This is a genomic window from Paraburkholderia sp. J12 (genome assembly GCF_905220215.1).
Taxonomy (GTDB): domain Bacteria; phylum Pseudomonadota; class Gammaproteobacteria; order Burkholderiales; family Burkholderiaceae; genus Paraburkholderia.
Genome location: NZ_CAJMZC010000004.1, coordinates 230,687 through 285,663 on the forward strand (window position 1 = coordinate 230,687; position 54,977 = coordinate 285,663).

At 63.0% G+C, this 54,977-nt stretch carries 58 protein-coding genes and 1 pseudogene (1 of these 59 cut by a window edge); 36 read left to right on the top strand and 23 right to left on the bottom strand.

The genetic code is table 11. The annotated features are described in order from the left end of the window. The 4 genes from U5760_RS12065 to U5760_RS12080 all read left to right on the top strand — a co-directional run. A protein-coding gene (locus tag U5760_RS12065; protein ID WP_322012004.1) for a hypothetical protein crosses the window boundary here: on the top strand, positions 1 to 15 show its final stretch. It extends 204 nt beyond the left edge of the window; 15 of the gene's 219 nt are visible here — the last part of the coding sequence; the start codon falls outside the window, past its left edge; its stop codon occupies positions 13 to 15. Positions 16 to 91: 76 nt separating this feature from the next. Beyond that, a complete protein-coding gene (locus tag U5760_RS12070; RefSeq protein WP_322012005.1) occupies positions 92 to 673 on the top strand; it encodes a GNAT family N-acetyltransferase in 582 nt (193 codons plus the stop codon). Between the two features lie 7 nt (positions 674 to 680). Then, positions 681 to 1,034, top strand: a complete 354-nt coding sequence (locus U5760_RS12075; protein WP_322012007.1) for a hypothetical protein — start codon at positions 681 to 683, stop codon at positions 1,032 to 1,034. A 167-nt stretch (positions 1,035 to 1,201) separates the two neighbouring features. After that, positions 1,202 to 1,573 (top strand): hypothetical protein, encoded by a 372-nt coding sequence (locus tag U5760_RS12080; RefSeq protein ID WP_322012009.1) that lies wholly within the window; start codon positions 1,202 to 1,204, stop codon positions 1,571 to 1,573. Here U5760_RS12080 and U5760_RS12085 read toward each other — a convergent pair. From U5760_RS12085 to U5760_RS12095, 3 genes are all read right to left on the bottom strand, one after another. After that, positions 1,570 to 2,826 (bottom strand): MFS transporter, encoded by a 1,257-nt coding sequence (locus U5760_RS12085; RefSeq protein WP_322012011.1) that lies wholly within the window; start codon positions 2,824 to 2,826, stop codon positions 1,570 to 1,572. The genes U5760_RS12080 and U5760_RS12085 overlap by 4 nt on opposite strands. A gap of 91 nt (positions 2,827 to 2,917) precedes the next feature. Beyond that, complete coding sequence (locus tag U5760_RS12090; RefSeq protein WP_322012012.1) at positions 2,918 to 3,727, bottom strand: siderophore-interacting protein; 810 nt, start codon at positions 3,725 to 3,727, stop codon at positions 2,918 to 2,920. A gap of 49 nt (positions 3,728 to 3,776) precedes the next feature. Beyond that, positions 3,777 to 4,520: a PadR family transcriptional regulator gene (locus U5760_RS12095; RefSeq protein ID WP_322012013.1), complete on the bottom strand. Its 744-nt coding sequence runs from the start codon at positions 4,518 to 4,520 to the stop codon at positions 3,777 to 3,779. A gap of 348 nt (positions 4,521 to 4,868) precedes the next feature. Here U5760_RS12095 and U5760_RS12100 point away from each other — a divergent pair, with 348 nt between their 5' ends. The 3 genes from U5760_RS12100 (at position 4,869) to U5760_RS12110 (ending at position 9,531) form a co-directional block, all read left to right on the top strand. Beyond that, positions 4,869 to 5,495, top strand: coding sequence for a methylamine utilization protein (locus U5760_RS12100; RefSeq protein ID WP_322012014.1), 627 nt, complete (start codon positions 4,869 to 4,871; stop codon positions 5,493 to 5,495). Between the two features lie 73 nt (positions 5,496 to 5,568). After that, positions 5,569 to 7,875: an EAL domain-containing protein gene (locus tag U5760_RS12105; RefSeq protein WP_322012256.1), complete on the top strand. Its 2,307-nt coding sequence runs from the start codon at positions 5,569 to 5,571 to the stop codon at positions 7,873 to 7,875. Between the two features lie 90 nt (positions 7,876 to 7,965). Continuing rightward, on the top strand, positions 7,966 to 9,531 hold the full coding sequence (locus U5760_RS12110; RefSeq protein WP_322012015.1) for a methyl-accepting chemotaxis protein: 1,566 nt from the start codon (positions 7,966 to 7,968) through the stop codon (positions 9,529 to 9,531). A gap of 30 nt (positions 9,532 to 9,561) precedes the next feature. Here the strand turns inward: U5760_RS12110 and U5760_RS12115 are convergent, their stop codons facing one another. The 3 genes from U5760_RS12115 to U5760_RS12125 form a co-directional block, all read right to left on the bottom strand. Continuing rightward, the gene (locus U5760_RS12115) at positions 9,562 to 10,023 is read right to left on the bottom strand and encodes a RidA family protein (protein WP_322012016.1); all 462 of its coding nucleotides are present in this window, start codon (positions 10,021 to 10,023) and stop codon (positions 9,562 to 9,564) included. Between the two features lie 290 nt (positions 10,024 to 10,313). Beyond that, positions 10,314 to 10,544, bottom strand: coding sequence for a hypothetical protein (locus U5760_RS12120; protein ID WP_322012017.1), 231 nt, complete (start codon positions 10,542 to 10,544; stop codon positions 10,314 to 10,316). A 205-nt stretch (positions 10,545 to 10,749) separates the two neighbouring features. Continuing rightward, the gene (locus U5760_RS12125) at positions 10,750 to 11,055 is read right to left on the bottom strand and encodes a hypothetical protein (RefSeq protein WP_322012019.1); all 306 of its coding nucleotides are present in this window, start codon (positions 11,053 to 11,055) and stop codon (positions 10,750 to 10,752) included. Positions 11,056 to 11,292: 237 nt separating this feature from the next. Between U5760_RS12125 and U5760_RS12130 the strand changes: the two genes are divergently transcribed. The 7 genes from U5760_RS12130 (at position 11,293) to U5760_RS12160 (ending at position 17,300) form a co-directional block, all read left to right on the top strand. Continuing rightward, a complete protein-coding gene (locus U5760_RS12130; protein WP_322012021.1) occupies positions 11,293 to 12,153 on the top strand; it encodes a heme utilization protein in 861 nt (286 codons plus the stop codon). Positions 12,154 to 12,245: 92 nt separating this feature from the next. Further along, on the top strand, positions 12,246 to 13,061 hold the full coding sequence (locus tag U5760_RS12135) for a MipA/OmpV family protein (RefSeq protein WP_322012022.1): 816 nt from the start codon (positions 12,246 to 12,248) through the stop codon (positions 13,059 to 13,061). A gap of 52 nt (positions 13,062 to 13,113) precedes the next feature. After that, complete coding sequence (locus tag U5760_RS12140) at positions 13,114 to 13,632, top strand: glycine zipper domain-containing protein (protein ID WP_322012023.1); 519 nt, start codon at positions 13,114 to 13,116, stop codon at positions 13,630 to 13,632. Positions 13,633 to 13,804: 172 nt separating this feature from the next. Then, a complete protein-coding gene (locus tag U5760_RS12145; protein WP_322012024.1) occupies positions 13,805 to 14,719 on the top strand; it encodes a sterol desaturase family protein in 915 nt (304 codons plus the stop codon). A 228-nt stretch (positions 14,720 to 14,947) separates the two neighbouring features. Then, on the top strand, positions 14,948 to 15,199 hold the full coding sequence (locus U5760_RS12150) for an EF-hand domain-containing protein (protein ID WP_322012025.1): 252 nt from the start codon (positions 14,948 to 14,950) through the stop codon (positions 15,197 to 15,199). Between the two features lie 47 nt (positions 15,200 to 15,246). Then, positions 15,247 to 16,014 (top strand): response regulator, encoded by a 768-nt coding sequence (locus U5760_RS12155; RefSeq protein ID WP_322012026.1) that lies wholly within the window; start codon positions 15,247 to 15,249, stop codon positions 16,012 to 16,014. Continuing rightward, entirely contained in the window at positions 16,011 to 17,300 is a 1,290-nt protein-coding gene (locus tag U5760_RS12160; protein ID WP_322012027.1) for an ATP-binding protein, read from the top strand. The genes U5760_RS12155 and U5760_RS12160 overlap by 4 nt, the downstream gene beginning before the upstream one ends. 88 nt (positions 17,301 to 17,388) lie before the next feature. On the opposite strand, the gene U5760_RS12165 is transcribed toward U5760_RS12160, so the two are convergent. Then, positions 17,389 to 18,291: an MBL fold metallo-hydrolase gene (locus tag U5760_RS12165; protein ID WP_322012029.1), complete on the bottom strand. Its 903-nt coding sequence runs from the start codon at positions 18,289 to 18,291 to the stop codon at positions 17,389 to 17,391. A 99-nt stretch (positions 18,292 to 18,390) separates the two neighbouring features. On the opposite strand from U5760_RS12165, the gene U5760_RS12170 reads away from it, so the two are divergent. Then, a complete protein-coding gene (locus U5760_RS12170; RefSeq protein ID WP_322012030.1) occupies positions 18,391 to 18,987 on the top strand; it encodes a TetR/AcrR family transcriptional regulator in 597 nt (198 codons plus the stop codon). A 119-nt stretch (positions 18,988 to 19,106) separates the two neighbouring features. Here the strand turns inward: U5760_RS12170 and U5760_RS12175 are convergent, their stop codons facing one another. Continuing rightward, entirely contained in the window at positions 19,107 to 19,949 is an 843-nt protein-coding gene (locus U5760_RS12175) for an MBL fold metallo-hydrolase (RefSeq protein WP_322012031.1), read from the bottom strand. 116 nt (positions 19,950 to 20,065) lie between these two features. Between U5760_RS12175 and U5760_RS12180 the strand changes: the two genes are divergently transcribed. After that, complete coding sequence (locus U5760_RS12180) at positions 20,066 to 20,962, top strand: LysR family transcriptional regulator (protein WP_322012033.1); 897 nt, start codon at positions 20,066 to 20,068, stop codon at positions 20,960 to 20,962. Here U5760_RS12180 and U5760_RS12185 read toward each other — a convergent pair. After that, complete coding sequence (locus U5760_RS12185) at positions 20,883 to 21,104, bottom strand: hypothetical protein (RefSeq protein ID WP_322012257.1); 222 nt, start codon at positions 21,102 to 21,104, stop codon at positions 20,883 to 20,885. The genes U5760_RS12180 and U5760_RS12185 overlap by 80 nt on opposite strands. Between U5760_RS12185 and U5760_RS12190 the strand changes: the two genes are divergently transcribed. Further along, a complete protein-coding gene (locus tag U5760_RS12190) occupies positions 21,000 to 21,224 on the top strand; it encodes a hypothetical protein (RefSeq protein WP_322012274.1) in 225 nt (74 codons plus the stop codon). The genes U5760_RS12185 and U5760_RS12190 overlap by 105 nt on opposite strands. Positions 21,225 to 21,363: 139 nt before the next feature. Further along, a complete protein-coding gene (locus tag U5760_RS12195; RefSeq protein ID WP_322012034.1) occupies positions 21,364 to 21,867 on the top strand; it encodes a DinB family protein in 504 nt (167 codons plus the stop codon). Between the two features lie 109 nt (positions 21,868 to 21,976). On the opposite strand, the gene U5760_RS12200 is transcribed toward U5760_RS12195, so the two are convergent. Both U5760_RS12200 and U5760_RS12205 read right to left on the bottom strand, forming a co-directional pair. Continuing rightward, a complete protein-coding gene (locus U5760_RS12200) occupies positions 21,977 to 22,546 on the bottom strand; it encodes a YdeI/OmpD-associated family protein (RefSeq protein WP_322012035.1) in 570 nt (189 codons plus the stop codon). A gap of 277 nt (positions 22,547 to 22,823) precedes the next feature. Beyond that, on the bottom strand, positions 22,824 to 23,720 hold the full coding sequence (locus U5760_RS12205; RefSeq protein WP_322012036.1) for a LysR family transcriptional regulator: 897 nt from the start codon (positions 23,718 to 23,720) through the stop codon (positions 22,824 to 22,826). Positions 23,721 to 23,822: 102 nt separating this feature from the next. Here U5760_RS12205 and U5760_RS12210 point away from each other — a divergent pair, with 102 nt between their 5' ends. After that, positions 23,823 to 25,073: an MFS transporter gene (locus tag U5760_RS12210; RefSeq protein ID WP_322012037.1), complete on the top strand. Its 1,251-nt coding sequence runs from the start codon at positions 23,823 to 23,825 to the stop codon at positions 25,071 to 25,073. Between the two features lie 39 nt (positions 25,074 to 25,112). Then, on the top strand, positions 25,113 to 25,988 hold the full coding sequence (locus U5760_RS12215; RefSeq protein ID WP_322012039.1) for an alpha/beta hydrolase: 876 nt from the start codon (positions 25,113 to 25,115) through the stop codon (positions 25,986 to 25,988). A gap of 6 nt (positions 25,989 to 25,994) precedes the next feature. Here U5760_RS12215 and U5760_RS12220 read toward each other — a convergent pair. Next, a pseudogene (locus U5760_RS12220) lies at positions 25,995 to 26,300 on the bottom strand (helix-turn-helix domain-containing protein); the annotation flags it as partial. Positions 26,301 to 26,502: 202 nt separating this feature from the next. Beyond that, on the bottom strand, positions 26,503 to 27,333 hold the full coding sequence (locus tag U5760_RS12225; protein WP_322012040.1) for an SDR family NAD(P)-dependent oxidoreductase: 831 nt from the start codon (positions 27,331 to 27,333) through the stop codon (positions 26,503 to 26,505). A 171-nt stretch (positions 27,334 to 27,504) separates the two neighbouring features. Here U5760_RS12225 and U5760_RS12230 point away from each other — a divergent pair, with 171 nt between their 5' ends. Beyond that, positions 27,505 to 28,470 carry an AraC family transcriptional regulator gene (locus tag U5760_RS12230; protein ID WP_322012041.1) on the top strand — a complete coding sequence of 322 codons (966 nt, stop codon included), beginning with the start codon at positions 27,505 to 27,507 and terminating at the stop codon, positions 28,468 to 28,470. Between the two features lie 611 nt (positions 28,471 to 29,081). Here U5760_RS12230 and U5760_RS12235 read toward each other — a convergent pair. Then, positions 29,082 to 29,996: a glutaminase gene (locus U5760_RS12235; RefSeq protein ID WP_322012042.1), complete on the bottom strand. Its 915-nt coding sequence runs from the start codon at positions 29,994 to 29,996 to the stop codon at positions 29,082 to 29,084. Between the two features lie 128 nt (positions 29,997 to 30,124). After that, on the bottom strand, positions 30,125 to 31,747 hold the full coding sequence (locus U5760_RS12240; RefSeq protein WP_415914086.1) for a DHA2 family efflux MFS transporter permease subunit: 1,623 nt from the start codon (positions 31,745 to 31,747) through the stop codon (positions 30,125 to 30,127). A gap of 597 nt (positions 31,748 to 32,344) precedes the next feature. Between U5760_RS12240 and U5760_RS12245 the strand changes: the two genes are divergently transcribed. Then, positions 32,345 to 32,515, top strand: coding sequence for a hypothetical protein (locus tag U5760_RS12245; RefSeq protein ID WP_322012043.1), 171 nt, complete (start codon positions 32,345 to 32,347; stop codon positions 32,513 to 32,515). A gap of 101 nt (positions 32,516 to 32,616) precedes the next feature. On the opposite strand, the gene U5760_RS12250 is transcribed toward U5760_RS12245, so the two are convergent. Beyond that, the gene (locus tag U5760_RS12250) at positions 32,617 to 33,096 is read right to left on the bottom strand and encodes a hypothetical protein (protein ID WP_322012044.1); all 480 of its coding nucleotides are present in this window, start codon (positions 33,094 to 33,096) and stop codon (positions 32,617 to 32,619) included. A gap of 641 nt (positions 33,097 to 33,737) precedes the next feature. On the opposite strand from U5760_RS12250, the gene U5760_RS12255 reads away from it, so the two are divergent. Both U5760_RS12255 and U5760_RS12260 read left to right on the top strand, forming a co-directional pair. Further along, the gene (locus tag U5760_RS12255) at positions 33,738 to 35,165 is read left to right on the top strand and encodes a glycosyltransferase family 9 protein (protein WP_322012045.1); all 1,428 of its coding nucleotides are present in this window, start codon (positions 33,738 to 33,740) and stop codon (positions 35,163 to 35,165) included. Next, entirely contained in the window at positions 35,162 to 35,461 is a 300-nt protein-coding gene (locus tag U5760_RS12260; RefSeq protein WP_322012046.1) for a hypothetical protein, read from the top strand. Before U5760_RS12255 ends, U5760_RS12260 begins: the two co-directional genes overlap by 4 nt. Here U5760_RS12260 and U5760_RS12265 read toward each other — a convergent pair. Further along, a complete protein-coding gene (locus tag U5760_RS12265; protein ID WP_322012047.1) occupies positions 35,458 to 35,847 on the bottom strand; it encodes a hypothetical protein in 390 nt (129 codons plus the stop codon). The two genes, U5760_RS12260 and U5760_RS12265, sit on opposite strands and share 4 nt — an antisense overlap. Positions 35,848 to 35,853: 6 nt before the next feature. Then, a complete protein-coding gene (locus U5760_RS12270) occupies positions 35,854 to 36,042 on the bottom strand; it encodes a hypothetical protein (protein WP_322012048.1) in 189 nt (62 codons plus the stop codon). Between the two features lie 488 nt (positions 36,043 to 36,530). Between U5760_RS12270 and U5760_RS12275 the strand changes: the two genes are divergently transcribed. From U5760_RS12275 to U5760_RS12285, 3 genes are all read left to right on the top strand, one after another. Beyond that, positions 36,531 to 37,184, top strand: coding sequence for an alpha/beta hydrolase (locus tag U5760_RS12275; protein ID WP_322012049.1), 654 nt, complete (start codon positions 36,531 to 36,533; stop codon positions 37,182 to 37,184). 234 nt (positions 37,185 to 37,418) lie between these two features. Next, positions 37,419 to 38,465 carry a rod shape-determining protein gene (locus U5760_RS12280; RefSeq protein WP_322012050.1) on the top strand — a complete coding sequence of 349 codons (1,047 nt, stop codon included), beginning with the start codon at positions 37,419 to 37,421 and terminating at the stop codon, positions 38,463 to 38,465. A gap of 191 nt (positions 38,466 to 38,656) precedes the next feature. Further along, positions 38,657 to 39,442, top strand: coding sequence for an alpha/beta hydrolase (locus tag U5760_RS12285; protein WP_322012261.1), 786 nt, complete (start codon positions 38,657 to 38,659; stop codon positions 39,440 to 39,442). A gap of 201 nt (positions 39,443 to 39,643) precedes the next feature. Here the strand turns inward: U5760_RS12285 and U5760_RS12290 are convergent, their stop codons facing one another. After that, positions 39,644 to 40,045 (bottom strand): hypothetical protein, encoded by a 402-nt coding sequence (locus U5760_RS12290; protein WP_028225167.1) that lies wholly within the window; start codon positions 40,043 to 40,045, stop codon positions 39,644 to 39,646. Positions 40,046 to 40,461: 416 nt separating this feature from the next. On the opposite strand from U5760_RS12290, the gene gltA reads away from it, so the two are divergent. Both gltA and U5760_RS12300 read left to right on the top strand, forming a co-directional pair. Next, the gene (gene gltA, locus U5760_RS12295; protein WP_322012051.1) at positions 40,462 to 41,763 is read left to right on the top strand and encodes a citrate synthase; all 1,302 of its coding nucleotides are present in this window, start codon (positions 40,462 to 40,464) and stop codon (positions 41,761 to 41,763) included. 190 nt (positions 41,764 to 41,953) lie between these two features. Beyond that, on the top strand, positions 41,954 to 44,224 hold the full coding sequence (locus U5760_RS12300) for an amylo-alpha-1,6-glucosidase (RefSeq protein WP_322012053.1): 2,271 nt from the start codon (positions 41,954 to 41,956) through the stop codon (positions 44,222 to 44,224). 84 nt (positions 44,225 to 44,308) lie between these two features. Here U5760_RS12300 and U5760_RS12305 read toward each other — a convergent pair whose 3' ends face one another. Further along, positions 44,309 to 45,394: an asparaginase gene (locus U5760_RS12305; RefSeq protein WP_322012055.1), complete on the bottom strand. Its 1,086-nt coding sequence runs from the start codon at positions 45,392 to 45,394 to the stop codon at positions 44,309 to 44,311. Between the two features lie 169 nt (positions 45,395 to 45,563). On the opposite strand from U5760_RS12305, the gene U5760_RS12310 reads away from it, so the two are divergent. From U5760_RS12310 to U5760_RS12335, 6 genes are all read left to right on the top strand, one after another. Continuing rightward, the gene (locus tag U5760_RS12310) at positions 45,564 to 46,454 is read left to right on the top strand and encodes an SDR family oxidoreductase (protein WP_322012056.1); all 891 of its coding nucleotides are present in this window, start codon (positions 45,564 to 45,566) and stop codon (positions 46,452 to 46,454) included. A 79-nt stretch (positions 46,455 to 46,533) separates the two neighbouring features. Beyond that, the gene (locus U5760_RS12315; RefSeq protein WP_322012059.1) at positions 46,534 to 47,394 is read left to right on the top strand and encodes a MurR/RpiR family transcriptional regulator; all 861 of its coding nucleotides are present in this window, start codon (positions 46,534 to 46,536) and stop codon (positions 47,392 to 47,394) included. A gap of 222 nt (positions 47,395 to 47,616) precedes the next feature. Next, on the top strand, positions 47,617 to 48,666 hold the full coding sequence (locus tag U5760_RS12320; protein WP_322012061.1) for a C45 family peptidase: 1,050 nt from the start codon (positions 47,617 to 47,619) through the stop codon (positions 48,664 to 48,666). A 51-nt stretch (positions 48,667 to 48,717) separates the two neighbouring features. Next, the gene (locus U5760_RS12325; RefSeq protein ID WP_322012062.1) at positions 48,718 to 50,064 is read left to right on the top strand and encodes an aspartate aminotransferase family protein; all 1,347 of its coding nucleotides are present in this window, start codon (positions 48,718 to 48,720) and stop codon (positions 50,062 to 50,064) included. 29 nt (positions 50,065 to 50,093) lie between these two features. Next, positions 50,094 to 50,678: a carboxymuconolactone decarboxylase family protein gene (locus tag U5760_RS12330; protein WP_322012063.1), complete on the top strand. Its 585-nt coding sequence runs from the start codon at positions 50,094 to 50,096 to the stop codon at positions 50,676 to 50,678. 649 nt (positions 50,679 to 51,327) lie between these two features. Next, a complete protein-coding gene (locus U5760_RS12335; RefSeq protein ID WP_322012065.1) occupies positions 51,328 to 51,615 on the top strand; it encodes a YodC family protein in 288 nt (95 codons plus the stop codon). 87 nt (positions 51,616 to 51,702) lie between these two features. Here U5760_RS12335 and U5760_RS12340 read toward each other — a convergent pair whose 3' ends face one another. Both U5760_RS12340 and U5760_RS12345 read right to left on the bottom strand, forming a co-directional pair. Then, complete coding sequence (locus U5760_RS12340; RefSeq protein ID WP_322012067.1) at positions 51,703 to 52,335, bottom strand: LysE family translocator; 633 nt, start codon at positions 52,333 to 52,335, stop codon at positions 51,703 to 51,705. Between the two features lie 60 nt (positions 52,336 to 52,395). Next, positions 52,396 to 52,725, bottom strand: coding sequence for a superinfection immunity protein (locus tag U5760_RS12345; RefSeq protein WP_322012069.1), 330 nt, complete (start codon positions 52,723 to 52,725; stop codon positions 52,396 to 52,398). Between the two features lie 210 nt (positions 52,726 to 52,935). On the opposite strand from U5760_RS12345, the gene U5760_RS12350 reads away from it, so the two are divergent. Next, complete coding sequence (locus U5760_RS12350; protein ID WP_322012070.1) at positions 52,936 to 54,396, top strand: M20 family metallopeptidase; 1,461 nt, start codon at positions 52,936 to 52,938, stop codon at positions 54,394 to 54,396. 88 nt (positions 54,397 to 54,484) lie between these two features. Here U5760_RS12350 and U5760_RS12355 read toward each other — a convergent pair whose 3' ends face one another. Beyond that, a complete protein-coding gene (locus U5760_RS12355) occupies positions 54,485 to 54,976 on the bottom strand; it encodes a Cd(II)/Pb(II)-responsive transcriptional regulator (protein ID WP_322012072.1) in 492 nt (163 codons plus the stop codon). Between the last annotated feature and the right edge of the window lies 1 nt (position 54,977).

Here is a 54,977-nt window from a genome sequence, read left to right on the forward strand (position 1 = left end):
GTTTTGTCCTGGTGAACCGGTCGAATCGGGAGAGGCCATGCCGTATGCCCGCTTATCGAGAGAAAAGTCGACGGAAAGCGACGAATGGGTCGTGCGGGATCAATCGGATATCGGCCGGCTCGTGATCCGTCCGTTCGACGAGGCGCGCGACTCGATGGCGCTCGTGACGAAACTGCTGCGGCGGGCGACCGCTTCGCAAGAGGCGGAGCGTGAGCTTCCGGGCGAACGCGCAGGCAGCGGTTATGCACGGCATCGCCATGCGCGGGAAGCGACGTGCTTCGTCGCCGAATGCGGCGGCCGGATGGCCGGAACGATCATGTTGCAGGGACCGGACCCGGCTTCGGCGTGCCCGCACTTCAGGCGTCCGGATGTTGCGACGCTGCACCGGTATGGCGTGGAGCCGTCGCTGCAGCGACGCGGCATAGGGCGCGCGCTGCTGGCGTTCGGCAATCGCTGGGCCGCGGCGCATGGTTATCTGCAGCTGGCGCTCGATACGCCCGTCACGGCGAAGTCGCTGCTCGACTTCTACCATGCCCAGGGCTTCAGCCTGATCGATACCGTCCGCTTTGCGGGCTGCGATTGCGACAGCGCCGTTTTCAGCCGGCCCACGCTGGCCGGCTGGCCGTGTTTTGCCACGTCACGCATGACCCATCGGGCGCGTGGCGGGCGATAGGAAGCCTATGTTTCGTGCTATTCAGGACACCCCACGCAGGCGGGCGCTGACCCGTATCGCGCTTTTGCTCGTATTCGTGAATCCGATTTTCACGTGCGCTTTTGCCTTTCTCGCCCATCAGAATCATCCGGATGTCGCGCTTGGCATCACGACACTTTTCAGCTTCGGGCTCTGTGCAATCCTGAGCGTCTGGGTCCGTTCCGATGCGAAACATGCCTGGCAGGATGCACGCGAGTCGGGGTTCGTGAGCCCCGGCGCGATCTGTCGTGGCGCGCTGGTGCGCATACGGCGGGATTGCCCGCGGCGCTGGCTCGTCGTGCTGTACGTGGAATTGCAGGGCGGACTCGCTGCGCCTGCATAAAACCGGGCTTTACGACCTTTTACCTGCATCGCGCAGCCATCCACGTAGCGGGCACGCCCGCGTGCTGGCCGTTTCGCCTCTTTCCTTCGAATTGTGCTTATTCCCGAATTCGAAATTCGGATAGTTAGGTATGCATAAAAAATAAGATCTTCACCTGGAGTAACACCATGTTTGAACTCAACAAGAACTACACCCGCGAATTCATTCACACGGCTTGCGGCGGCAGCAAGCAGGCCTTCCTGCCCACGAAGAACGGAAAAGTCGTGGCGGCCTGCCTGAGAGCCGACCTCAATCCGCAAGCGCCGGACGTCATCCTCTGCGACGGCAGTGCCTCGGCGAGGGCGGCTGGCAGGACGCTTTCGGGACAGCGCGACGCCATCCCGGTTTTCATCAAGAGGGAGACCGATGCGTTTCGCTTCGTCGGCCTCTTCACCGTGGGCGAATCGCTCGTTGCCCCGCTCGAGTGTGCGTCTTATGCGCGCAACAGCGGTTTCACGGCGGCGCAGGTGTCGCGCGTCCTCAAGATGAAGCGCTGCTAATGCGATTGCGCGACGGCCGGCGCTGCCTCGGGCCGCGCCGGCGCGTCGTGGCCGGTTCCCTTCACGTGCCCGACCCAGACCACGGTCACGAGCGTGAAGGCGGCAGCCACCCAGCCGTTGTAGCCGTATCCCGTGATCGTGCCGTTGGGCCCGCTCGCGAGCAGGAGGCCGCCGGCCCAGGCGCCTATCCCCATGCCGAGCGCCTGCACTGCGCTGTTGGCGCTCAGGAACGCGCCGCGCCGCTCGGGTTCGGGAATCGTCGTGAGCAACGCCTGCATGGGCACCATGCGTCCGGACATCACGACCATGAAGAACGCGAAGAACGCGACGAGGGCCGCGAACGGTAGCGCCGGCAGATGCGTGACGAAGAGCACCGGCACGAGCGAGACGACGGCGATGACGCGGAACATCTGGCGCTTGCCGTAGCGGTCCGCGAGCCGTCCCACCACGCGCGAAGTCAGGAAGGTAGCGGCGCCGCCTGCCATGTAGAGCCACGAGAGCTGGCGGGGCGCGACACCGTGATTCGCGACGAGCACGGGCGAGATGAACGGGATCACGAACATGTGCCCGGCCATCATCGTGAACGTCAGCGCGAACGCCTTGAGGTGACGCGGGAGCGTCAGCAGGCGCCCGAGCCGCGGCAGGATCTGCGAAAGCGGCGTGCGCTCGCCTACGTGCTCCGTGAGCGAGGGCACGACGCGCGTGCCGGCACACCAGATGGCGGCCGAAAGCGCCACTAGCAGCAGGAACGGTGCGCTCCAGCCGAAGCGCGCGCCCAGCAGCACGCCGGCCGGCACGCCGGCGATCGCGGCCATCGAGAACGCCGTCATGATGATGCCCGTTGCCGCGCCACGGCGCGTCACGGGAATCACGTCGCTCACGATCGCCATCACGATCGAGCCGAGCACGCCGCCCGTGAGGCCCGCGAACGCGCGCGCCGCGAGCAGCAGATGAAAGTTGCCGGCCAGCGCGCACGCGAGATTGGACAACGCGAAGAGCGCATACGCGACTTGCAGCAGACTGCGGCGGTCGAAGCGGTCGATATAGGTGGCCGCGAAGAGACCCGAAAGCCCCGAGCACAGCGAATAGACTGAAACGGCCGCGGCGAACTGCGTGGGCGTGATGCTGAACGCGTGCATGATCTGCGGGCCGAGCGGCATCATCACCATGAAGTCCATGATGACCGTGAACTGCGTGAGCGCGAGCAGCCACAACAGGGTGCGTTCGCGCAGGGGATTGAGCGTGGTTGTCATTGGAATGGTCTCGCTCCAGGAAGGCAGGCGCGGCCCTCGGGCCGCGCGTTGCATGGGTTGGTCGGATGTGGTCCGGACGTCGACCCGGACATCAATCGTCGATCGTTTCGTGGGCCGCCTGCGCGCCGCGCCGCCAGTAGGCGGAGGCGCGAATGCGCTGCTTGTCCACGCCGCGATCGTTCACGAGGTGCGTGCGCACGGCGCGGATCGCGGAGGCTTCGCCCGCGGCCCAGACGTAGCCGTTGCCGGGCGGCAGCCAGACCGCGTCCACGGCTTCGAGCAGCGGGTTTTCCGTCCCGGCTTCGTCGCGGTAGCACCAGACGGCGTAGAGATCGGTTTCGGTCGGCAGTTCGATGCGTGCCGCGCGATTCGCGACTTCCACGACCACCGCCACGCGCGTGCCGGCCGGCAGTTCGGTCAGGCGCCGCTGGATGGCCGGCAGCGCGGTTTCGTCGCCGATCAGCAGGTGCCAGTCGAAGCCGGACGGGATCACCATCGACCCGCGCGGGCCGCCGATGCCGAGATAATGCCCCGGCTGCGCATTGGCTGCCCAGGCGGTGGCGGGACCGGCTTCGTGCAGCGCGAACTCCAGATCGAGCTCGCCCGCTTCGGTGTCGAAACGGCGCGGCGTGTAGTCGCGCATCTCGGCGCGCGTCGCACCGTCCGGCACCACGGGGCCATCGGGGCCGGGCGTGGGCATGACGGGCTTGTCCGCGCCGTCGCGCGGGAAGAACACCTTGACGTGATCGTCGAACGACGCCGAGACGAAATCGCTCAGGTCGCCCGTGAGCGTGATGCGCACGAGCGCCGGCGAAAGCGGGACGACGCGCGAGACGCGCAACAGCCGGAACTTCAGCGGATGACGCACGCGGACGACTTCGAGGGCTGACGGGTTCTGCATGAATGACTCTCCGATGAAGACGGGCGGGTGGGACGGGCGGCGCGCCGGATCAGGCGCCGGCCGGGCTGCTTTTGTCGCCATTTGCGCCCTGTTCGATTTCTTGCGTTGCACGCACGAGGATGGCGGCGATACGGCGCTGTTCCTCGTGGGAGGCATCCGAGCGGCGAACGAGTGCATGCTTGAGCGCACGGCGTGCTTCGAGCAGCTCGCGCACCCAGCCGCCTTCGGTTTCGTCGGCCGGCTCCTGACCGGAGAAGGCGCGGCGCATCACGTCCATCTTGCGTCCGAAATGCGTGAGCTTCGCGAGGATGAGGTCGGCGCGTTCGCGGTTCGCGTCGAGATAAGTGTGGCCTTCCGCCGACAGTTCGTACTGCTTGCGGTTGCCTTCGAGCTTGACGTTCACGTAGCCGAGCTCTTCCAGATAGGTCAGGGCCGGGTAGACCATGCCGGGGCTCGGGCTGTAGAAGCCGTTCGAGCGCGCGTCGAGCGCCTTGATGAGCTCGTAGCCGTGGCTCGGGCGTTCGGCCAGCAGCACGAGCAGCATGAGCTGCAGGTCTTCGGACGTGAACTTGCGGCCGCGGCCGAAACCGTCGCCGTCGCCAAAGCCGCCGAAACCTCCGCCGAAGGGGCCGCCGGAACGCTCGCCCCAGCCGCCGGGGCCTTCGCCGTGCTGGCGATGGCGGCCCATGGCGTGCCAGAGGGCGTGCAGCGGGGAGATGCGCTGCAGGAAATCGCGGCCGTGGTCGTAGCCATGGCGGCCGCCGGAATGACGATGATGGTGGTGGTGGCGCATTTCGCCTCCTTCTTTAGTGTCGTAAAACATGTCTTAAGATATATATCGTAAGAGTGTTTGTCAAAGGGAAATTTGAGGGCGGGATCACCAGGAGATCACTGCGCGGTCGGTGGGGCCGTCTAGACGAAACCCGGCGATAACGGCGATGGCCGGGGGCATCGTCCTGTCCCGATGGCTTTTTTTTGTGCCCGGCGCGGACTATCGACGCGTTTGTTTAATTCAATCGACGCGCCATTGAATATTTGAGTGGTTTGAGCCGTTATCAGCGAGAGAAGGTGTGCCGTGGGACTGCGCATCACCGTGCCGCCAGACAAGAAGCGCCCATCACTCGCCTGATCCTGCCTCGATATGACCGCCGCGACCTCCGCAATTCTTTCGGGACTCCGCCTCGCCCGCCTCGGGGCAGCCCTCGTCATCGCGTTATGCGGAAACCACGTCCTGGCGTTCGAAGTCCATGTGCGCGACCAAAATGGCGCGCCGGTCGAAGATGCCGTCGTGTACGCTGTGCCGACCGATGGCCGGCTGCCGCACACGCGGCCCGTTCCCGCGATGATCACGCAGCAGAACAAGATGTTCATGCCGCTCGTCACGGTCGTGCAAAAGGGGGCTTCGGTCGACTTTCCCAATCACGATGACCTTGCCCATGACGTGTATTCGTTTTCCGAGCCGCAGCGCTTCGAGTTGAAACTCTATCGCGGGGCCACGCATCCGCTCGTCTTCGACAAGCCAGGGCTGGAAGTGATTGGCTGCAATATTCACGACACAATGATCGCGTATTTGCTCGTGGTCGATACGCCGTACTTCGCGAAAACCGATCGGGAGGGGAACGCGGTTCTGCCCGATCTGCCGCGCGGCAGCTATCGCCTGCTCGCATGGCACTACCGGCAGCAGAACCTGGAGGCGCGCAGCGAGCAGAAGATCCAGATGCCGTTGGCGGCGCCTCCGAGCTTTTCGTTACAGCTAGGCACACGCTAGCGAGCCCCCATCATCAGGAGCTGTTGTGCGCATTCGCAGGCTGCGGTCAAAAATATCGCTCGTATTCGTGTTGATGATACTGGCCGTCCAGGTCGCGGTGCAGTTCGCCGCCGGCGACGCGCTCAGTGCTGCTGCGCGCAACCAGGTGACGGAGCAACTGGACATCGGCGATCGCGTCTTCCATAAGGCGCTGCAATCCGAGGCGGAAAAACTGACCCAGTCAGCCGCGATCGCCGCCGCCGATTTCGGCTTTCGCGAGGCCGTCGCCTTGCACGACGACACGACGGTGCGCTCCGCGCTGCAAAATCAGCGCGAACGCCTCGGTGCCGATATCTCGATCCTGGTCGGGCCCGAGGGGCGTGTTGTTGCGAGTTCGCCGCCGGTCGCGGCGGCCGGTCAGCCGTTTCCGTATCCGGCGATCATCGGCGGAAAGACTCACGGCGTGACGCCGTTAATCGGCTTGCTCGACGGCCGACCGTATGAGCTCGTCAGCGTCCCGGTCAAGACGCCGCTTACCGTGGCGTGGATGGTGATGGGCTTTGCCATCGACGACACGCTGGCGCGCGATATGCACGATATCGCGGGGCTCGACATTTCGTTCATGGGTCTCGGCACCGATACTCGCTGGAAGGTCTTTGCAAGCTCGCTTTCGCCATCGAACCGTGCCTTGCTGGAAGCGGCCGGTGCAAACGCCGTCTTCGGTCACGCTTCCCGCCATGCGGAGCCGGTCATCAACGGCTACGACTCGCGCATCATCTGGCTGGCACTTGGGCATGCGCCGGTGGTGGCCGTCCTCCAGAAGTCGCTTGCCGAAGCCTCGGCGCCATTCCGCGATTTGCGCTCGACACTGCTGTGGCTCACGCTGGGCGGCATTGCGATTTCGATCGTCGGCGCGACCTTGATCGCGAGAAGCGTCACGAGGCCGTTGGGGGAGTTGACGCGTTTCGCGGAGCGGGTCGGACGCGGCGAATACGATGCCTCGATCGACATTCACAGCAGCGACGAGACCAGCGAACTTGCGGCGGCGTTCCGGCAAATGCGCGACGACATCGCGAAGCGCGAGGCCCGCATCACGGAGCTGGCCTACATGGACCCCCTGACGGGGCTGCCCAATCGCATTTCGTTCAACGAGTGGCTGCAGCGCGAAATCGACGGCGCATCCCGGGATGGCCGCGCTTTTGCGGTGATGCTGATGGATCTCGACCGCTTCAAGTACGTGAACGATACGCTCGGGCATCACGTCGGCGACCGGTTGTTGCGCGAAGTCGGCAAGCGTCTCGCCGATCGCCTGGGGAATTCGCGCGGCCGCGTCGCGCGGCTCGGCGGCGATGAATTCGCGATCCTGTTGCCGGGCAGCGAACTTGCCGGCGCGCAGCGCCACGCCGAGCAATTGCTCAAGGTGCTCGAAGTGCCGATGCTGATCGAGGGGCAGCCGGTGGACGTCGGCGCGAGCGTCGGCATGGTGTGCTTTCCCGCCGATGGCACCGACATGCATACACTGCTGCGCCGCGCCGACGTCGCGATGTATGCCGCGAAACAGGCCAACTCCGGCATTGGCATTTATGACCACGGCGCGGAACGTCATGGTCTGGAACGCCTGTCGCTCATGGGCGAGCTGCGTCGCGCAATCGAGAACAACGAGCTGCAACTCTATTACCAGCCGAAAATTGATCTCGCGGATAACAGCATGCAGCACCTCGAGGCATTGGTCCGCTGGAGACACCCGGAACGGGGTCTGGTTCCGCCGGGCGAATTCATTCCGTTTGCCGAGCAAACCGGCTTTATCCGTTCGATCTCGCGCTGGATTGCGGCGGAGGCGGTGTCGCAGAGCGTTCGCTGGCAGGAGCAAGGGCTCGCTGTCAACATCTCGATCAACTTCTCGGCGCGCGACCTGGCCGATCGCAGCACGCCCGACTGGCTTGCCGCGTTGCTGCGCGAGCACAACGTCGAGCCGGGCCGGCTGGGGATCGAGATCACGGAAAGTGCGCTGATGGACGACCCCGCGTATGCGCTCACGACACTGGAGCGGTTGCGCGCGCTTGGGATCCGCATGTCGATCGACGATTTCGGCACCGGCTATTCGTCATTGTCGTACCTCAAGCGGATGCCCGTGAGCGAGTTGAAAATCGACCGTTCGTTTGTGATCGGCATGACGCACGACGCGGACGACGCATTCATCGTGCGCTCGACCATTGCGCTCGCCCACAACATGGGACTAGTGGTCGTGGCCGAAGGCGTCGAGGACGAATCGACACTCGAGCAACTGCGCGCACTCGGCTGCGATATGGCGCAGGGGTATTACATCGGACGCCCGGTCGCCGCCGATGAGATCACGACATGGCTCGCGCGCTGGACCCGGAAGCTCGCCTCGATCGCATGAACTGCGGAGCCGCGCGCGCATCGCGGCGGGCAGTGTGCGCGACTCCGGAATATCGCGCTACAACGCAAAATTAATGAAAAGGGGCTCGACATGACTATCGTTCACCGCCTTATCGTCACCCTCGGGGTCGCGCTGTGCGCACTCGCGGCAGTCGGCGGATATGGACTGTATCAGCTACACGCTTCGTATCAGCGCATCGAAGGACTGGAGACGCAGACCATTCCGGGGCTTCGGGAAATCTCCCGCGCACTCGACGAAACGGGCGCCATGCGTTTCGCGGTCTATCGATATGTGGTGGACGGCGTCGACGATGCGACCCGCGCGGCGAGCGAGAACGAAGTCGACAAGGCCGATGGCGCCTTCGACAAGGCATTGGCCGATTACGAGGCGCACTACCTCAGTGACGAGGACGATCGCCGGATGCTGGAAACAGACCGGATGCGCATGGCGGCATACCGCGCCCAGCGCACGCTCTTTTTCCAGCGCATCCAGAGCGGCGACCGTGACGGGGCGCTGACGATGCTGCACGACGGCGGCGATGTCCACAACACGGCGCTCGCCGTCAATAACGCGCTCCATGCGCACGTGAACGAGGTCATCGATCGCGTGAACGCCGTGCGCGACGAGAATGCTTCGGCCTATCGGCTTGCGCTCGTGCTGATGCTGGGCGCAGTGGGTGCCGCGCTCATCGTCACGGGGTTGCTCGGCACGCATTTGTATCGCATCGTCAGTGTGGGGCTGGGCGGGTTGCGCGGTACGCTCGAAGCGGTCAGCCGTACGCTCGACCTGTCGCGGCGTATCCATGTGGAGCGCGAGGACGAGATCGGTAAAACCGCTATCGCCGTGAACAACCTGCTCGACCGGATGATGATGGTGGTGTCGGACGTGCGCGCATCGAGCGATACGGTAGGGGTTGCGTCGAAGCAGATCGCAGCGGGCAATCTCGACTTGTCCACGCGTACCGAAGAACAGGCCGCTTCGTTGCAGCAGACGGCGAGCAGTATCACCGATTTGACCGAGACCGTGCGTCGCAACGTTGACGATGCGCACGCGGCGAAGGCGCTGGCGAGCAGCTCGACGCGCATGTCGGACGAAGGCTCCAAGGCGGTGGAGCGACTCGTGGGCACCATGAACGACATCTCCGGCAATTCGGCGCGCATTGCCGAAATCACGTCGCTGATCGACGGCATTGCTTTCCAGACCAACCTTCTCTCGCTGAATGCGGCCGTCGAGGCCGCGCGCGCGGGCGAGCAGGGGCGCGGCTTCAGCGTCGTCGCCACGGAAGTGCGGAATCTGGCGCGACGGTCGGCAGATGCCGCGCGCGAAATCAAACATCTCGTCGACCGCTCGGTGGCGACCATCCGTTCGGGTTCCCAGCAAGCCGAAGAAGCCGGGCGCGCGACAGAAGAAGTGCGGCTTGCCATTCACCGGGTCGCAACCATCGTGGACGACATTGCAACGGCGTCGGACGCACAGAGACGCGGTATCGACGAAGTCAACCAGGCCGTTATCCAGATCGACAGCGTGACCCAGCAGAATGCCGCACTGGTCGAACAAGCGGCTGCTGCTGCGCGCTCGCTGGACGACCAGGTCGCGAAACTGAGCGATTCAGTTTCGCTATTCCAGATCGAGCGGGTTGGTGAAGCGGCAATCTAGCGTTGCTGCGTCGACCGGCATTCGCCCGCATTACCTTTTGAGTCTGAAAACGCTGTCGATCTCCACGGGGATGTTCATCGGCAGCGTCGCCACGCCAATCGCGCTGCGCGCGGGGAGCGCGTCCTGTCCAAAAAGGCCGGATAGCAAATCGCTCGCGCCATTCGCAACCTTCGGATGATCGGTGAACCCGGCGCAAGCGCGCACGTACACGGTCAGCCTGATGCAGCGCTCGATGTTTTCGAGCCCGCAGGCCTCTTCAAGGCAGGCGAGGATCATGAGCATGGTCAGTTTCGCGGCGTACTGTGCCTTCTCCAGTGGGATGTCTTCGCCCACGGTGCCCGTAAGCGGCTTGCCGCCTTCGAATGGTCCCAACCCCGATACGTAAATCTCCTGGCCCGATACCGACACGGAGCGGTACGACCCAAGCGGCTGTATGGGCGCGGGCAGTGCGAGGCCCAGCAAAGTGAGTCGTTCGGCAATGACGGTGTTCATCGATACTCCTGATGGAAACGGACCCGTGGGTCCCGGTTGAGGCAAGTCTTGCATTTCGTTGGCGGAACGGACGTGACGCTGCACGGCGGCGGGTGTTCAGGTGTGACATCGAATGACATTTTTCGTTGCACTCTGTATTGAATAGACCGCCTATATTCCACTTCGGCAGACGCTTTCCGCAGGGAGGCGCCGAGCTGCCGCGGCATTCGTCGCGAGCCGCAACACGGAATTTCCTTTAACCCACATCGCAGCGCAATGGGGCCTGAGAACCAGCCCGGAGCGCCGCTTTTTCACGTCCTGTCGCTCATGAAACCCGATTCATTCCGGTTGTCCATTTTATTCGTCATCCTGATGTTCTCGCTTGCCGGTTGCGTATTGATTCCGGGTGCGCCATCACTTCTGGGGTCGCTGACAAAGCACAACGCCACGAACACAAGCAAGCCGGCCGATACGCCGTCGCCGGCCAGCGCGCCGAATGAGGCTAGTGGCGTGATGCCTGCGACATCGAGCGATTCTGGCATGACCTTCAGTTGCGCCAGCTTGTGCTTTACCGATGGACACCCGGGCTGCTGCAAGGCGGGTAGCTGAGTCGCGACGTTATGCGGTGAAAAAAGAGGCGGGGAGTGTATGGCAGAAGTTCCACCGCCTCGAAGGCTACTGCTGAGGAAAAAATTTCGGACTACTATGATGATCGGTGTGGCATCGCAAGGCAACTGCGCGGAAACCTTAGTGGACCACAACGACACCGCGAGGCCAGTACCCTGCACGCACGGTGACAGCCGGATAGTACGGCGCGGCATAGACCGGGCGAACTGCAACAGGTAGCGGTGCGACGACGACAGGCGCGGGGGGAACGATGACCGGCGCCGCGACGACGACGGGTGGCGCGGCAACGACCACGGGTGCATAAGCGGGGACAACCGGCACGGCGGGCGCGACGGTGATGCCGACGGCTACGCCGGCAAACGCGGACCGCGCCAGCAACGCCAGCACCAGCCCACTTGCAGAAGCGATCAGATAACGCAGTTTCATCGCGGATCCTTGGTCAGGCAAAACAGGTTGAAGAGCCGGCAAACGCCGGCCTTGAACGAAAGCGTAGCCAGGGTGGCGATAAAAATCTGTCTGGAAAATATGTCATCCCGTTTCGCCTTACGGTCGTCGGGCCGTCTGCCTGTGTTGACATCGGTTGACACGAATTGCTAACAGCTATTGCCCCCAGGTTTTTCTACATTTGCGGCGTCGATTCGTTTTTCCCGCAAGAGGGCATTCATGAAAAACCTTGTTCTGGTAACGGCTTCGGCCTTGCTGACACTCTTCAGCCATGGTGCCGAAGCGCATCTCCTGGGCTATGGATCGGCGATCACGCCGGGCGGCGTTTATGGCGGCGCGCGCTTTGCCTCGTGCAGCGGAAACGCCTGCACCCATAGTGGCGGCGCGGTCGGGCCATACGGCGGGCTTGCCACGAATCACGGCACCGTTACGCGCACGGCACCCGGGCAATTCACCAACTCGGGGACGGCCGTCGGGCCATACGGCGGCCATTACACGCACAGCGGCACCACGGACTGTGCTGGCGGAACCTGTACGCACAACGGCAGTGTGACCGGTCCCAACGGTCATACGGCCAGTGCCTCCGATTCCGTCACCAGAACCGGGCCGGGACAGTTCTCGTCGTCGGGTACCGTTAGTGATGCGAACGGTACCTGGTCGCATTCCGGTTCGACCACCTGCGCGGGCGGGGCCTGCACGCGCACGGCCAGCGCCACGGGGCCGGAGGGCGGCACCGTGAGTCATACCACGACCGCTGTGCGCGTCGCACCGGGGGTCGTTGCGACATCGGGTAGCGCCACCGGACCGCATGGCGGCACGGTGGCGACCGGCGGCGTAGTGGTGACGGGGGCACCGCCTGTCGCTGTCGTGGTGCCGCCGCCCGCGATTGCCGTGGTTGCTGCGCCTGCGCCGGTTGTCGTGCCTGCGCCGACTGTGGCTGTCGCAGTGGCGCCAACCGTAGTGGCCGCCGCGCCCGCCGTGGTCGTGCCGGCGCCCGTGCCCGCTGTCGTCGTGTCTCCGCACGTCTGGGTGAGCGGTCACTGGGCGGGCAACGTCTGGGTGCCGGCTCACTGGTCCTGAATGACGGCTTCCTTTTTTTCTCACGTCTTCGAATAGCGTGCCGCTCCGGCGTGCATGCCTTTCATTTCACTCCTTGCCAGCCTTGATCGTCCATGTCCGACTATCGTTCCGAACTCGAATTGCCGTCCGTCCGCGCCCGTTATTGCAAGGCATTCTCCGCCGTGCTGGTCGCCTGCGCCTGTATTCACGGCGGTTCGGCCTATGCGCAGTCCTCGCCGGAAGGCAGTTTCGGTCTCGACCTGACCGTATTGCCGCGCTATCAGGGGGCGACGGCTTATCGAGTGCTCCCGCTCCCCGTTCTGGCGCTGCAGAGCCATACCGCATCGGGCGTGACCTTCTTTGCAGAGGGGCTCGACGGTGGTCTCGCCTGGTCGCTCGGCCCGCATCTGAGCGTCGGACCGCTAATCGGTCTCGGTCTCGGCCGCAAGCAGGACGATGCAACGCTCCTGAACGGCACCGGCGATATAGACGACTCTTTTCTCTATGGCGCATTCGTCCGCTGGCAGCTGGAGCGGCTGACTGCGAGCGTGAAGTTTCTTCAATCGGCGCATGAAGGCTACGGCAATCACGTGACGTTCGATGTCTCCTACCTCGCGCTCATCCTGCCGAAAGATCGTGTGACGGTCTCGGCGGACACCATCTGGGCCAACGCGTCGGCCGAGCAGACGTATTTTGGTATCGATGCGGAGCAGTCGGCCGCGAGCACGGCCCACCTGCCGGTCTATTCCCCTTCGGCGGGATTTTCTCGTGTCGATCTGAAGATCGCTCTCGATCACCGTATCGACGCGCGCTGGTCGCTGCGGGCGGCGGCCGGTGTCGACACGTTGGTCGGGGACGCAGCCGACAGCCCGGTCGTCGGCCGGCGTGCAAGCGTCTTCGGCTCGCTGGGTCTCGCATACCGCTTCTAGAAGCCGACGTGGTATGCCCGCTCTCCCTTTCCGAAACGAAAACGCGAACATCATGAACGTCTTCCATCCCGCTCGCCTGTCCGTCCTCGCTTGCGCGCTGCTTGCGCTGGCCGGTTGCGCTGTCGTTCCACCCAGCTATCCGACTGTTTCCGCGCTGCCCGCCAAGGGCAAAACGCTCAACGCATTCCAGCAGGACGATTTCAGTTGCCGCACGTACGCATCGCAGCTTGTCAATCCGCTTGCTTCGGGACGCTCGCCCGCACAGTCCGGCGCCGCTGCACCCGTGCTAGGCGCAGCGGGGGGCGCGGCAGCGGGCGCGCTGATCGGAGCCGGGGCCGGCAATGCAGGCGCCGGGGCGGCAATCGGTGCGGGCGCGGGCCTGCTGCTCGGCGCCGCGGTCGGTGCGAACCAGCATGGACAGACCGAGGCCGCGTTGCAGCGACAGTACGACAACGCATACGCGCAGTGCATTACCGCGAAGGGAGACACGATCGTCGTGCCACCGGCTCCCGTTGTGGCGGCGCCGGTCGTTTATGCGCGCCCGGTCTATTACTACTACGCGCCTTATTGAGGCGCATACGAACGCTAACTTTCTGGCCTATGAAAAATAAGCATTCCAAAACATATCGGCCTGATTTTTTCGAATGCTTTTATCGAAGGTCAATTTATAGCGAAAGTGCCGCGACACAAACTTTGCGAGCGCGGCCTTTTGCCGATGTCACACAGTCGTCCGGGTGTCCAACATGGCTCACACATTCAAACTTGCTTTCGTCGTCTCCTCGGTATTGATCGGGCTGTCGCTCGTGGAGGCCGTCGTCCTTGGCTGGCGCGCCCGGCGCGGCGGAGCGCCATTCGCCTGGTACGAGATGGGCATTTCGCTGGTCGACATGGCAGGGCGCCGGCTCATCGAGCGACTCCCCATTTCTCTGGCCGCGCCCGTTTTCGCCATCGCGTGGCACTACCGGATCTACACGGTTCCGGTGCGCGGCGCATTGACGTTGCTGCTGTTGTTTCTCGGTCAGGAGTTCTGCTACTACTGGTATCACCGCGCCGCACATCGGGTGCGGTTCTTCTGGGCTTCGCATGCGGTCCATCACTCGCCGAATCAGTTGACGCTCTCTACCGCGTATCGGCTCGGCTGGACGGGCAAACTGACCGGCAGTGGGCTCTTTTTCACGCCGCTGGTCTGGTTCGGCGTGCAGCCGCACGTCGTGCTGGCGATGCTGTCTTTCAACCTGCTGTATCAATTCTGGGTACACAACACGTGGACACCGAGGCTTGGGTGGTTGGAGTACGTGTTCAATACGCCGTCCGCGCATCGCGTACATCACGCGTCGAACGTCGAATACCTCGATGCGAACTATGGCGGCGTGCTGGTCATCTTCGATCGCCTGTTCGGCACCTACGTCGCCGAGCGCGACGACGTGCCGTGCCGTTACGGGCTGGTCACGCCCACGCACTCGCGTAATCCGCTCGTCGTGGAATTCGAGCACTGGGCGAGCCTGGGTCGCGATCTCCTCGCTGCCCGCACGCTGTCCGCCGTGCTGGGCCATCTGTTTCGCCCGCCTGGCTGGCGCGCAGACGGCGGCGGCGAAACGACGGAGGAACTCAGGAGCCGTGCCGGTCTGCTGCGAAGTCAGTCTATTGCTGGGAAGTAGGGCGTGCCCACGCGGCCCGGGTCCATCAGCCCTTGGCGGGTCGCGGTGCTTGACCCGCAGTCACTATTACGTGCCATTACCCGTGCCCGTTTTAGCTGATCGTTTTCAAGGCCGTGACATACGGCGACATCAATTTTTACAGATTCGAAACCTGCCGGGCCGCGCTATTTCCTACACTTGCCGTTCACGCCGGTTTCGAATCGCCAGCCTGTTTTCATGGAGAGAAAAATGAAGCGTATCTTCCTGACCCTTATCGTCGCGCTGGCGTCGTCGTCGGCCTTTGCCCAGGCGGCCGGCATGCAAAAGCTCCAGGCCCGTTTCGAGGCGGCCGATACGAACCACGACGGCAAGCTCACGCTGGCCGAAGCGCAGGCCGGCATGCCGCGCGTGGCGAAGAACTTTGACCAGATAGACACGACCCACAAGGGGTATGTGACGCTCAATGACATTGAGCAGTACCTCGCGCAGCGCCGCCAGTAAGACGGGGCGTACGACGTGAGCGCTACGGGAAAGGGCTGCTGATCGCCATGTTGACCACCGTGCCGGAGACCGGCGAGACACGGCCCGCTCGCATCATCGTGCTCGATGACGAAGCGGAAATTCGCAACATGCTGCAGCGTTATCTGACTGCGCACGGGTTCGACGTCCGCGCGGCGAAGAGCAGCCAGCAGCTCGATGCGTTTCTGGAGCGGGAACCCTATGACCTGCTTGTCCTCGACGTCATGATGCCCGACGAAGATGGTCTCTCGGTGTGCCGGCGGCTGCGTACGCAGGGACAGATCATCCCGATTCTCATGCTTACGGCGCGGGGCGATCCGATTGATCGCGTGGTCGGCCTGGAGCACGGCGCCGACGACTATCTTGCCAAGCCCTTCCTGCCCAACGAGCTTTTAGCGCGCATTCGCGCAATCCTTCGGCGCCAGCAACTCGCGTTGCGACGGCGCGCGTCGCGCGATAGTGTCGGTTTTGAAAGCGATGCCATCAGATTGCGATTCGGAGACTTCCGACTCGATCTGCGCTACCAGGAATTGTGTCTTGCGGCGGGGGGTGTCGTTGAAATCGGCCAGGCGGAACTGCGCCTGCTCTGCGCGCTCGCACAGACACCGAATCGACCGGTGAGCAGGCTGAACCTGATCGAACGTACGCACGGGCGCGACTATGAGGCGAACGCGCGCAGCGTCGACGTTCAGGTTCTGCGGCTGCGGCAGATTATCGAAACCGACGCTTCGATGCCGCGCTTCATCCGCACGGTTTGGGGCGTCGGGTACATGCTGATGGCGGAGTTCGAAGCGTGATCCGGCTGCTGCCGCGCTCTCTGCTTGGCCGTAATCTGCTGCTGCTGGTTCTGGTCGTGATTGCCAGCGAAGTCTCGGTCATCCTGCTGATTTTCGTCTTTATCCAGAAGCCCCGGATTGACGAGGCGGCTTTGTTTGTCGCTTCGCAGACCGCCGCGGTCGAACGCCTGCTGGCTGCGTTGCCGGAGCCCGGGCGGAGTCGGGAACTTGCGGCGATGAACGGCGGCACGGCCAGTGCGCCGCCCGTCCTGTCGCACACGGCGCTGCCGCACGCCTATACGATACGACGGTTCTTGCGCAGCCTGAGGGAGCGTCTTCCGGCGGGCACGGCGCTTTACTGGGAAGCCTCCGGAGGGCGCCGTATCTGGGTGCGCCTCGTGATCGACGATCGCTTCTATTGGCTCGCGCTGCCGACCGCAGCGGCGATCAGGCAGTCGCTTCCGCTCAGCGCCGTGGGGATTCTGCTGACGCTGGCGATGTTTCCGGCGCTCGGGGCGTGGTTGATCCAGCGGCACACGGCGGCACCGCTGCAGCGCCTCGCCAGTGCCGCGATGCTGATCGAGCGCGGCACCTGGCCTGAGCCTGTTCCCGCGAAAGGTCCGACGGAACTTGCCAAAGTGGCGGAAGCGTTCAACCGGATGGTCGAAGCGCTTGCCGGGGTGGAGGCGACGCGCGCGGAAATGCTGGCGGGCATTTCGCACGACATCCGCACGCCGTTGACGAAGTTGCGTATGGCCATTGCGGCGCCGGAATCGTTCGATGCGCCGCTTGCCAGCGCGGAGCGATTCGTCGCGGAGATCGATACGATCGTCGCCCAGTTCATCGACTTCGCACGAGGCTGGGACGACGAGCCGCGCGTGCCCGGTGACCTGAACGGGCTGGTGGAGCAACTCGCTGCCGACTACGCCGGGTTAGGGCATGCGTTCGAACTGAAGCTGGCGCCGCTGCCGCTCGTCCCTTATCGCGCGGTCGGCATGCAGCGGCTCTTGATGAACCTGATGCACAATGCGGCCGTTCATGGCCGGGTCGGGCTGGCGGTTCGTACGTACCGCGATGGTGACTTCGTGACGGTCTGTATCGAGGACGAAGGGCCGGGCGTGCCGGCGGAGTTGTTGTCGACGATCAGGCAACCGTTTCGCCGCGTGGCGACACCCGGGCGGGCGGCAGGAACCGGGCTGGGCCTCGCGATTGCCGAGCGGATTGCGCGTCAGCACGAAGGCCGGCTGGATCTTGCCCTTCGCCCAGGCGGAGGCTTCGTGGCGACTGTTCGTATTCCTTGCGATTGACGACAAAGTGACGAGGCGACGGACGGCAGGCTTCTGTGAGAACGCAACGTTGCGATGCGGGCTACTACAAAGCCGACTTGAAAGACGCTCACGGTTGCGCGGCGCGTGCGTGGCCCGCTACGGACGGAGACACGGGATTGCTGTGATCGAGCCGTTTTCCATGGATCGTCACCGGTTCGCCATGTGCAGCGGCATATTCCCACGGATTGTGCGCGCTAAACACCCGAATTTCGGGGTGCGTAGCGGTTAGCGCGCGAAGTCGGGTCTGGTTGCGCAGACGTTCGCGTCGCACGGTCTGGACGGCGGCCTGAAACAACCCCACCTGCCAGGCGCATTGCCGCTGGGCGCCGTGAATCTCGCGCGGATCGAAGTAGGCATCGCCCGCATGCAGCATCCATCCTCGCGTGTCCTGCACGGCTACGCCGCAATGCCCGAGCGTATGTCCGAACAGCGGAACGAGCAGGATTTCGGGCGGCAGGCCGCGCAGCGAACGGATGGCCTCGAAGCCCATCCACGGTTCGCCCTCCTCACTATACGTTTCGTAGCGCGGCTGGTGCGCCCACATGGCGGGCAGATAGCGATGCTTGTCCTTGAAGGAGCGGCGCGCGGTGCACGCTTCCAGCTCCCGGTCATGCAGATGGACGCGCGCGTGGGGGAAATCCACGAGCCCACCCACGTGATCGAGATCCATGTGCGTCATCACGATATGGCGCACGTCGCGCGGATCGAAGCCCATCGCGCGGATCTGGGCCACCGCGGAAAGCGACGGATCACGCCGGGGATTCGCGTAGAGATGCGTGAAGGCAAAACCGAGGCGCTTCACCGGATCCACGAGATCCTGTGTGCCCAGGCCGGTATCCACGAGCACGAGACCGCTGGACGGTGTTTCGATCAGCAGACAGTGGCAGGCCAGCTGTCGTCCGTGGATGCGCAGGCGCTGGATACAGGCGCAATTGAGGTGATGAACCTTGAGCGTGTTGGGGCTGGCCATGAACTGTCTCCATAAAAGGAATGAACATTCCCTTATGCTAGGCGTCGCCGCGAAAAAATCAAGGAATATTTATTCCTTTTTATCTGCTAGACTGGTCGCATGCCCAAAATCTCCGACGCTCACCGGGAAATGCGCCGTGCGCAGATTCTCGACGCCGCCTGGCGCTGCTTCTATCGGGAAGGCGTCCAGGCCACGACCATGGAACAGATCATCAAGGAGGCGGACATGTCCGCCAGTGCGATGTATCGGTACTTTGGCGGCAAGGACGACATCATTTTCAGCGCCATCTCCAGTTCGCTCACCGCAGTAGGCAAGCTGCTGGAGCCGATCGTCGCGCGGGATCTGGCGCCGGCTGTGCTCGTGGAGCGCGTGACCAGTGACATCGAGACGTTCAGTCATCGCGAGGGGTACAACCTCGCTGCCATCGCCATGCATGGCTGGAGCGAGGCGCAGCGCGACGAAAAAGTGCGCGAGCTGATTCGCGGCTTCTATCTGGGCTTTCGCGAGCAGCTTGTCGCGCGTGTGGTGCGGTGGCAGGCGGAGGGCGCGGTCGCGCCGGACGCCGATGTCGCCGAGGTGGCCAAGGCGCTCCAATCCATCATCCTTGGGTACGTGGTGCAGATGTCCATCATGCGGGACGTCGATCCCGCGGCGCACGCGCGCGGCCTGGCTGCGCTTCTTGGAGCGGGCCGGTAGTCCGCTGTGTGTGTGGGTATCGCCGTGTTCCCGCGCGACGCAGTCGATGACCTTTCTGTATCAGGGAGGTAAGGGGAATCGCGAGATCTCTCGTGATCCCTCCAGAAAGGGGGCTGGCCTTAGCTTGCCGACGCGACTTCGGCAGCGAGTTCCTTTGCGACGCCATCGATATTCATCTCGACGAGCATCTGAAGCGGATAGTCCGGATATTGCTGAAGGACCTTCGCGGCGATGGCGCTCTTTTCTTCGGGCGTGGGCCGCGTGAGATCGGCGACCCCATGGCTTACGTAATCGCGAAAGTGCGTCAGGTATTCGGCCTGCTGTGCGAGAGCGTCCAGTCCGGCAGCCTCGCCGTGACCTGCGAATACGGCCGTTGCCGTAGCGTAACGGCGACGTACGATTTCAATCTGGTCCAGCCATTGTTTCGTGCGGCCTTCCGCGAGCCACGGGTGCACGCGGTGATACAGAAGATCCGACGCGATCAGCTGATTGCTTTGCGGCAGATGGATCACGGTGATATCGGCGGACTCGCCTTCGCCGAGGTCGTCGATGCGCAGCTCGACGCCGTCCACGAGGACGGCTCGCCCGGGGACCACTACCGTATTCGGCAGCACGGTCTGACGAGGATAGTCGTCACCGTAGACCGGCGTCCATGCAGCGCGCTTGCCGGCTTCCGTCGCACGGATGACATCGATCGTGGCCTGGGTGGCATAGATCGGCAGTCCCGGCCATTCATGGACAATCTCCGCCGTGCCGTTGAAGTGATCGGGATGAGGATGGGTAATGACGATCGCCAGGAGCGGTTTGCCGTGAGCCCGGATGGCGTCGCGCAGTTGCTGCGCGGAGGAGGTCAGGAACTGGGTATCGACGAGCACGAGACCGCGCGCGGTTTCGATAACAAACGAGTTGACGTAAAAGGCTGACTCCGCAGAGCGGAAAACGTGAACATGGGACATGGACATGGTCGTTCCTTTAACCGGGGTAGGGAAGATGGCCGTCTGATTGTCGAATGCTCTCTCGCGAATGAGAAGGCGTATAAAGTGCATATAATTCATACGACTATCGTATGCGAGTCTGTATGAAAGATGCCTCCCTGCACCAGCTGAGAACGTTTCTGAGAGTCGTCGAGCGAGGGAGCCTTTCGGCGGCGGCGAGGGACCTCGGCACAACCCAGCCAACCGTATCCCGGCAACTCCAGGAACTGGAGGCGGCCTATGGCAACGCGCTCGTCATCCGGACTACGCGGTCCCTGCGTATGACCGATGCCGGGAGAATGGTTTATGAGCAGGCGCAGCTCATGGTGCGCTCGGACGACATCCTGCGGGAGCGATTGAGGGGCGATAGCGCTCAGGTCGAGGGGAGAATCCGCATTGCTGCGCCATCGGGGTTCGGCGCTTTCGTGATCGCGCCGTTCTGCGGGGGTTTTGTCGAACGGCATCCGAAGGCGACGTTGGAGCTTTGCCTGACCGACAGCGAGAGCGATCTGATCAGCGAGGGGCTCGACGTCGCGATCCGTATTGGTCAACTGGCGGATTCATCCCTTTTCGCACGACGCCTCGCCACGCTGGAAGAAGTGGTGGTGGGTCATCCACGGTATTTGAAGCAACCGGTCGCGCGGCCCGCAGATTTGCAGGCGTTGCCGTGGGTGGCGTTCTCGGGATCTCTGGGCCGCGACGATGTCGAGTTTGAACGTCGTGGCCGCAAGCGGAAAGTCAGGGTGACGCCGCGCCTGAAGATTGACCAGATTGTTGGGCACCGCGAGGTGCTTCTCTCTGGTGCGGGTGTGGGACTGATTCATCGATATGCGGTCGATCAGGACATCCGCGATGGACGACTCGTCCGGCTTCTTCCCGACTGGCGATTGCCCGAGTGGCCAGTGCACCTGGTGTTTCCTGCTAAGGCACAGACTCATCGGCTGCGGGAGTGGTGTGTCGAGCTCCAGCAAGAACTGGAAGGGATTCCCGGCGTGATTTGACGCTGCGAGAGGCCCAATCGGCGAGTCGGTCGCCGAGATGTTTCTCCTGCTGGTGGCGCTCGATGATGGCAGAAACGAGAGCTTTCTTTCTGGTGAAATATTGGTAGAACGAATCAATATTTTCTTCCGCCATTGCTGCGATGCGGTTGGTACTGGCCTTGCCTGGGCCTTCCTTGACGAAAATGCGAGCAGTTGCTTTAACCTGGCGCGTCGACTGTCGTGCGAGATCGCTGCCGAGTGGCGATCTTGCTGGGTTTTGTGAGCGGTCGGCGTGCTGTTTTTCCACGCCGCCAATGCGAGTATAAAAAGCGAGTGATAGCTCGTACATTACCCAACATCGCAATGCAAGACCGTACCTTGCACAACGTGCGCGACGCGCAAAACTCTTGGGAAGTCACGACATGCACGACACCTTGCAACATCTGTTTCGATACAAGGCCTGGGCGAACGACGAGCTGCTGACCGTGCTGGCCGGGCTTGGGGCATGGCGTCGATTCACCCTTACCCGACTGGCCATCAAGGCCCTGAGCCACAGCTATGTCGTCGACCGGATCTTCGCAGCGCACCTGCAGCGCAAGGCTCATCCCTATTCGTCGGCCAACCTGAACGAGTTGCCGACGCTGGACGATCTGGCCGCAGACATCAGGAGATCCGATCAGGAGTACATCCAGTACGTGTCCGGGCTCGATCGCGACGCCCTGGCGGAACGGATCGATTTCGTGTTCACCGATGGCGCCCCGGGTTGCATGTCCCGGGAGGAAATGCTCATGCACGTCATCAACCACGGCACCGGCCACCGCGGCCAGGTCAGTGTCCTCATGCTGCTCAACGCCCTTTCACCGGCTAGGGATGGCTTCACGACCTATCTGCATGAAGCGGAGGCGTCGATGAGAGGGCGAAGCTGACGCGTGGGCGAACACTCAGTCGCGACACTTTAGCTGGCGAGCGCTGCAGGTTGCCCGCCTTGATTGCGGCATCGTCCGGCGGTTTTCCTCGGCTGTCGAATTTCCTGGTCTAGGGATGGAGGGTTTCTCCGCGACTCAGCATGTCGATGAACTCCTCGATCTTGCGTACCCGTGTCGCGGGCTTTTTGACGTTCTGTATCCGGAACAGGATGGCGTAGCGGTTACGGCCGTTCAGCGTCGCAAAGAACGCGCTGGCCTTGGGATTGGCATCCAGTGCGGCCTGCAGGTCGTCCGGCACGACCGAGTTGCTGGCCGACGTATAGGCAGCCTCCCAGCGGCCATTCTCCCTGGCTTTCTCGATCTCCCGCATGCCCGAAGGCAGCATTCTGCCTGCGGCGATCAGCGCTTCGGCCCGGTCTTTGTTGAGCCTGGACCAGATACTTCTTGCGGAGCGTCGAGTGAAGCGTTGCAACCAGTATTCTTCATTTTCAGTCTGTTTTTGACCGTCGATCCAGCCATGACACAGAGCACTTTCCAGCGCCTGTTCGTAGGTCAAGGTTGGCTGCCCGGCACCCTTTTTGGCAAGGCGCAGCCATATCCCGGTCGAGGTGCCGCCGTTTTGCGTCAACCAGTTTTCCCATTCATTCTGGTCAAGGAACGTTAGACGAGGTTCGGTCATGGTGGATCCGTATGGTTGCATTCAGGCAGCGACGCTTTTTTGTTCGCTTAAACTTCGCAGATTACCGGGTTGCGCGGATTTGGGAATATACGGTTTATCGACGGTTCAGCGTGTATCCATCGGAGGGAAGCATTCAGCCCTGGTGCTACCGTTATCGACAGGTGGCAACGTCATACACTCGCCTCCAACTTGATGAGTCCATCAAGGTCATAGGCCAAGCACCACGATCACGTCGCGGCGAATTCAGGCGCGCAATAGCCATTGGGGCGATCTGAGGTTACAGCCATTCGTCCGCGAATCGCTCCGTGAGAAAGTCGATGAAGCGCCGGGTTCGCGCCGGCAGGCGAGGGGCGCGCACCCACAGCACATTGAGCGGTGCGGGTGTCGGCTCAAAGGCTGTCAGCAGACGCTCGACCTTGCCGGCTTCGAGCAACGGGCGGATCTGCCACAGCGTCGCGAGGCCGATGCCCATGCCACAGGCCACGGCGCGGTTGACCGCATCGGCATGGTTAGCCTCGACTCGCCCTTTCACCGCCACGGTGATTTCGCTTTGGTCGGGCGCCTGAAAGCGCCACAAGCGTGGATGTGCGGCGTTGGAACGAATCACGCAGTCATGCTCGCCCAGATCGGCCGGCGTTTCCGGCCGGCCACGCTGGGCGAGATAACCGGGCGCTGCGAACAGCACACGACGCACCGACGCCAGGCGCCGCGCGACGAGCCGCGAATCGGGCGTGTCGCCGATGCGAATCGTGATATCCACGCCACGTTTGACAGGATCGCGGAATTCGTCCTCGAATTCGAGCACGGCGCTCAGCCCCGGGTGCATTGTCAGAAATTCGCTCACCAGCGGCACGATGTAGGCCGGCCCGAATAGGGTCGCCGCACTGATACGCAGCGTGCCGCGCAGTTGATGGGTTTCTTCGGTGACTTCGGTGCGCGCGGCTTCCAGCTCGGCAAAAATATCCTGCAGGCGCTCGCGAAAGCGCTCCCCCGCCGGCGTAAGGCGCAAGGTTCGCGTGGTGCGGGCGATCAACGTTGCGCCCACTTCCGCCTCGAGTGACTGCAGCGAACGACTCACCGCCTGCAGTGAGCATCCCAGTCGCTGGGCCGCCGCAGTCAGGCTACCGACCTCGCTAATGGTGATGAACACTTCCATATCGCGCAACGAAAGCATGGATTCTCCATGAAAAATGGATTATCTATCAATTATTAAACTGATTATCATCCATTCGCTTGATAGTAGCATGGGTCCATCACTCACCGATTGAGAGGGCATATGGACTCCCCATGCACGCAAGCCTCTGCCGCGCCGCTGTCCGTAGTCGGGTCTACGCCTTGCCAGGCGGCGTTTCCCTTCTCGATTACGCTCATTTTCGCGACGCTCGTCGGCACATCCGTGCTGCCGCTTTATGCATCTCAAGCCCTCATGGGCGGGCTCGCCGCATCGCTGCATCTGGGCGCCTGGACATCGTTGGTTACGGCGCTCACGCTGTTTGGCTATGCGGTGGGCCTGTTCGGGCTGGTGCCGCTGATCGACCGGCTGCCGCTGCGGCCGCTGATCGGCGCGACGCTGGGCACCCAGGCCGTTGCGCTGGGGGTTGCCGCCTGGACGCAATCGACGGGCGGTTTTCTCGCGGCGTCCTTCGTCATCGGCGTCTCGGCCAGTGCAATCCAGATGCTGATTCCGGCTGCCGGCGCGCTGGCCGGACCGGCCGCGCGCGGTAAGGTAATCGGCAACGTCATGAGCGGGCTGATGCTTGGCATCCTGCTTTCGCGTCCATTGGCCGGACTGGCCGCGGGCACCCTCGGCTGGCGTTTCTTTTTCGCCGGCGATGCCGTGCTGCTCGTGCTTACGCTCGTGCTGGCCTTGCCGCGTGTGCCCGCGCTGCGGCCGGCGACGCGGCCCCGCTATCTGTCGCTGATCGGATCGCTGGGCCGACTGATTGCCGATGAGCCGGTGCTGCGCTATCACGCGCTGTGCCAAGGTTTGCTGATGGCCGGCTTCAATGCGTTCTGGACCAGCGTGGCGGTGGTGCTTGCACGCGCGCCGCTGAGTCTGGGTTCACTGCAGATTGCGCTCTTTACGCTGGCAGGCGCTGCCAGCGTTGTCGTGGCGCCGCTGGCCGGACGCGCGGGCGACCGCGGCAATGCCGGACCGGTGGCACGCACCGCCCATCGCGTCGCGCTGCTCGGCGCGCTGATTGCCGCACTGGCTTTGAACCCTGTCTTGCCAACACCGATATCGGTACTACTGCTGGCGCTAGCCGCGTGTGCGATCGACGCCTCGGTCATCGCCGACCAGACGCTCGGCAGACGAGCCATCAACCTGCTTGCTCCCGAAGCGCGCGGGCGCCTGAACGGTCTGTACACCGGTTTGTTCTTTCTCGGCAGTGCCGTCGGCGCGGCCGTTGCCGGGCCGGTCTTCGCACATGCTGGATGGGCGGGTGTGTGTGCGCTTTCTGCCGCTTTCTTCGCCGGCGCGGCGCTGGTACATCACGTTTTCCTGTTCGAGCGCCGTGCAGCCTGAGCTTCACACTCCCTCATTGACTTCGACGAGAGATTCATCATGCCTTCCACTCGTACCACCATCCGCTATAACACTCTGCGCATTGACGGTCTGGATATCTTCTACCGCGAAGCCGGGCATCCCGATGCGCCTGCCGTGGTGCTATTGCATGGCTTTCCCTCGTCGTCGCGCATGTACGAGACGCTGATTCCGCTGCTGGCCGACCGCTATCACGTTCTCGCACCCGACTACCCCGGGTTCGGACATAGCAGCGCGCCAGCGCCGCAAGACTTTGCCTACACGTTCGACCATCTTGCTCAGGTCGTCGACCACTGGCTCGTTGCTTTGGATATAAAACGTTACGCGCTGTTCATGCAGGATTATGGCGGCCCGATCGGATTTCGCCTGGCCGAAACCCGACCCGCAGCCATTACCGCGCTCATCGTGCAAAATGCGGTCGCGCATGACGAAGGCCTGGGGCCGCTGTGGAATACGCGCAAGGACTTCTGGCGCGACCGCGCGGCGCATGAAGCTGCGCTCCGCCTAAACCTGATTTCGTTCGAGGCCACGCGTCTGCGGCACATGGGTCACAGCCCGAATCCGCAGCGCTATGACCCCGATGCCTGGTGCGACGAATTTGCCTTTCTGTCGCGCCCGGGGCAGATCGATATCCAGACCGAACTCTTCTACGACTACCGCAACAATGTGGCCGCCTATCCGCGCTGGCAAGCCTGGCTGCGTGAATGCCGTCCGCCGCTGCTGGTAGCATGGGGCCGACATGATCCGTCGTTTGCCGTGCAAGGTGCCCTGGCCTACCAGCGCGACGTGCCCGAGGCCGAAATCCATCTGCTGGAGGCGGGTCATTTTGCGCTGGATGAAGCGGCCGACGAGGTCGCGCATCTGACGCGAGAGTTTTTGGCGCGCAATGTGCGGTAGCCTGCGGCTGTGTCGCAACTCGCGGCTAACCGTGGAGGGAGCACGGGCCAACCTGGCCGCAATGGCCCGAATCGACCATCGCGCCACCAGGCAGCGAGAAATCTCCTCGCGCTCCGCAAGCGTCAAGGCCCGCGACGCGCGGTGTCTTCGCCGTGGCTCGATGCCACCGGCCTCCGCTAGTATCCGCTGTACCGAGGAGTGGCCCCGATCAAACAGTTTTGCAATCTGATGAATCGTTTCGCCCTTGCGCCAGCGCTCCCACATCAATGCCTTCTGGCGTTCGGGGTAGTCAATCCTCGGTCTCTGTTTCATTGCAACACCTCCGCTGCTCACGCAGATTCCAGGTGTTGCATCGACCGGTTGAATCCGCCGCAAACATCGGTCATTGCAGGCTACTTGTCCCGCTCCTCACAGAAATAGCCGAACTGGGCCTGGCTATCCTTCAGCGACCGCCAGTGCTAAACCACTAAGGAGACGATGCAACCAAGTCGCAGGCGGACGAGCTCGCACGGGATTAGTCGTGGGCGAGCGACAGCGACAGTTCTCGCCACCGATCGAGATCGCGCCGCTTGAGGATCAGACTGTGCTCTAAACGTTCTAATGCATCCGCTCCGGCGGTAAAGCGCAGCGGTGGCTCAGTCGCGTCAGCGAGGACCAAGATTGCCTGCGCTAGTTTCTTTGGATCACTGGTCTGACGGCCGTCCATCGCCTGTACGCTGCGACGGACCGCGCCCGCAGTCGGGTCGTAGTCTGCGATGACTTTTTCGGCGTAAGCAGCGGAATTGCTGGACAGAAAACCCGTGCGGACATAGCCAGGTTCTACTATGGTCACGTGTATTCCGAGAGGGTTTAACTCTGCAGCCAGGCTTTCGGAATAGCCCTCGACCGCGAATTTGGAGGCGCAATACGCTGATGCACCGGGAAACCCTTGAAATCCGGCCGTTGACGACAGGTTGAACACGTGTCCGCTGCGTTGCGCCCTAAATGTTGGCAATACCGCTCGCGTTACCTCAGCCAGGCCTAAAACGTTGGTACGAAATGCCATTTCAAATTCGCCGGCTGAACATTCCTCTGCTGCACCAAACAGCGCGTAACCGGCATTATTGACAAGAACGTCGATCCGCCCGAAGTGTTCTAATCCTGCTTTGACACCGTTAGCTACCTGCTCCGGCATCGTTACATCCACCGCGACGGGAAGCATTTTCGCCCAACCGCTAAACGCGGCCGCCACGGCCCCCACGTTCCTACCCGTGGCGATCACCGAGTCGCCTGCATCGAGCGCCGCCTTTGCGACTTCTGCACCGATTCCCCGCGATGCTCCCGTAATCAACCAGACCTTGCTCATCTTTATTCCTCGTCAACCTTTCGATAACGCCAGCTTAGACCTGGCGGGTCGAGCGAAATACGCCAACGATCTCGAATATCTGCACAATCCTGCAATTTCAGGGGGAGCAGACAGATTGCGCCGGTGCCTTCTGCCTATAATCAGAACCACGGATACACTCGCGGGAAAGCTATGAACGCAGTTGACGCGACTCGGTCGTTTCAGCAGTTGTCGCAAATAATTGGGCGACACGCAGGACACAGCGGGACTGGCGATACCGCCATTCCTGGAGTGAAGTTGTCATGCAGCGCGGGGCCTACCGCGCTGCAATTTTATTTTGCCAAGCCCGCCGTCTATTTCGTGGTTCAAGGGCAAAAACAGGTCATCTGCAATGGCCAAACTCTTATCTACGGACCGTGTCAATATCTGCTTGCATCCATCGATATGCCCGTATCGGGCAGCATAATTGAAGCAAGTCCTGACAAACCGTGCCTGGGGATACACCTTGCGTTACAGCCCTCTGAGTTGAGCGCGTTGATGCTTGAGTCAAATGAGCCCCACGCTCGTGCGTTGCCGGAGGGTCCTGCTCTGCATGTAGGAAAAGTTTCGCAGCCGATGCTGGACGCGTTGGTCAGGCTCGCAGGACTTCTCGATGCGCCGGCGGACATATCGGTTATGGCGCCACTGGTTACTCGCGAGATTCTTTTTCGGCTTTTGCAAGGAGATCGAGGCGCACATCTTGCGCATATCGCGCTTGCTCATGGCCGGGTACAAAAGATCGCCAAGGCCATCAAGTGGCTAAAGGAAAATTTCGCGGAACCGCTCCGTATCGCGGCGCTTGCACGCGAGCTCAACATGAGTGAGTCGAACCTCTATCACCAGTTCAAGTCCATTACGGGCGTGAGTCCGTTGCAATACCAAAAAGCACTGAGGCTCCAGGAAGCCCGGAGACGATTATTGGCGGGCATTAGCGATGTCACCCGCGCGGGACAAAGTGTCGGATACGAAAACTCATCGCAATTCATTCGAGAATATTCGCGCCAATTTGGTGATCCACCGTTGCGGGACATTAATCGCTTAAAGGCAACGCTGAGAATGAAGGACACCCGAGAGGAAATTGTGGCCGATCCGTTCAGCTCATCGGATCTAGTGGACTAACGTCGCTTTTCGGTTGCTGCACATCGGACGCATCGTGTAGGCACGGTCGTTAACGGCAATTTGTCGAGCATTTAGGTACAACGGAACATTGAGCGCCAAGTTGCTGCTACTCGCAGTCATTGCAATGACTGCGAGTAGTCCTGATTGGCCCGCTGAGCTTGCGAGTTCGTCTCCTGCGCAAACAGACTCACAAATTTCAAAGAGTGTGATTAACGCTTTCACTCGCGCAATCCAGGAGAGAATTGCCCCTCGAACACGCTCCTTGGTCACGGAAGGCGACAAGAATACCGAAGCCGTTTTCTCCGTTGTCATTGACCCTGATGGTAACGTGCAGTCGATTTAAGTCAAAACCTCAAGCGGCGACCCAAAATTCGACAGCGCCTGCATGGACGTGATTAAAAATGCCGGCCTACCAAAACCACCTGAAGGGGCTCCGCCAAAGTTCAATCTGGTCGTTCGTCCTGAGCACAGTACACATGATCCGGACTATAGACATGTGAACTAAACGCGTCTGAGAAGTCAGCCGAACGAATCCAATGCAGTCGCTTCCGGGTCGATCGCTACCAATCTACCGCCACTGAAAAGAACGAATCCCGCGTAACCTCAACACTTCAAAAAATCGACCGCTCCGTACGCGTCGTCAACCACTCCAGCGCCAGCGTCCCCACCAGCGAATTGCCGTTCGCATCGAGCCCCGGCGACCACACGCACACCGCGAACTCGCCGGGCAGCACCGCCACGATCCCGCCGCCCACGCCGCTCTTCGCGGGCAGTCCCACGCGATAGACGAAGTCGCCGGCCGCATCATACGTCCCGCAGGTCAGCATGAGCGCCGAAAGGCGCTTGGCCGAGCTCGCATCGAGCACGTGCTCCCCGGTCGCGCCCGAAACGCCGCCGTTGGCAAGAAAGAGCGCGGCGCGCGCCAGCTCCACGCAATTCATCGAAATCGCGCACTGGCGGCAGTACGCGTCGATCACGGCGTCGGCGGGCATCTCCAGATTGCCGAAGCTCGCGATGAAATGCGCCATTGCCCGGTTGCGCTCGGCGTGGTCCAGCTCCGACTGCGCGACGCGCAGGTCGTAGTCGATCTCGCGCACGCCCGAGATGCGGCGCAGAAAATCGACCAGCGCGGTTTCCGCGCGCACGAAGCGGCGGCACAGCACGTCAGTGACCACCAGCGCGCCCGCGTTGATGAACGGATTGCGCGGCTTGCCTTCCTCGAATTCCAGTTGCACGAGCGAATTGAACGGGGTGCCGGAAGGCTCGCGGCCCACGCGTTCCCAGAGCGCGTCGCCGAGCAGCTGGAACGCGAGCGTGCAGGCGAACAGCTTCGAAATGCTCTGGATCGAGAAGCGCACGTCGGCGTCGCCGGTGCGGTACACCCGGCCGTCCACCGTGACGATGGCCATGCCGAAGTGATCGGCGCGGACTTTGGCGAGTTCGGGAATGTAGTCGGCCACGCGGCCCGTGCCGATGTACGGCTTCAGGTCGTGGGCGATGGCGTCGAGAATCGGCGTGTAATCCATGGGCGGGCAGGGCACAAAAGCGATGGGCGCCCCGTATGGGCCGCCGGATCCGGCGATTGTAGCGATTCTGTTTGCACCGCAACACCATCGGCGTCGCGGTGCCCCCGGCGTCCGCCTTCAATACACCGTTAGTGTGCCCCCGCCGCGCCTCCGCCGCCCCCACCCCGGGTCGACTTCGTGATCCAGATAAGTGGAATGATCGCGAGGAAGATGATCGCCGAGATGTAGAAGATATCGTTCAGCCCCATCATCGCGGCCTGGGTCGTGAGCTGGAAGTCGAACAGCGCGTGGGCGGACGGCTCGCTCAGATGCAGGAGCGTCTGCGTGTTTTCGATCGACTGCCGGAACACGGGGTTGTCGACGGAAGCCTGCTCGGTGAGGCGCGCGTGATGCAGGATCGTGCGGTTGTTCCAGGCGTTCGTGGCGATCGAGGTGCCCACCGCGCCGCAGAACACCCGCACGAAGTTCGAGAGCCCCGCCGCGGCCGGGATGCGGGAGGGCGGCTGCCCCGCGAGAATGATCGCGGTGAGCGGCACGAAGAAGAGCGCCATCGGGATGCCCTGCAGCAGCGTCGGCAGCACGAGATGGAAGGTGTCGATCTCGATCACATAGCGCGAGCGCATGAAGAACACGCCCGCGAAGAGCACGAACGCGATCGTCGCGATGACGCGCGCGTCCGAGCGCGGCAGGATGCGACCCACCACGGGCGCGAGGATCACGGCGAACACGCCGAGCGGCGCCGTCACGAGACCCGCATCGACGGAGCGGTAGTTCAGGTACTCCTGCATCCACTGTGGCAGCAGCACGAGATTGCCGAAGAACACGCCGTAGGCGACCGAAATCGCCACCGTCCCGCCGAGGAAGTTGCGTTGTCCGAAAAGCCGCAGATCGACGATGGGGTTCTCTTCGGTCAGCTCCCAGACGAGGAAGAACGCGAAGCTGACGAGCGCAGTGATGCCGAGCGCGACGATTACGGGCGAATTGAACCAGTCGAGGTCCTTGCCCTTGTCGAGCATGATCTGCAGCGAGGCGACCCACGCGATCAGGAGCCCGAGGCCCACGACGTCGATGGGCGGCTTGCGCGTGGGCGATTCGCGGGTACGGTAGATCATCCAGGTTACGCTGCCCGCGAAGATGCCCACGGGGATGTTGATGTAGAAGATCCACGCCCAGTTGTAGCTGTCGGTGATCCAGCCGCCCAGCGCCGGGCCGGCGATCGGACCGACCGTCGTCGTCATGGCCCAGAACGCGAGCGCCGTGGCCGATTTGTCTCTCGGCCAGGAGCCGAGCAGGATGGCCTGCGAGAGCGGGATGAGCGGGCCGGCCACCGCGCCTTGCAGCACGCGCGCGATCAGCAGGAACGGCAGGTTCGGTGCGATGCCACACAGCCACGACGCCAGCACGAACGAGAAAATCGAGGCGACGAAGAGCCGGATCTGCCCGAAGCGCTGCGTGAGCCAGCCGGTGAGCGGGATCGACACGGCATTTGCCGCAGCGAACACGGTGATGACCCAGGTGCCCTGGTCGACCGAGGTGCCGAGGTCGCCGGAAATGGTCGGGATCGCCACGTTGGCAATCGAGGTGTCGAGCACGTTCATGAAGGTGGCCAGCGCAACCGCGATGGTGGCGAGGATCAACTTGCCTCCTTCGAGCGGAGGCGGTTGTGTGGCTTGGGTTTGCACGGTTTTGACCTGTGTTGTGAACGTGGGGAATGGGTCACGCGGGAGCTTGCTTGATGTGGGGAAATCCATTCCCCCACAATTCCCCAAACGATGCGACGAGGGGAACAGCATAACCCACCTGTCTCAAACCCGCTGACGAACTGGCCGTTCTACGTTGCAGTGCAATCGACATGTAATCCCCACATATATTCCACAGAATAAAATGGAACTGAATTTCTTTCGTTTATTTTAGTGGTCGCGGTTATTTATTTGATTAGAGAAAATCATGAAGAAAAAGGCTGTCACCAGTCAAGGCGTGCGGTCGAGTCCGCGCCGCTGGTTGCGCGTGCGCAGGCCCTGCTGCAGGAGGGCGATGAAGCCCGAGCCGTGACGCTCGGTAATGCGGTGGAGTCGGTGATGTCTGCGATGGTTACCAGGAATTTGATTAACCAGTTCAGATATCCACTACCGTCGATAACGAAGGTGCTCAGGCGTTTTCCGAATCTCTTAGCGAAGACGACACTGATAAATTGATGGACAAGATCGGTTCTGGCCAATCGCAATGGATTGCACTGGTGCCTAAGTTGGCAAAAAGGTGCCGATGCATCCAACGCAGAAGGGCTTGGGACCGAACTGGCCTATGCGTTGCCAAAGAACCCGACTGCACTACTTAGAGCAGTGGATCCGATGGATGGTGATGGCCATAGCCTGCAAGTATCGCGTGTCTGCGGCATCCCGTTCATCGATACGATTCCGCATGGATACAAGGCCAAAGCTCTGCGCGCAGTCGAGAAAGTGAGTGACCCGCAACTACAGCAGATCAAGATCCGTTGCCTGAAAGCGCTGGAAAATTCGTGAGTGCGCGCATTGGGCTGCGGCCTCGTCGTGATGATTGCGCAGCCCAAATCTACCGTGTTTCTCGCCTTGGCGAATGTGCGGTATGGTGGCCTGGAAAGCTGCTAAGCGCTCAACTGAATTACCGAAAAAAAGCCCTGTAGGACCGCACTTCCATCGGAACCCTTGTCATATCCAAATGACAAGGTATCGTCGTAGGAATGACAGTTAAAGAGCCGCGATGCGGATAGTGTAAGGCTTGAAGGATCCCCAGTCAGTTGCTGATAGTTAATCAGCGATAGCTGATACACGCCAGGGAATCCATACGCCATTGTAGATAGCGCAGCCGTCTGGTATTGCCCGGTAGCAGCCGTTGTGATGAGATGTCCATCAAAGCTGACCAGGTAAAAGCCAGGCGGAACCTGGACAAACCCGTCACTAGTTATGGATGCGCCAGGTATCGATCCATCGGGTTGAACTGTTAGATCCAGGCGCCAATATGTTCCCTCATCGATTCCCTTTCCACCATTCGGTTGCAGAGAGGTCCCAATTTCCCAGCTGATGAAAGGTGCGACGGCAGCTACTGGGGAAGCGTGATTATTCATGTCAATCTCCTATTGATATGGATTGCTAATAAATTAAAAATTATTGATTTTTGAAAATGTGAAATTAAGACTCAGAGTGGCTCGTGCATGTCAGATGGAGTGAGCGAATCAGGCGCGCGGTCGTGTTTCTGTTTCATCGAAGATTTTTATCTCATGCTCCTCCTTGTCGGATATGAAACATATTCCATAAGGAGTACCTGAGAGAAGGATCGCTGACCGTGTTATTCATCGAGAGTTCGGAATTCCGTTTCTTGTGAATCATCGATCTTGTGCGGGATGGTGCTCGAAACCGGTGCGCGCCTTCACCGTGTTCAACGTTTGGTGCGAATCGCCTTAGCGACAGACGGTCGCGTCGGAAATCGGACTTGTCCTGTATGAAGGGGGGTGACTGATCCCTTACGCTTGCCACTGTAAGCATGGTAATTGAGATCCTTGTGTGCTTCTGAGCCTGCTCTGCAGAATAGCAGCATCTTGGATATTTTTTTGCACGTGCAATTAAGGTTCGGCTAGGCATGGGATTCTGAATTGGTCGCAGTTTTGTCGATTTATATCCGATCCTTTTCACTTCATTGTGCTGAAATCTGGAAAGCCTTGATGGACAACGGCCCGCGGGCGATGTGAGGCAGGGTTCGGGGTCGCAAATGAAAGGATGTCTGCGCAAATTGCATTCTTTGAGCGCCTGTCGGCAGGATCGTGACAATGTTGCGAAATGCAAAACTCTTGATGCGTCACCTAATTGGCGCGCCTTCGTCTGGCCACAAACTCTGGTCGTCCTGTTTGGAACTATTGAGAAACAGAAAATGCAATCGTCAATGAATGAAGATGCGGTGGGTAGTGCTTACGCGAACTATCTCCGCGTGGGGGACTTTGACTCCGCGATGTCGCTGTGCCGTGCGCTGAGGCTGACAGGCCATGCGGCCGAAGCGCAGGATCTGTGCGAGAGGTGGGTGGATAAAGTAGATGGCACGACGGAGTGCGCCCAACTCGCCATCGACATGTGTTATTTGGGCATGTTTGCCGAGTGTGAACGGCTGCTGGGCGGTGTCGCCGATGCTTTTCCGTTCGGTACAAGCCGGCATCTGGTCATGTCAGAGTTCGCCATTGCCAAGTATCACCTTGGCAAATACCACGAAGCCCATGAAATTTTTCGATCTCTTCGAGACAAGGGGGAAAGCGCAAATCTGGTGCGGTTATTGTTTACCAACGCCAGTGCGAGCGTGTGGGACTTTCTCCAGGATAAGTTTCTCGGGTTGTCTGACTCGATAGAGGGCATGCGTATAGGCATCCTTCAGGAAGGTGGAGTCGGAGATCTGGTTATGTATTCGCGCTATGTGGATATGCTTCTCCAGGAGGGTGCGAGTTCGGTTAGCATTCAGACTCCGCAGACGCTTCGCGGGTGTATCAAGGAGGATCATCGCATCAAGGTGATGGGTGATGCGAACGTTGAAATTCACAATTGTGACTACGTCACAACGATGTTCAGCCTGTTTGCCCGTTATCAGCTAAGTCCGTATTTTCCCCACGCTCCATCGTCCGTGATTGCGCTGCCAACGCATCATGCACTCCCGGATTCTCTGATGAAGTGCATGGATGACGGTACGTCCAGGCGCAAAATCGGAATTGTCTGGCGCAGTGCGTCAGGCGCACGTCATGAACCCTATCGATCAATTGATCTCTGCAAGTTGGCAACCTTGCTTGAAAATCGGTCGTGTCGATTTTTTTCACTACAAGTGGGTGGCTTGACTGAGGTAGAGAAAGCGCTGTTTGCCCAGCATGGCATTGTTGATCTCAGCCCGTATTTGAGCAGTTTTGCTGACGCTGCGGCAATAGCGCAAAAGCTTGACCTGCTAATATCGGTCGATACTGGCCCTGCTCATCTCGCGAGTACGTTCAATTGTCCCGTCTGGCTGCTGCTGTCGCAGGCGTGCGATAGCAGGTGGCTCGACTGCCAGCGCTTTACACCGTGGTACACGTCAATGCGTCTGTTTCGCCAGCCTAAGCTTGGTGACTGGACTCTGCCGCTGCATGACATGAACATAGCGCTGGTTTCGTCGCTAGAGCGTGCATGACACTGTGGTTCGTGGGTACGGCATTCACGATGAGTCAAGAATTGAAACGCTGGGTGCTGTTTGTGTTCGGGGCAGTGACACTGGTTGCCGCTGGAAACGCGCGGGCGCAGTGGGATGATGGCGACAACCCGTCTGACTGGCAGAATGCCACGCTGGTGTCGTCGGATGCTGAAATGGGATGCTGGCGTTGTGAGTACGAAGCGACGCCAAACGATGAACGGTTTGTGGTGAACATGTGCAATGGCTGTTCACTCTCCGTTGAATACAATCCGTTTTCGGGGCGCGTGCGGGATTAATTATGATCACGCCGCCTCGGGCAACGTGCGCACGTCACCGTCGGGGCCAAGATGTGAGCGCCGGGAATGAACCACGTGTGCCGGTCGAAATCGACGTTTTCCCACGGGGCCTGCATCCGTTCGCAGCTTCGCACCATCGTGGAGAAGGCGATGGCTATGGCCACGCCCAGCTCAAGGCTCCGCTCAAGTGGCTTGATGCTGCGCTTCTGGCTGGGCGTGAGCGTCCACGCCTCGTGGATCGTCATGAAGCGCTGATTCAGCGTCCACGCTTCTTCGGGCGTCAGCACGCGTTCACGGTATAGCTTGTAACCGGGCGGTAGCAGCCGGTCGATGTCGATCAGCTCAACCGGGTGGATATCGAGCAGCCTGCGCCAGGGATTGCACACGAGTCCCTAGCGCAGCACCTGGCCTGCGAAGGCGAACAGTTCAAGGGCGGTGCGGCACTTGCCTTCGGCAATCAGCGTGTGCAGGCGGGCGGTGAGGGCGCTGTCGTTCAGGTCGCGCAGCTTCGTGCGCCCGAGCAGCGGCCGCAGGTGGCGTTCGCACAAGCTGCGCGCGTACTCGCCACCATTCTTGCGCAACAGCCCCTCCGTTTGCCAGATCGCGTACAGGTCGCCAACGTCAGTTGCTGCTCGCGCCGCCGCTCGATGTCGTCCTGCTCCTGCTCCTGCTTCAGCTTTGCGGCAACTGCCTGTTGCCGGCCTGCTGGATGGTGGCGAGGATCAGGCGGTCTCCTTGCAGGGGCGGCGGGGCGCACTGGTTCTCCGCATGTTCGGGTCGTGCTGGATGGTATCTAGCGCGCGGCGTAGCCGGGATTGCGCAAAGCATAACCGCAATCCATGCGGGCCTGCCCGGGGGCGCCCAGCATCCCCAGACGACGAAGGGATTTGCGGTCCGCGCGGGCAGTACCGGAGCGTCGAGGCGAACGGAGGTTTTCCGCACTGCACGAAACCGGCTGGCTCGGCGTATGCTTGCGCTGTCAGGCAGAGGGAGAGGGCCGGGGCGCCTTCGGCCACGAGCCAACGGATCCAAAACTGCAACAACTGCGACTGCACGGGGAGGCAAACGGATGAGCTGGGAATCGTTCGAAGGTGGCTGGCGGCTCGCGCCGGCAAGCGGCACGGCACAGGCCGTGGTCGTTTTGCTGCACGGCGTGGGCAGCAACGCACGCGATCTGCTACCGCTCGGCGACACGTGGCGCGAGGCGTTGCCCGGCGTCGCCTTCGCGTCGCTCGACGGCAGCGAGCCGTTCGACGGCGGATTCGGCGGCCGCCAGTGGTTCAGCCTGCGCGATATCAGCGAGAGCAATCGCGAGGCGCGCGTGGCGCCCGCGGCGGCGGTGCTGCGGCGGCGTCTCGACGCCGAGCTCGCGCACTGGGGCCTCGGCTACGACGCGCTGGCGCTCGTCGGCTTTTCGCAAGGTTCAATCATGTCGCTGTATCACGTCGCGACGCAGCCAGAAGGCGTGGCCGCGGTCGTCGCCTACGCGGGGCGGCTCGTGACGCCGGTGGTCGCGAAAAGCCGCACGGCGCTCACGCTCGTCCATGGCGAGGACGACGAAGTGATTCCGGTGCAGGAACTGGAGCGCGCGGCCATTGCCTTCAGCGACGCGGGCTATGCCGTCGGCGCGTACGTGCTGCCTGGCGTGGGACACACGATCACGCCGCAAGGCGTGCTGCTGGGCCGCGATGCGCTCGTCCGCGCGCTCGAGTCGCGCTTCTGAGGCCCGCGCCCGACTTATTTCCTAAATATGCCGCGGTTAAGCTGCACAGTTATTTTTGGCGCGGCTAAAGTCTGCGGCGGCATTGGCCGTTAACATGGCTGAAGCAGGGTCGAGGAGCGGCCAATGGGCCGAGCCGGCCCGATCCGCCCGGGGTGCGGCTAGCGCGACGCACCGCTGGGTCCTTACGGGGCGCGCCGACGGCAGGGCCGTCCCTTACCGCAGAAAAACACAGACATGGCCCGAGCCAAGCCGCATTCCTCCTTTCTAAGAAGGCTGTCCCGCCACGACGTGGCGGTCGATCTCGGCACTGCCAATACGCTTATTTTCACCGCGGACGAGGGCATCGTCCTGAACCAGCCTTCGGTGGTGTGCTTCGAGCGCAGCACGAAGCCCGGCGCGGCCACGGTGGCCGCGGTCGGGCGCGAGGCCCGGGAACTGCTCGGCCGCACGCCCACGAATCTCCAAACCGTACGTCCCTTGAGCCACGGCGTGATCGCCGACTTCCCCGCGGCGGAGCACATGATGCGCCGCTTCGTGGCGATGGCGCGCACGCAGCCGCGTTTCGGCCGGCGTGCGTCGTTCACGGTTTGCGTGCCGGCGCTGGCCAATCACGTCGAGCGCCGCGCGATTCGCGAAACCGCTCTCGCGGCGGGGGCGGCGCGCGTGAGCCTGATCGACGAATCGCTGGCGTCGGCGGTCGGCGCGGGGCTGCCGGTTTCGTCGGCAACCGGGTCGATGGTGGTCGATATCGGCGGCGGCACGACCGAAGTGGGCGTGATCGCGCTTGGCGGCGTGACGTGCAGCGGCTCCGTGCGCGTGGGCGGCGACGAATTCGACCGCGCCATCGTCAATCATGTGCGTGCGCTCTACGGCGTCGTGCTGGGCGAGCAGACCGCCGAGCACGTCAAGAAGACCATCGGCAGCGCCTTGCACGGCGAGCCGATCGAAATCATGCGCGCGACCGGGCGCAGCGTGCAGGACGGCCTGCCGCGCACGATCGAATTGTCGAGCGAAGACATTGCCGATGCGCTGGCCGCGCCGCTGCGCCAGGTGATCGACGTGGTGCGCCACGTGTTCGAAATCGCGCCGCCCGAACTCGTGACCGACATCGCCAACACCGGCATCGTGCTGACGGGCGGCGGCGCGCTGCTCGGCCGCCTCGACCAGTGCCTCGCCGCGGAGCTGGGCGTGGCGGTGCGCGTGGCCGATGAGCCGCTTACCTGCGCCGTGCGCGGCGCCGGCGCGGCGGCCGCGTATCTGGATGCGCAGGCGTTCGAATAAGCGGCTTTCTTTCGTCTGATTAAAAGAGGGGTTGGGCGCGCTTCGGGCGATCGTGGGACAATGGCGCCTTTTTCCAGCACGTCTTGCGCGCGGCTTTGCCGGCGCGTCGTCGTTTTCATCGTCTTTTCGCCGTGAATCAAGCCGTTTTTCCCGCACCGGGGTCGTTCGTCGAACTGCCCGGCGGTGCGCGCATGCCCTTTGTCGAACGTGGTGAAGGCGATCTCCTGCTGTTCGTGCACGGTTCGCTTTGCGACTACCGCTACTGGCAACCGCAGATCGCGGGCCTCTCGCCGCACTATCGCTGTGTTTCCGTCAGCCTGACGCACTACTGGCCCGCTCCGGATGCGGCGGATGCGCCTCCCTTCAGCTGGAGCCGCCATGCCGATGAAATCGGCCAGTTCATCGAGGCGCTCGGCGCCGGTCCGGCCCATGTGATCGGGCATTCGCGCGGCGGCAGTGTCGCGTTTCATTTTGCGCGGCGCTATCCGCAGCTGTTGCAGTCGCTCACGCTGGCGGACCCGGGCGGCCCGGTGCAAATGCCGGGACAGACGCTGGCCCAGTTGCCCGAGACCGTCAACGCGCTGCGCGCCCGCGCGGTGCAGCTGATCGATGCGGGCGAAGTGGATGCGGGGCTGGAGTTGTTCGTCGATTCGGTGAGCCGGCCCGGCTTCTGGGCGAAGAGCACCCATTCGTTCCGCCGCATGGCGACCGATAACGCGCATACGCTGGGGCCGCAGTTTCGCGATCCGCTGGCGGCCTATACGCGCGAAGACGCGGAGGAGGTGCGCTGTCCGGTGCTGCTGATCGACGGCCAGCTGAGTCCGCAGGTGTTCCAGCGTGCCGTGGCGGCGCTCGAAACGTGGATGCCGGACGCACGGCGAGCCACCGTGAACGGCGCGTCGCACGGCATGAACCTCGCGCGGCCGGCCGAATTCAACGCGCTCATCGACCAGTTCGCGAGCGGGCACGGACGCTAACGCCCGTTGCATCGCAGGCACGGCCGCCGCACAGGCGGCCGTTTTCGTTTGCGCGATAAAAGGTGGCAGTGCGAAATAAATCGCATCAGGCTTTACACGTGCGCGCAAGAACTGCGACGCCGATACGGCGGGGAAGGTTGCCGGGAAGACAGCCCGGCACGGGCTGCCTTCCTGTGCGGTGCGCGTTGTGCGCGCGCCGGCTTAGTCGCGCTCGTGCGCGTGGGCGTCCAGCTTGTGCTCGGCGGCTTCGCCCACGAGACCGGCGTAGTAGAGATGCACGCCGATGGCGAGCGAGTCGTTGCGGATCTCGTGGAAGGCCTTCCATGCCTTCACGGGGTCCTTGAAGACCAGATAGTGGGCTTCCTGCGAAACGAGGCGGGCCACCTGGTGCAGGCCATGGCCGTGCAGCTTGTCGACGAGATGATCGAGACTGCGGTGCGTGCGGGCGTCGGTGCGCGGGTACAGCATGTGCAGCACGGCAACGCGCTCGCTGGCGAGCGCCGCGGACAGCGCGACCACGATGTCCTGATGGTTGAGCGCCGTAACGACGGCGCCTTCGGCGAGTTCTTCTTCCGCGAACAGGGTGTCGATCGAGATATTCATCTGCTCTTCCTTACATTTTGCTTCAAGCGCGTATGGCTGGAGAAAAGAGGCCCGCCTATGAGTGGCGGGCCATCAGAGCGACAGGCAACTGAGACCGCAACGGAGTTGCATGGGACCGAAATCGGCGCTAAAGCGCTGACTCCGGTCGACCGGAGGTCGCTGCATGCGACGAAGTATCGCAGAACTGGGGACGATATGTTGCACTGCAAGAGCAAAATATTGTTGCACTAATCGCCTGGAAGGCAGCTGAAAGCGATGAGTGTTGCGTATCCGAAGAGGCATTGTTGCTATCCGGGACGTCAATCATTGCTGCGGCGCGCCGTAGAATGCGGCACGTGGTCGCGGCGATGCCGCCCGCTGTTCGAGGGGCCCCACGCTGTGGCATGTGCGATGTGACAGCCATTCAAGGACAAGACATGATTGATTCGAAGACACACGCTACGCTCACGATCCCCGGCCGCGCCGAGGGCATCGAGCTGCCGGTCTACCCGGGCACGCAAGGCCCGGACGTGATCGACATCCGCAAGCTGTACGGCCAGACGGGCATGTTCACCTACGACCCCGGCTTCATGTCGACGGCGTCGTGCAACTCGGCGATCACGTACATCGACGGGGACAAGGGCGAACTGCTCTACCGCGGCTATCCGATCGACAATCTCGCGCAGAACGCCGACTTCCTCGAAACCTGCTACCTGCTGCTCAAGGGCGAGCTGCCCACGCAGGCGCAAAAGGACGAATTCGTTGCGACCGTCACCAATCACACGATGGTCCACGAGCAGATGCACTTCTTTTTCCGGGGGTTCCGGCGTGATGCACATCCGATGGCGATTCTGGTGGCGGCGGTCGGCGCACTGTCCGCGTTCTATCACGATTCGCTCGACATCAACGAGCCGACTCATCGCGAGGTGTCGGCGGTCCGCATGATCGCAAAGCTGCCGACGCTGGTCGCCATGGCGTACAAGTACTCGATCGGCCAGCCGTTCGTGTATCCGCGCAACGACCTCTCGTACAGTGCGAACTTCATGCAGATGATGTTCTCCACGCCCGCCGAAGAGTACAAGGTCAACGACGTGCTGGTGCGCGCGCTCGACCGCATCCTGATCCTGCATGCCGACCACGAGCAGAACGCTTCGACCTCGACGGTGCGTCTCGCAGGTTCCTCGGGCGCGAACCCGTTCGCGTGTATCGCAGCCGGTATCGCGTGTCTGTGGGGTCCGGCGCACGGCGGTGCGAACGAAGCTGCGCTGAACATGCTCGAGGAGATCGGCTCGGTCGATCACATTCCCGAGTTCATCCGCAAGGTGAAGGACAAGAACTCGGGCGTGAAGCTGATGGGCTTCGGCCACCGCGTGTACAAGAACTACGATCCGCGCGCGAAGCTCATGCGCGAAACGTGCCACGAAGTGCTCGAGGAACTGGGTCTGCACGACGATCCGCTGTTCAAGCTCGCCATGGCGCTCGAAAAGATCGCGCTGGAAGACGAATACTTCGTGTCGCGCAAGCTGTACCCGAACGTGGACTTCTACTCGGGCATCGTGCAGCGCGCGCTGGGCATTCCCACGTCGATGTTCACCTGCATCTTCTCGATGGCACGTACGGTGGGCTGGATCGCGCAGTGGAACGAAATGATTGCTGACCCCGAGCAGAAGATCGGCCGTCCGCGTCAGCTCTTCATCGGCGAAACGCCGCGCGAAGCGGTGCCGGTGGCGCAACGCTAAAGCGCTGCCCCGGTTCCCGCCGCAAGCCGTCAAAGATCAGGAAGCGCCCGCACGCAAGCGCGTGTGGGCGCTTTTTTTCGTGCATGTTTCTTGCGAGGCATGCCAAACGTTTCGTATGCCGCCGCAGAAGCCTCTACAATCGAGCGGAAGCGAACCGTGAACCGGCGTGAGCCGGTAGAGGAGTCAGGCGATGCAGGATCCAGAAGCACTCGGCGGCGTCACCCACGCAGGCGGCGTGGATCATCCCGAACACGATACGGATGGCGCGTTCATCGCGCCCGAAACCCCCGAGGTCGCGAGCGCGACCCAGCACGTGCTGAAGTCGGGCGACACGTTCATCGTCAACGATCCGCTGGGCGATCTCACCGGCATCGACGACGGCCTCTTCGTCAACGACACGCGCGTGCTGTCCTCGCTGCGCCTCACCTTCGGCGGGCGCGTGCCGTCGCTGCTCTCGGGCAGCGTGAGCAGCGACAACACCGCGTTCACCGCGCATCTCACCAATCGTCCGCTGCCGCCGCTCGGCGGCTCGACCACGCCCGAAGGCGTGATCCACGTGCAGCGCTCGCGCGTGCTCTCGGGCACGATGATGACCGAGGCCATCGAACTCACGAACTACGGCACCGAAGACGCCGTCGTGCCGCTCTCGATCTCGTTTGCCAGCGACTTTCGCGACATGTTCGAAGTGCGCGGCCTCAAGCGCGAAGTGCGCGGCACCATCGCGCCGCCGCGGGTCGAAGACGGCGAGGTGCGGCTCGAATACATCGGCCTCGACAAGGTGGCGCGGCGCGTGCGCATCGAGTTCTCGCCCACGCCCGACAAGCTCTTCGCCGACCGCGCGGACTTCTCGGTCGACCTGCCCGCGCAGGCGTGCGTCTCGGTCTACCTGACCGTGGCGATCGAGGTCGAGCCGCTTGCGGGCGCCGCGCCCGACACGCCGAGCGCAGGCATCGTCCAGCCCGAACATTGCCTCGCCGACGGCAAAGAGCAGCGCGTGGGCCGCGCCGCGGTGCGTGCCGCCCTGGTGGATGCGCACATCGTGATGCGCGAGCGGCGCCGCGCCACGGCGCGCGTGCGTTCGAGCAACCCGCTCTTCAATGCGTGGATCAACCGCTCGATTGCCGACCTTGGCCTGCTGACCACCGATCTGCCGACGGGCCCGTATCCGTACGCAGGCATTCCGTGGTTCTCGACGCCGTTCGGGCGCGACGCGGTCATCACGTCGCTGCAGACGTTGTGGCTGCAGCCGTCGCTGGCGCGCGGCGTGCTGCGCTTTCTGGCGGCACACCAGGCGCGCGAAAACTCGGCGTTTCGCGATGCAGCACCCGGCAAGATCATGCACGAGATGCGCAAGAGCGAAATGGCCGCAACCGGCGAGGTGCCGTTCGCGCTCTACTACGGCGGCGTGGACACGACGCCGCTTTTCGTCGTGCTGGCGGGCGCCTATGTCGAGCGCACGGGCGACACCTCGCTGATCGAGGAACTCTGGCCCGCGCTCGAACGCGCGGCGGGGTGGGTGGCGGGCGTGTGCGACCGCAACGCGCTGGGCCTGCTCGACTACCGGCGCGAGTCGGAGGGCGGCCTGGCCAACCAGGGCTGGAAGGACAGCCACGATTCCGTTTTCCATGCCGATGGCCGCTTCCCGGACGGTCCGATCGCGCTCGTGGAAGTGCAGGCGTACGCGAGCGCCGCGTTCGACACGATGGCGCGCTTCGCCACCTTGCACGGTCTCGCCGAAGACGCGGCCCGCTATGCGGCGCGCGCCGCGAAGATTCGCCGTTGCGTGGAAGAGAAGTACTGGATGCCCGAATCGGACTTCTACGGCATCGCGCTCGACGGCCATGGCGACCTGTGCCGCGTGCTGGCCTCGAATGCCGGGCACCTGCTCGCCTTCGGCCTGCCCGAGTACGAGCGCGGCCACACGGTGGCGCGCGTGCTCGAATCGGCGCTCTTCCATACGGGCTGGGGCGTGCGCACGCTGGCTGCGGGCCAGGCGCGCTTCAATCCGATGGCCTATCACAACGGTTCGGTCTGGCCGCACGACAACGCGATCTGCGCGCGCGGGCTCGCCCGCTACGGTCACAAGGACGCTGCGGTGCGCCTCTTGCAAGCGCTCTTCGAAGCGGCCGTGACCTTCGACATGCGGTTGCCGGAGCTCTTCTGCGGCTTCCCGCGTCGTCGCGGCGAACCGCCCACGGCCTATCCGGTCGCGTGCTTGCCGCAGGCCTGGGCGGCCGGCTCGCCGTTCATGATGCTCGAGGCGTGCCTGGGCATTTCGATCGACGCCGCGCGTCACGAGGTGCGGGTGGAAGAGCCGATGCTGCCGGAAGGTATCGACTGGCTCGAAGTGGGCGACCTGCGTGTGGGCAAATCGACAGTGACGCTGACGTTCCGGCGCGTGGACGGAAAGGTGGTCGCGGCGGCGGATCGCAGCGACGTGAAGGTGGTGGCGTTGTTGTGATGGAGGTTCAGTAACGTCGAGCGCATGATCGGAAACCGGCTAATGCGTACCGGTTTCCGATCGTCTCCTGGCGTGCCGGCAAAGCTATTCCTGCGCTGCCAGCTTCACCTTGGCTGAAACCCCACCGGTTTCAATCCCCTTCGTATTGCTGATCCGCGGAGCGTGAAACCGCGCGAGCGCCTCGAACTGCGCTGGTGTGCCGATGCCCAGTTGGGCCAGCACTTCCACGACCACGGCATGGAGCGCTGCCTGGTTGCCGTCTTCCATCTTGACGGCGAAGCCCAGCGCACGCTGGCCGGCCTCACCTGTGTGTCGCGCCGTCTGCGCCGAGGCGCGCACACCCACCGCATAGCTGCCGTCCGCGCCCACCTTGCCGACCAGCGCGCCCCCGAACGCCTCCATCAACGTCGTGCAGAAACGGCCTTCGCCCGCCACCATCTCCGGATGCGAGGTCATCGCGCGGTAGATGCGCGCGAGCGCCGCTGTGCGTGCAGGCACGGCGCCGCTGCCCTGGGCGCCGGTTAGATCCGCTGCATCGGCGAGACTCGCGTAAAGACGCGCAAGCCGGTCGAGCTCGAACGCGGGCGTGGGCAGATTGCAGCCGTCGATGGCCCACTGCACGCCTTCGTCGGGCAGGCCGCAGGCTTGCGCGACGGTGTGGCGCACGCGGATCTGCAACGGGTGCTCCGGGAGGTGATAGTCGTCGATCGGCACCGCCATGGCGCGCGCCGCCGCGAGCATGCCCACGTGCTTGCCCGAGCAGTTGCTGCAGGCCGGCCCCGGCGTGAAATCGCGCTTGATCCAGTCGCGATAAACGGCGTCGGAGATGGGCGGATGGCCGCCGCAGCGCATGTCGGACTCCTGCGCCGCGATCTTCGCGAGCATCTGCCGCGTGCGTGCCACGTGCCGGTCTTCGCTGCTGTTCGAGCCGCACATGAGGGCGAGATCGGCGTCGTCGAAACCGAAGCGATCGAGCGCGCCCGTTTCGATCACGGCGAGCGCCTGGGCCGGCTTCGCAGCCGAGCGCACGAGCGTGAGCCGATGCGGATCGCCCCACGCGTAGAGCAGCCGGCCGTCGGCATCGACTACGGCGATATGGGCCGCGTGCGTGGTTTCGACGATACCGCCGCGATAGACGGTGACCGCGGGTTCGAAGGTTTGTTTTGCCATGGTGGCGCCTGAGCGGGGGATCGGAATGGGCACGATGGTAACGCGTCTGCTGCCTCGGCCGGTATGGCGACGCGGATCCTGTTAGTCCGTTTACTACGATGAGGTCACTACTTCAACGGGGGAGCGAATCGTCGGATAGTGGCCGCGTGACGAACCAGGAGGCATCACCATGCGTATCTTTCTCACGGGTGCGACCGGCTTTATCGGCTCGGCGCTTGTTCCCGAACTCATTAATGCCGGGCACGAAGTGATCGGCATGACGCGCTCGGACTCGGGCGCGCAAGCGCTCGCCGCGGCCGGAGCCGAAGTGCACCGGGGCACGCTGGAAGACCCCGAAAGCCTGAGCCGCGGCGCCGCGCAGGCGGATGCGGTCATCCACGCGGCCTTCGATCACGACTTCTCGCGCTTCGTCGAAAACTGCGAGAAGGACAAGCGCGCCATCGCGGCACTCGGCTCGGCGCTGACGGGCTCGGACCGGCCGCTCGTCATCACCTCGGGAACCGGGATGGGCAGCGGCGATCACGGCGAACCGGCGACCGAGGACATCCTCAACACCCGTCATCCGAATCCGCGCATTGCGTCCGAACTGGCCGGGAATGTGCTGCTGGAAGCGGGTGTCAATGTCTCGGTGGTGCGGCTGCCGCAGGTGCACGATCCGTTCAAGCAGGGCCTCATCGCGCCGCTCATCGGGATCGCGCGGCAAAAAGGCGTGGTCGCTTATGTGGGCGAGGGCAAGAACCGCTGGCCGGCGGGGCATCTTTCCGATGTCGTGCGGCTTTACCGGCTGGCCGTGGAGGCCGCCGAGCCGGGCGCGCGTTTTCACGCGGTGGGCGAAGAGGGCGTGATCAGCCGCAAGATCGCCGAGGCGCTGGGCCGGGGCCTGAATTTGCCGGTCGTCTCGATCGCGCCGGAGGAGGCAACGGCGCACTTCGGATGGATGGGCATGTTCGCGGCGCTCGATATGCCGGCTTCGAGCGCATGGACGCAGGATCGCCTGGGTTGGCGTCCCACGGGGCCGACGCTCATTTCCGATCTGAACGAGGCGCGTTTCGTGCAATAGCGGCGCGGCTCCCACGGTCTTGCAACATCGCGCAACACCGGTGGTAACATTTGTTGTCATCCACCGATTCGTTGCCCGCATGCCAGACAGCTTCGACCAGCTCGCCGCGCTGATCCGCGCCCGCTTCTCTGAACTGAGCCCGCAATTCCAGACGGGCGCCGCGTTCCTGCTCGATCATCCTGACGAGGTGGCCGTTTCGTCCATGCGTAAAGTGGCCGAGCGCGCCCGCGTGCAGCCCGCTTCGCTCGTGCGGCTCTCGCAGCAACTGGGTTTTCCCGGCTGGAACGAACTGCGTAACCTGTTCGTCGCGCGGGTGCGCACGCGGCCCGAGCCGCTCTCGAGCCGGGCTCGCTCGCTCGTGGCAGGGAGCGCGAAGAACGGGCTCGCGCACGATCTGCTCACCGCGCAGCAGCACAACCTCGAAGCCAGCGCCGCCCACAACGCGCGCGCGACCGTGGAGGCCGCGCGCGTGCTGCGCAAGGCAAAGCATGTGCACGTGGCGGGTTTTCGCTCCTGCTATGCGGTGGCGTTCGGGCTCGTGTACGGCTACCGGCTCTTTCGGCCCTCGGTGTCGCTGCTGGGCGGCGAGGCCGGCACGCTCGAAGTACAGCTGCTGGGCATCGAGCGGGACAGCGCGACGATCGTCATCAGCTTCGCGCCGTATTCGGTCGAAGCGGTGCGCGTAGCCGAGGCCGCGCTGGAAAAGGGCAGCCGCCTGATCGCGATCACCGACAGCGCGGTTTCGCCGATTGCACTCAATGCCGAGAAGGTGCTGATCTTCACGCACGAGAGCCCGTCTTTTTTTCCCTCTCTCGTGGCGGCGACGGCGTTGTCCGAATCGCTCGTTGCGCATCTGCTCGCGCTGGAAGGCGCGGACGCCGTGACGCGTCTGGAGCAGGCCGAACGGACGCTCAATACGCGCGGCGCTTATGTGCCCTGACATGTCCTGAATGATGCCCCCGGGCACACGTTAGTTTTCCCGTTTTCCGATCCGCAATTTTTTCTCCGCCGTGTTTCTCCGCGGTGCCGGCGACTCCATGCCGTAGGGGCGCCGGCATGCGTGCGCCGCTTTCGAATTCATATGTTGTGTTATTGTTATAATTGACAACATATGTTGATGAGGCGTATAAATCGCCCATTACGGATCGAGGCGAGAACATCGATGCAGGAACTGAAGTGTTTCCGGGTGGGCGGCACGCCCGAAGCGACAGGCCACGCCCTCGGTCTTCTGGCTCGGCCCATCTTCGATGCCTATATGGCGCAAAGCGCGGCGTGGCAGGCCGTGAGCCGCTGGCGCGGCAGCGCCTTCGCGCAACAGCTGCGCGAGGCGGCGCAACGCCATTTCCCGGCCTATGTCGCCGAGCTCGACGCCATGGCTGCGGCACTCGGCTGGCCGGCGGACGATCTTTTTCTCTGGAACTGCCGCGGCGAACTGATCCATCGGGTGCCGGACGGCTGCACGACGCTCGCGGCACCTAGGCTCGCCGGTGGGCTGATTGCCCATAACGAAGACGGCGACCCTTATCTGCGCGGGCGCTGCTTCGTCGTCGAGGTGGAGCCCGAGGGCAAGCCGGGTTTCGTGAGCTTTTGTTATCCGGGTTCGCTGCCCGGCCACACCTTTGCGGCCACGCGGGCCGGTCTCGCGCAGGCGATCAACAACGTGCGCATTCGCGCGCCGCGCGCCGGTGTGCCGCGCATGATCCTCGCGCGCGCGGTGCTCGATGCGGCGACGCTCGACGAAGCGCTCGCCCTGTTGCACGACACCCCGCGTGCGAGCGGTTTTCATCACACGATCGGCGGCGCGCAGGCGGATGGCGTGCGTCTTTACAGCATCGAGGCGACGGCACAGCGCTGCTCGACCGTGCCGGTCCACGCACTGTCTGGCCACGCGAACCATCTGATCCACGAGGGTTGCGAGCGCGAGGCGCAGATCGTCACCGATTCGTCGCGCGACCGCCAGGCACGGCTTGCCGAATTGCTGCCGACGCTCGGCGCCCAGCCGCACGCCGAAGCCCTGGTGGGCGCACTGCAAGACCGGGCGGGCACGGGCCTGCCGATTTTCCGCCACGACCCGAACGATCCCGACGACGAAAACACGCTCGCGACCGCAAGCCTCGTTATCGATGCCGAGGGTGTGAGCCTCGGCGTCTGGCAGGAGGGCGAGCGCGTGTTCGATCGCTTTGTCCCCGCCAAGCGCGCCAGACATCGTTGAAGACGCGGCGGCACCAACACCCCTTTCATCGCATAGAGAGAACAGAACCCCATGACCCAGGTTTTTCACCGCATGCCCAGGCAGACGCTGCCCGTCGCGGTAGCGGGCGAGGGCATCGAAATCATCGACTCCACCGGCAAGCGCTATATCGACGCAAGCGGCGGCGCGGCGGTCTCGTGCCTCGGCCACAGCAACGCGCGCGTGATCGGCGCGATCAAGCGTCAGGCGGAACAACTGCCTTATGCGCACACCTCGTTCTTCACGACCGAGGCGGCCGAGCAACTGGCCGATCATCTCGTCGCCGCCGCGCCCGAGGGGCTCGAGCACGTCTATTTCGTGTCGGGTGGATCGGAGGCCATCGAGGCCGCGCTGAAGCTCGCGCGCCAGTACTTCGTCGAGAACGGCGAATTGGCGCGCCGCCACTTCATCGCCCGCCGCCAGAGTTATCACGGCAATACGCTCGGCGCACTGGCGATTGGCGGCAATGCGTGGCGCCGCGAGCCGTTCCTGCCGATCCTGATCGAATCGCATCACGTGAGCCCGTGCTACGCGTATCGCGAGCGTCTCGCGGGCGAATCCGATGAAGCCTACGCCCAGCGTCTCGCCGACGAGCTCGAACACAAGATTCTCGAACTCGGGCCCGAGACCGTGGCGGCCTTTGTCGCGGAGACGGTGGTGGGTGCGACGGCCGGCGCCGTGCCGCCCGTGCGCGAGTACTTCCGCAAGATCCGCGCGGTTTGCGATCGCTATGGTGTACTACTGATTCTCGACGAGATCATGTCGGGCATGGGCCGTACCGGCTATCTGTATGCGTGCGACGAAGACGGCGTGGCGCCCGACCTGCTGACGATCGCGAAGGGGCTGGGCGCCGGGTATCAGCCCATCGGCGCGACGCTCGTGAGCCAGCGCATCTACGACACGATCACCGGCGGCAGCGGCTATTTCCAGCATGGCCATACCTACATCGGCCACGCTACGGCGTGTGCGGCGGCGCTCGAAGTGCAGCGCGTGATTGCCGAAGAGAAACTGCTCGAAAACGTGCTCGCGCGCGGCGAGCAACTGCGGGCGAATCTGCGCGAACGCTACGCCGACCATCCGTGGGTGGGCGATGTGCGCGGGCGCGGCCTGTTCGTCGGCGTCGAGCTGGTGAAGGACCGCGAAAGCCGGGCAACCTTCGACCCGGCGCTGAAGCTGCACGCGGCGATCAAGCGCGAGGCCTTCGCGCGCGGCATGATGGTCTATCCGATGGGCGGCACCGTCGACGGCCGGAACGGCGATCACGTGTTGCTCGCGCCGCCTTTCATCTGTACGGCCCAGGATATCGATACCATTGCCGGGCGCCTTGCCACCGCGATCGACGCCGCGTTTATCGCCACGGGCGTGATGCGCACGGCATGAGCGCGGTCCTTTATTCACGGAGTTTCTCCATGACGCAATCGCAGAACCCGCGGCTGCCCGCATTCGACGCCGGAGAGGCGTCTCCCGAGCAGAAGGCCGTGCTCGACGAAATTCTCTCCGGTCCGCGCGGCAACCTGAACGGGCCGTTCCTCGGCTGGATCTACAGTCCCGAACTCGCGCAGCATGCCCAGCGGCTGGGCGCGTTCTGCCGCTACCGCACGGGCTTGCCGCTACGGCTTTCCGAGCTCGCGATCCTCGTGACGGCGGCGCGCTGGCAGGCGCAGGCCGAGTGGTACATCCACTATCCGATCGCGCTGGAGGCGGGTGTGCCCGCCGCGCTGGCCGAGCAGATCCGCACGGGCGCCGAGCCGCAGTTCGACGAACCGGACGACGCGCTCATCTACGCGTTCGCGACCGAGCTATACGATGCGAAACGCGTGTCCGACGCAACCTATGCGCGTGCGATCGAGCGGTTCGGGCGCGAGGTGACGGTGAACCTGGTCGGGCTGCTCGGCTACTACGCGCTGGTGGCGATGACGCTGAATGTGTTCGGGATGCGCGCGCAGGGCCAGCAGGGTCAGCAAGGCCAGGATACGCTGCCGTTCCCCGAGTAAGCGCCCCAGCTGGCGCCGCATGGACAAACCACGCCCCGTCCGGATCGTCCGGACGGGGCGTGGTCCTTCTGGGGAGGCGGAATGAGTGGGGCAAGCCCAGGAAAATGTGACGGCGATATTTCGGCGCTGCCGATTAAATAGTATGGCTAATACCAGGTGCCGAGTTAATGAAGTGCTCAAAAAGCCGCTCGATAAAATAAAACGACCGCACGCAAAATCGACGAGGAAACGTTTCCAGCGGTGCAAGCCGAAAATTGATTCGCACGATTATGTCACGCGATACAGCCAGCTTTCGCCGGCTAATCCGGGATTTTGCGGTGCCGCATACAGGAGCGAAAAAAGAGCATGCGGCCGGTGCACGATGCCTCCGTGGCAGCAGCTTTTACCCGGCTGACCGGCGCGTCGGGTAATTTATGCTGAGGCGATTATTTCCGCACTTCGGCATATCAGGGAAAATCCGGTTTCATGCGGTTTTTCTAAAAATCGCTTGCGTTGATTAATTCGTATTGTTAGTCTTGCCAGACCTATAAAAAGCCGGGTAGGAATTATCGACGAACCGGCGCACAAAACGGGGAAACACAGGGAAAGATCCTGGCGGAAATGCAGCACCCTGCCAGGGCTCGCCTCAACCCAAATTCCGGGGAACCACATGCTTGATACGACCATCGACGTTGCCGAAAGCCCGCGCGCCGCCATGGCCGGCATTGGCGACGTCGTCACCCTCAAATCCGGCGGTCCGCGCATGACCGTCATGTATGCCGGCCCGGTGGGTTTTGCCGCAGGTCACTGGCTGATCTGCCAATGGTTCGACGAACACGGCGAACTGCGCCAGGACATGTTCGCCGAGGACATGGTCCGCATCGAGCCGCGCTCCATTCCCGCAGGCTCGGTCAAGTTGCGCGTGGACGCCACGCGCTCGTCTGCAAGCCGCGTTTAACGCGGGTGCCGCAGCGGCTCAACTGCCTGGCTGATTCGAAACGCTACGCACAAGGGCGGGCTTTGACGCGCCCTGTGCCTCGACCTCTTAGCGCTGACCTTCCGCTGCGATCTTGACGGCGAGTCCCGCCAACACGGTGCCCATCAGATAGCGCTGAATCACGAGCCAGGCCGGGCGACCGGCCAGAAAGGCGGCGATCGTGCCTGCCGTCATGGCGACCGTGGCATTCACGGTGATGGAAAGCACGATCTGGATCACTCCCAGCACAATGGATTGCCCCAGCACGCTGCCGTGATGCGGGTCGATGAACTGCGGCAGCAGCGAAAGATAGAGAATCGCGATCTTCGGATTCAGCAGGTTCGTCACGAAGCCCATCAGGAACAGCTTGCGCGGATTGTCCGGCGTGAGTTCGCGCACCTGGAACGGCGAACGGCCGCCCGGCTTGAGCGCCTGCCACGCGAGCCACACCAGATAGAGCGCGCCGCCGAAGCGCAGTGCGTCGTAGGCGAACGGCACCGTCATCAGCAGCGCGGTAATGCCGAAGGCCGCACATAGCATATAGAACACGAAGCCGAGCGCGACGCCGCCCAGCGAGATCAGGCCGGCCTTGCGCCCCTGGCAGATCGAGCGCGAGATCAGATAGATCATGTTCGGTCCGGGGGTAAGCGCCATGCCGAGCGAAACGGCGGCGAAGGCCAGGAACGGGGCGGCGTGATGCATCTTGGGCTCCAGAGAGGGGGAAATACGGTGGCGGGGCGTGCAGCCGCCTGGGACTTCGAATTATTGAAATGGACCTTTGCGGTTGTCGCTGCTGCCACCGCGTGCGGCGCGCGCCGCGATGCGGTCGGAAAGCTTGCGGGAGAAGAGGCCCATGCCGATGCGACGCTCGCGCTCCTTCTTCTGCTTGAGGAGATCGGCCGGCGGATTCGGCTGGAACGCCCAGTAGAGCGCGAGCAGCCAGCCCACCACGGTCCAGCCGAGCACGGCGTTGACCATCGCGATGATGAGGAGATCGTGACGCCGGCGCCGGTCGGCGATGATCGCGGGCAGAAAATAGAGTGCCACTGCCGCGACGAGGACGACGACATCGAAGACGGTGTGGCTTGCCATGTCGTTCCTCCCTGCAAAGAGTGGGCGCCGTACGATAGCGCAATGGCGTATTGTCGCCCCAAATCGGTCAGTGCGCCGAATATCCCCGGCTGGCTGCCGGGCTTCGCAGGCTCAATGGCACATCACCGACTGTTCTCCATCGTCCCGAGGAATATCGGCAGACGGGGGAACGGGTCTATCATCTGGCTTTTCATCGCAGGGGCTCCCACCATGATTTCCGATTCGACCCAGGACACCCGGCAGCTCGATCACGACGCGCTGCGCGCGTTCGTCGAGCGCAAATGGAACGACGAGATCGTCCCGGCGCTCACCGACTACATCGCGGTGCCCGCCAAGAGCCCGGCCTTCGACCCCGACTGGGCGAAGCACGGCTATCTCGAACGCGTGGTGCACGACGCGGCGCAATGGGCCGAACAACAGCCGGTGCGCGGCCTGAAACTGGAGATCGTGCGCCTCGCCGGCCGCACGCCCGTGATCTTCTTTGAAGCCCCGGCCACGCGTTCGGGCAGCGAGGAAACGGTGGTGCTGTACGGCCACCTCGACAAGCAGCCGGAATTCGCCGGCTGGCGCAACGACCTCGGGCCGTGGACGCCCAAGCTCGAAGACGGCCGGCTCTATGGCCGCGGCGGTGCCGACGACGGCTATGCGATCTACGCGAGCGTCACGGCACTGGCGGCACTCGACGCTCAGGGCATCGAGCGGCCGCGTTGCGTCGGGTTGATCGAAACCTGCGAGGAATCGGGCAGCTACGATCTGCTGCCGTACGTGGATGCTTTGCGCGAGAGGCTCGGCAAAGTCGGCCTCGTCGTCTGCCTCGATTCGGGCGCGGGCAATTACGATCAGCTCTGGCTCACCACGTCGCTGCGCGGTCTCGTCGCCGGCGATCTGGAAGTGGAGGTGCTCGAGGAAGGGATCCATTCCGGATCGTATGGCGGTATTGCGCCGTCGAGCTTCCGCGTGATGCGCCAGCTCTTCGAGCGTCTGGAAGACGCCGCGAGCGGCACGCTGCTGCCCAAAGGCTTCCATTGCGCGATTCCGCACCAGCGCCTGGCGGAAGCCGAGGCGACGGCGAAGATTCTCGGTGACAGCGTGTGGAAGACCATGCCCTGGGCGTGCGGTCAGGACGGTCGCCGCGTATTGCCGACGACGACCGATCCGGAGCAGGCGCTGCTCGATTCGACGTGGCGGCCTTCGCTCTCCGTGACGGGTGCGGCGGGCTTGCCCGCGCTTGCCGACGCCGGCAACGTGCTGCGGCCGCGCACGGCGTTCAAGCTGTCGCTGCGGTTGCCGCCGCTCGTGGAGGCGTCGAAGGCCGTGGCCGAACTGAAGGCGCTGCTGGAGTTCGATCCGCCCTATAACGCGAAGGTCACGTTCAAGCCCGATGCCGCCGCGGCGAACGGCTGGAGCGCGCCCGAACTCGCGCCGTGGCTGACCGATGCGCTCAATGCCGCTTCGCGCACGCATTACGGCGCCGACTGCGCGTATCTGGGGCAGGGCGGCACGATCCCGCTGATGAACGTGCTGCAGGCAGGCTTCCCGAAGTCGCAGTTCATGGTGTGCGGCGTGCTCGGACCGAAGTCGAATGCGCATGGCCCGAACGAGTTCCTCCACGTGCCCTACGCGAAGAAGCTCACGGCCACCGTGGCCGAAGTGATCGCCGCCGCGCCCTGAAGAGGGCTTGTCATCAAACGGGCGCCCCGTGTCGGGGCGGCCCGTGTCATTGCATCGATCTTCTGGCTTCTGGCCGGCGCTCCAATCCTTATGGGTGGGCTGCCGGCGCGCGCCCGGCCTGCTGCGGCGTGTCCTCGCCGGCGTGCGGGTGGGACTCCGCGTGACAGGAGCAGGCCTCCTCGTCCATCGGCTGCTCCAGATTCTTCATGATCCCGCATTCGCTGCTGCGCTGGTCGTGCGCGTGGCAGGTATCGCGCAGCGTGCGTAACTGCTGCTCCAGCATGCGCATCGACTCGATCTGCAGATGGATGCGCTCGATCTGGCAGTCGATGAGCTGGTTCACTTCGTCGCAGGGCTGGCTCGGATCCACCTGGAAACGCCGCAGCATGCGGATGTCCGCGAGTCCAATGCCCAGCGAGCGGCAGTGGCGGATGAAATTCAGCTGGGCGACGTGCGCGGCCGCATAGCTGCGATAGCCGTTGGTTTCCCGGGCGGGCTCGTCCAGCAATCCCTCGCGCTCGTAAAAGCGCACCGTTTCGACATCGCAGTGAGCGAGGCGCGCCAGCTCTCCAATCCTCATG

Coding starts and splice junctions, on each gene's coding strand:
- U5760_RS12200 (WP_322012035.1), bottom strand. CDS start 22,546: ATGACCGAACCTCGTCTAACGTTCCTTGACCAGAATGAATGGGAAAAC.
- U5760_RS12080 (WP_322012009.1), top strand. CDS start 1,202: ATGTTTGAACTCAACAAGAACTACACCCGCGAATTCATTCACACGGCT.
- U5760_RS12105 (WP_322012256.1), top strand. CDS start 5,569: ATGATACTGGCCGTCCAGGTCGCGGTGCAGTTCGCCGCCGGCGACGCG.
- gltA (WP_322012051.1), top strand. CDS start 40,462: ATGATTGATTCGAAGACACACGCTACGCTCACGATCCCCGGCCGCGCC.
- U5760_RS12140 (WP_322012023.1), top strand. CDS start 13,114: ATGAACGTCTTCCATCCCGCTCGCCTGTCCGTCCTCGCTTGCGCGCTG.
- U5760_RS12135 (WP_322012022.1), top strand. CDS start 12,246: ATGTCCGACTATCGTTCCGAACTCGAATTGCCGTCCGTCCGCGCCCGT.
- U5760_RS12075 (WP_322012007.1), top strand. CDS start 681: ATGTTTCGTGCTATTCAGGACACCCCACGCAGGCGGGCGCTGACCCGT.
- U5760_RS12305 (WP_322012055.1), bottom strand. CDS start 45,394: ATGGCAAAACAAACCTTCGAACCCGCGGTCACCGTCTATCGCGGCGGT.
- U5760_RS12345 (WP_322012069.1), bottom strand. CDS start 52,725: ATGGCAAGCCACACCGTCTTCGATGTCGTCGTCCTCGTCGCGGCAGTG.
- U5760_RS12090 (WP_322012012.1), bottom strand. CDS start 3,727: ATGCAGAACCCGTCAGCCCTCGAAGTCGTCCGCGTGCGTCATCCGCTG.
- U5760_RS12310 (WP_322012056.1), top strand. CDS start 45,564: ATGCGTATCTTTCTCACGGGTGCGACCGGCTTTATCGGCTCGGCGCTT.
- U5760_RS12255 (WP_322012045.1), top strand. CDS start 33,738: ATGAAAGGATGTCTGCGCAAATTGCATTCTTTGAGCGCCTGTCGGCAG.
- U5760_RS12165 (WP_322012029.1), bottom strand. CDS start 18,291: ATGGCCAGCCCCAACACGCTCAAGGTTCATCACCTCAATTGCGCCTGT.
- U5760_RS12340 (WP_322012067.1), bottom strand. CDS start 52,335: ATGCATCACGCCGCCCCGTTCCTGGCCTTCGCCGCCGTTTCGCTCGGC.
- U5760_RS12325 (WP_322012062.1), top strand. CDS start 48,718: ATGACCCAGGTTTTTCACCGCATGCCCAGGCAGACGCTGCCCGTCGCG.
- U5760_RS12125 (WP_322012019.1), bottom strand. CDS start 11,055: ATGAAACTGCGTTATCTGATCGCTTCTGCAAGTGGGCTGGTGCTGGCG.
- U5760_RS12100 (WP_322012014.1), top strand. CDS start 4,869: ATGACCGCCGCGACCTCCGCAATTCTTTCGGGACTCCGCCTCGCCCGC.
- U5760_RS12195 (WP_322012034.1), top strand. CDS start 21,364: ATGCACGACACCTTGCAACATCTGTTTCGATACAAGGCCTGGGCGAAC.
- U5760_RS12315 (WP_322012059.1), top strand. CDS start 46,534: ATGCCAGACAGCTTCGACCAGCTCGCCGCGCTGATCCGCGCCCGCTTC.
- U5760_RS12240 (WP_415914086.1), bottom strand. CDS start 31,747: ATGGATTTCCCCACATCAAGCAAGCTCCCGCGTGACCCATTCCCCACG.
- U5760_RS12235 (WP_322012042.1), bottom strand. CDS start 29,996: ATGGATTACACGCCGATTCTCGACGCCATCGCCCACGACCTGAAGCCG.
- U5760_RS12300 (WP_322012053.1), top strand. CDS start 41,954: ATGCAGGATCCAGAAGCACTCGGCGGCGTCACCCACGCAGGCGGCGTG.
- U5760_RS12245 (WP_322012043.1), top strand. CDS start 32,345: ATGGATGGTGATGGCCATAGCCTGCAAGTATCGCGTGTCTGCGGCATC.
- U5760_RS12205 (WP_322012036.1), bottom strand. CDS start 23,720: ATGCTTTCGTTGCGCGATATGGAAGTGTTCATCACCATTAGCGAGGTC.
- U5760_RS12335 (WP_322012065.1), top strand. CDS start 51,328: ATGCTTGATACGACCATCGACGTTGCCGAAAGCCCGCGCGCCGCCATG.
- U5760_RS12110 (WP_322012015.1), top strand. CDS start 7,966: ATGACTATCGTTCACCGCCTTATCGTCACCCTCGGGGTCGCGCTGTGC.
- U5760_RS12350 (WP_322012070.1), top strand. CDS start 52,936: ATGATTTCCGATTCGACCCAGGACACCCGGCAGCTCGATCACGACGCG.
- U5760_RS12280 (WP_322012050.1), top strand. CDS start 37,419: ATGGCCCGAGCCAAGCCGCATTCCTCCTTTCTAAGAAGGCTGTCCCGC.
- U5760_RS12260 (WP_322012046.1), top strand. CDS start 35,162: ATGACACTGTGGTTCGTGGGTACGGCATTCACGATGAGTCAAGAATTG.
- U5760_RS12145 (WP_322012024.1), top strand. CDS start 13,805: ATGGCTCACACATTCAAACTTGCTTTCGTCGTCTCCTCGGTATTGATC.
- U5760_RS12225 (WP_322012040.1), bottom strand. CDS start 27,333: ATGAGCAAGGTCTGGTTGATTACGGGAGCATCGCGGGGAATCGGTGCA.
- U5760_RS12320 (WP_322012061.1), top strand. CDS start 47,617: ATGCAGGAACTGAAGTGTTTCCGGGTGGGCGGCACGCCCGAAGCGACA.
- U5760_RS12215 (WP_322012039.1), top strand. CDS start 25,113: ATGCCTTCCACTCGTACCACCATCCGCTATAACACTCTGCGCATTGAC.
- U5760_RS12085 (WP_322012011.1), bottom strand. CDS start 2,826: ATGACAACCACGCTCAATCCCCTGCGCGAACGCACCCTGTTGTGGCTG.
- U5760_RS12180 (WP_322012033.1), top strand. CDS start 20,066: ATGAAAGATGCCTCCCTGCACCAGCTGAGAACGTTTCTGAGAGTCGTC.
- U5760_RS12130 (WP_322012021.1), top strand. CDS start 11,293: ATGAAAAACCTTGTTCTGGTAACGGCTTCGGCCTTGCTGACACTCTTC.
- U5760_RS12120 (WP_322012017.1), bottom strand. CDS start 10,544: ATGCCAGAATCGCTCGATGTCGCAGGCATCACGCCACTAGCCTCATTC.
- U5760_RS12275 (WP_322012049.1), top strand. CDS start 36,531: ATGAGCTGGGAATCGTTCGAAGGTGGCTGGCGGCTCGCGCCGGCAAGC.
- U5760_RS12210 (WP_322012037.1), top strand. CDS start 23,823: ATGGACTCCCCATGCACGCAAGCCTCTGCCGCGCCGCTGTCCGTAGTC.
- U5760_RS12285 (WP_322012261.1), top strand. CDS start 38,657: ATGCCCTTTGTCGAACGTGGTGAAGGCGATCTCCTGCTGTTCGTGCAC.
- U5760_RS12155 (WP_322012026.1), top strand. CDS start 15,247: ATGTTGACCACCGTGCCGGAGACCGGCGAGACACGGCCCGCTCGCATC.
- U5760_RS12290 (WP_028225167.1), bottom strand. CDS start 40,045: ATGAATATCTCGATCGACACCCTGTTCGCGGAAGAAGAACTCGCCGAA.
- U5760_RS12230 (WP_322012041.1), top strand. CDS start 27,505: ATGAACGCAGTTGACGCGACTCGGTCGTTTCAGCAGTTGTCGCAAATA.
- U5760_RS12175 (WP_322012031.1), bottom strand. CDS start 19,949: ATGTCCATGTCCCATGTTCACGTTTTCCGCTCTGCGGAGTCAGCCTTT.
- U5760_RS12330 (WP_322012063.1), top strand. CDS start 50,094: ATGACGCAATCGCAGAACCCGCGGCTGCCCGCATTCGACGCCGGAGAG.
- U5760_RS12355 (WP_322012072.1), bottom strand. CDS start 54,976: ATGAGGATTGGAGAGCTGGCGCGCCTCGCTCACTGCGATGTCGAAACG.
- U5760_RS12150 (WP_322012025.1), top strand. CDS start 14,948: ATGAAGCGTATCTTCCTGACCCTTATCGTCGCGCTGGCGTCGTCGTCG.
- U5760_RS12170 (WP_322012030.1), top strand. CDS start 18,391: ATGCCCAAAATCTCCGACGCTCACCGGGAAATGCGCCGTGCGCAGATT.
- U5760_RS12190 (WP_322012274.1), top strand. CDS start 21,000: ATGTTTCTCCTGCTGGTGGCGCTCGATGATGGCAGAAACGAGAGCTTT.
- U5760_RS12115 (WP_322012016.1), bottom strand. CDS start 10,023: ATGAACACCGTCATTGCCGAACGACTCACTTTGCTGGGCCTCGCACTG.
- U5760_RS12250 (WP_322012044.1), bottom strand. CDS start 33,096: ATGAATAATCACGCTTCCCCAGTAGCTGCCGTCGCACCTTTCATCAGC.
- U5760_RS12095 (WP_322012013.1), bottom strand. CDS start 4,520: ATGCGCCACCACCACCATCATCGTCATTCCGGCGGCCGCCATGGCTAC.